This window comes from Vibrio sp. NFR, from assembly GCF_027587095.1.
GTDB classification, from domain to species: domain Bacteria; phylum Pseudomonadota; class Gammaproteobacteria; order Enterobacterales; family Vibrionaceae; genus Vibrio; species Vibrio harveyi.
Window position 1 is genome coordinate 115,344 of sequence record NZ_JAPPTN010000007.1, and the last position, 57,671, is coordinate 173,014.

Consider the following 57,671-nt stretch of genomic DNA (forward strand, 5'->3'; position numbering starts at 1 on the left):
ATTAGGCTGCGCGATATTAGCTGCCACGTTAAGTTTGCCTAGCTATGCGATTTCTATCGAGCAAGCGTGGCAACAGGCAAAACAAAACGACCCAAATTATGAAAAAGCTAAGATTGGCGTGCAACTTGGCGAGGTCGGTGTTGATGCGAGTCGCAGTTCACTTTTGCCCGGTTTGACTGCCACGGCGTCTTCAAACTGGAGTGAGTCAGCAGACAATACCAACCGCTACGGGGCATCCCTCTCTCAAACCATTTGGGACAGCAGTTTGTGGTCAGACTTAGACCGAGCAAATGCAAACTACCTTAAAGCGCAGTTGGAGTTGACTCAATCACATAACGAATTGGCGCAAAGGCTCCTATCGTCTTACCTGGATGTTGCGAGTGCGCAAGGCGATTTGCAACTGGCGCAATCTAAGCTAGAAGAAGGCAATAAGTTACTGAAAATAATCGAGAAGCGGTATCGTGCAGGTAAAGTGAAATCGGTTGATGTAGAAGAGATTCGTGCGACACAGGTTTCTGAACAAGCGGGTATTTTAAGTGCTCAAGCTGACTTAGAAGTGAAAAGAGCGACACTGGCAGCTTTAATCAACCAAACGCCACAAAATGTTGATCAAATTCGTACTGATTCGCTCATCCAGCCACCAATGTTGGTGAACTCCCAAGAGCAATGGTTGAAACTGGCAAAAGACAGCAGTCCTGAGCTATTAGTCGCTGCGCAAAATGTCAAAGCCAGTGAGTTTGCCAAAGACTCAGCGAAAGGTGGCTACTACCCCACGTTGAAAGGTGACATTGGTTACAACGATGATGATCGACGCAAAGACGGTGAGTTCAACGCTGGCATCACCTTGAGCGTGCCAATTGACCTCAACGGTGCAACGCGCGCGAAAGTTGATGAAGCGTCACTTAATATCCTCAGTGCGAAACAAGATTTGCGTAAAGTTGAAATCGATATTCATAAGCGCGTTATCCAGCAGTTTACTCAGGTCGAGATCAACTGGAACCAAGTGCTGATGGCAAACGAGCTTGTGCTTTCTCGCGAGAAAGTCTTACGCAGTAAAGAGAAGCTTTACGACGCAGGATTGTTGGAAGTCTCAGAGGTGATCAGTGCGCACAACAGTTTGTTTGAAGCCAAAAATAGCCTAAAAACCAACTTGTACAGCTATTGGCGTCAGCGCATTGGTTTGCTTCAAACCGCAGGAAAGCTGGATGATGACACGATGGCGTTGATTTCTCGAGCTTTTAACTCATGACCAATCTATTACAGCAAACCTGGCAAACTTTGATGGCGCATCGTATGAAAAGTGCGTTGGCGATCATTGCTATTGCTTGGGGTGTCATTTCAGTGGTGGTGTTGATTGCGTTGGGAGAGGGTTTCTATCGTCATCAAACTCAACAGCTTTCTTTTTTGATGAACAACGTCCAAGTGGCATTTCCCTCAAGCACAAGTAAGGCTTGGCAAGGCTTACCGGCTAGGCGTCAAATCAGTATTTCACAAGAGCAAGTTGAGATGATCAAGAGCGCGGGTTTTGTCGAGGATGTTTCCAGTGTGTATGCCAAGTGGGATGGCAGCGTTACCAATGAAAAAGGACAACGTTTATCGAGTAATGTGAGCGGCATAGATTCGACGTATTTTTCACTAATGCAAAGCAAGTTTGAAACAGGCTCGCGCCATATCTCACCGAGTGATATCCACAATCACACACGCGTCGCAGTATTAGGTGATCAAATCGCGAAGATGGGTGCACTTACCACTGGTAATACGGTGAAAGTCAATGGCATTCCTTTTCTGGTGATTGGCGTACTCAAAAATGAGGACTCTGGTATTTCTTTTGGTGATAACCGTACCGTCTTCATCCCTCAAACGACCTATCGAGATCTGTGGAACACCAAGCCATGGATGTTGTTGATGAAGCCTGCCGCGGGTATGGATGCCTATTCATTTAGGAAAAACGTTGCTGACTTTTATGCGAAATTGCTTCATTTTGACCCTAACGATAGAGATGCGATTGATATGCCAGATTTTAGTGAAGGAGCCTCATTGATTAAGGGGATCTTCCGTGGCATTCAGGTGTTCTTGGGCGCAAGTGGTGCTATGACCATGGCTGTTGGTGCACTTGGTGTTGCCAATATTATGTTTCTGTCGGTGACTGAGAGAACAAGAGAGATTGGGGTTCGCTTGGCGATAGGCGCTACTCAAAAATCGATACTGAATCAGTTTATTTTAGAAGGGCTCATTCTTGTTGCTGTTGGAACCGGAGTTGGGCTGATGTTTGCTTATAGTATTGTGACCTTACTTAGCTCAATCACCCTTCCTGAATGGGTTGGTATACCGGTGATAACACTCGGCTCTATTGTATGGTCACTCTTAGTCACGCTGATTTTGGCACTGATGGCGTCATACTTTCCTGCAAGACGAGCCTCTCGTCTCACACCAGTAATTGCTTTGAGTGCGAGGGCATAATCATGCTGTTACCAATGAGACAAATCTTCCAAGAGATGTCAGCAGAAAAGTTGCGTTTAGGCTTAACGATTTTGGCGGTGGCATGGGCAACGCTTTGTATCGCTGCCATGCTGGCTGTTGGTGAGGGAATTCGACAGGGCGTGCTGAAAACGGCGCAAAATGGCAATGGTAATCTGATCTATCTGACTGGGGGGATTGCGACGGTTGATCATGGCGCTTTTCATCAAGGTAAATTTCTTACGCTTAAGATAGATGACGCTAAAGTCATCAAGGCATTACCTGAAGTAGCCAGTGTAGCACCCAGCGCGAAATGGAATGAAAACATCACAGCAGGAAACCGAGGATCATGGCAAAAGCCGCTCGCGGTTCCAACGGATTACGCATCAATGACTAATCTGAAGCCTTTACCCGGCGGGCGATGGTTGAATCCTCTTGATCAAAACCAGATGCGCAAAGTGGTTGTGCTCGGTTATTCATTAGCAGCGGATTTGTTCAACCCAGTTGATGATTTTAACTGGTTTGCCGCTGTTACCTTGCAAGCCGATCCGGTTGGTAAAAAGGTTAAAATTGGTAGCGAAGAGTTTACCGTGGTCGGGGTACTTGCCAAAAACAGTGGACGCGTTGAGCAAGGTGATGACATCAATTATTCGAGCTTTGTTCCGCTTGCGACTTGGCAACGCTTTCATGCAAATGGTGATATTGGTGGTATTAATGTTGAGCCAAAATCGGAGACCGACCGCAAGAGGTTGGCTGAAACCATTCGCCAAGTGATTGCGCGTAAACATGGAGCCAGTGTCAGTGATGAACAAGTCGTACAAGTGGAAGATATGTTCATGCAACAAAAGAGCATGCAGCAGTTCCTGATAGGTTTGCAAAGCTTTCTCGGCATTATTGGTTTTGTCACGCTAGCTGTGGCTGGTGTTGGGATCGCGAATGTGATGTACGCGACTGTTAAACGCTCTACCCGAGATATTGGAGTTCGTATGGCGGTAGGGGCAACGCCAACGGCGATCCGTCTGCATTACTTAGTTCAATCGTTAATGACCATGATGATGGGAGGCGCGTTGGGGCTCGGTGTTACCTACAGTCTCATTTCCGCAATCAGTGCCATCAATCTAGAAGGGAATGTCTTCTATGAGGATCTCGGTAAACCGGTTCCAGAACTTTCGTGGACCGTGGTTGCGATAGTGATCTCTACCTTGGTGTTTATCGGCGTCGCGTCAGCTTGGTTACCTGCCAATCGGGCAGCCAAAGTGAGTCCGCTGGAGGCACTACAAAGTGAATAATAATTCTGGAGAAAGCATGGTGAACAAGCCGCTTGTCGAGCTGACTAATATTTGTAAGTACTACGCGAATGGTGAGGTCGAAGTACGTGCACTAGACGGCGTTGACTTAACCATCAACCAAGGAGAGTTTCTTTCTATTCTTGGGCCATCTGGCTCTGGCAAATCGACGCTGATGAATATGCTTGGTTGCCTGGACAAACCGACGGATGGTGAATACCTTTTGGGTGGTCAAAATGTTGCAAGCTTAACTGCTAATGCTCTAGCAGGGATTCGCAATCAAAAGATTGGTTTTGTGTTTCAGAGCTTTAATTTGCTTGAATACGCAACGGCTCTAGATAATGTCGCATTACCGCTTGTGTATTCGGGTATCAAAGCTAAAGAGCGTCGCCAACGTGCCGCAAAATTGTTAGAACAAGTGGGGCTAGGGGATCGACTCGATCACAAGCCGAACCAGCTTTCAGGTGGTCAAAAACAAAGGGTTGCGATTGCACGAGCTTTGGTTAATGACCCGCAAATTATCCTTGCTGATGAACCAACTGGTGCTTTGGATTCCAAATCAGGTGCAGAGATTGAAGCCTTGTTCAACCAACTTCATGCAGAAGGTCGAACCCTCATCATCGTCACACACGACAACGCTTTGGCAGAGCGTACTAAACGCATCATTACGATTAAAGATGGTAAGGTGATTTCAGACCGCAAACCGGATTAGAGATTGTCCTTAGGTGTCTATCGTTCGCTTAAGCGTTGATACTTAACTGTTGATACTTGACTGTTGTTGATGAAAGCGCACTTGGATTTTTGTCTGAGATGCGCTTTTTTATTGAATATTGAGCGAAAAAAAGCGTGAGCTAGGTTTTTAAATAAGCTTATCAATCTGTTAGTTAAACTCTTCTAGTTGCTGAGATTGCGCTAATGTGCCATTGTCGAATCTACGTTTCATGCTAGCGTGATATGACATTCATCGCGGATAAACTTATGCCAAACCCAACGCCAAGAAAAAGTGGAGATCTCCACGTTCAAGCGGTTACTTCTGAAATCCAGCACTATTTACAGGCGAAAACGCTTCCGAAAGCTGATGGGATTGCTTCGGGGACTGCGCGATTTATCATTGAGCAGCAAAGTAACATCTCTCAAGTCACGAACAAATTTGAGGCTGACAACTCAAATGTCGCGCCTGATCTAACCTTGCATCTAGCTAATGGAGACGTTGTTTGTGTCAACCTGTTCAAAATAAGGCCAAAAAGAGTGATACAGCCAAAGAATTTAGGAGCAAAAAGCTTTATTGCAAAATACTTTGGATCAGCTTCCCTTCAGAGTGAATTCAATGATTACTTTGCTAAGGTTTACCGTCAGTTTTTACTCGATAGTGCTAATCGCATAGTGGGTGATGTGTCTAATGAGGCGACAGAACGTGAATTGAAGCGTTTACTAAAAGAGTCTTGTCCTAAGTTCACGCAAGAACTTGAAGAGTTTCGCAGTAAGCTTCTTTATGAGCTGAGAGAGAAATGCTTTGGCTTGTTTCTGGATGAATATAACCAAGCCTCTGAAACCATCGAAAAGGCATTTAACTCCTTGTTTATGAATGACTCCTTCAATGTTATTACTCAGTATGATGGCGAAAGGCTAAAGGGTGTTAAAGAATTTAAAATTGATGTTCACGAGATAAAAAACGTCAGCATATCCAAGGTTGGCTCGAATTCCGTTGGCATTACTGCCGACAATATTACGCTGTTGATCCGATTTAAGTTTGAAAGTGGTCCTGACTCTGCGATCAAGCTAGCGACCAGCTACGCAACACCTAAAGCTGAGAATAAGATCGCTCAGGATAATGCGCGATCTTTGCAGCAGTTTAACGATGCTTTGTCTGTTACACATAAACCTGAAGGTGGGAAAGCGAATTCCAACGCAATCGGCAAGTGCTCCGAAGCTATTTTTTATGCTCAGCTTCTCAAGGTAAACCCAAATGTCATCCAGCTTGATAACCATGCGTTTATTGAGATGTTCGCGAAATATTCACCGGATATTACTGCTACAGAGTTCGAGGGGATACGAGCGACTTCTGTTGGTGCAGTGGATGGTTTAAGCGCGTTTTTGAAAGAAAAGCATGGTGATTTTAAGATCGATTCTATCGAGCTAGTGCCTGATGCGTATTTGGACAACCGCCTCAACACTGCCGATATTGAGTTAGTGCTACGAGTAGGAGATAAGTACGTAACGGAACCTATCTCTCTGAAGGCAATTGCTAAGGCGACCAATACCATTAACTGTAAAAACCCGGGTATTGGGCAAATTCTGGGGAACACTTATTTCGACCTCAGACAGGAAGAGCTCAATGGCACGCTTGAGGCGCTGAAAGAAACGTTCATTAATGATGATGCAGGACGAAGTAGGACGTTGGAATGTCTCTCGGGCAATATTGGTAAACAGCTCGCTAACGCGGTAGAAAATGAGCCACAAAAGCTCATTAAAGGCACTAAAGCGTTGTTGGGTAGTGCGCTGGTGGTTGTGGTCTATTATGCGGACAACAAGTATGCAGTGCTAGAACATGACTTTTCGATTACCAAAGTTCAGGTGCATCGAGACACTCCTTCTTTAATTCAAAACACCTTGTCTTGGTCTCATGGTGGGGATCAAGTGAGATTACGGGTCAAATTCAGTGGGGGTCAATCTCACTGCTGGACATCAATCAAGTTGGCATGCGCTTATACCTTTGCCAAAGAAAGAATCCGCAGTAATGTGTGATTGATATATACCCAAGTGACCTCAAGGCGCAGGATTCGGTGAGATTGGTTTAGGTATATGGATCGAATGTTTTCTGTTCAGCCCTTTGTTTGAAGGGCTTTCTACGGTTGAGAAGTTAAGTAGGTTGTATTTCTGCAACCTTTGTTTGGTCATATAAAACTTGCTTGTAAATGAGAATTACTTTCAATAACATGAAAGATCTCAGTTAAATGGACATCAGTATCTGGAATGCAGTCAGAATCAGTGACCAAAGTAAAGAATGCGTTTCTTTCTGGAATATGGGCGACCTTAGTCAGTATAGGCATCGGATTTACATTCAAAATCTGGCTTGCTGCTTGGGTGCCGAAAACCGACCTAGCCCTATTTCACAGTGTGGTTGATATCATCTCGCTTTCTATGATTCTAATGACTGGGTTTCGATCTTCTATGGTCGTTACTTATTCTCAAACTCAGAATGACACGGATATTATCAATATCTTTCGATTCACTCTGATTTTGGTTGTTTTGATTACTTGGGGAGGTGTGATTCCCTATATCAAACACAGCCTTAGTATCGGAGTGGAGTATCTTCAGTTAGTCGGGATAATCTTTGGTCTTGGACTTAAACTGTACTTTACGAACCTCGTCGCGATGTACCGCCTGTACGATATTACTAACCGTACGACTTGGCTTGACCCTTCACTCAATGTTCTTCTGTTTTTGTTCGCCTATTATGTTGCTGGATACAGCGCACTAACGGCATTGTTTTATGGGTTGACCATTTCTTCACTCATTACCGCTTTGTACATGTACATCAGCCGCCGCAAAGTGATTTCTACTCTCCCAATTAAACCGGTACGTTTAGATCCGGACATGTTTGGTTATGTGAAGAAGAGTTTTACAGCTACGCTTGAGGCGGGTGCCAGCATTCTGATGATCTACATCGCGGTGTTACTGACGATTCGTTACTTTAGTGTCGATGAGCTGGGGGACTTTCAGGTGGTAGTTCGCCCAGTATTTACGTATATGACCATGTTGTTTGTTTTCCCTATCTACCGGTTCGTATTGCCAGAGCTGTCGGTCAAAATCCGTAACGGGGAATACCAAGAGATTCAGTTGATACGACGTTGGGTGTTTAAACTGTCGTTTATTGTCAGCGCTGTTTTCTTCACGACGATGCTGCTGTTTGGTTCAAACATTGTCGCTGGGCTTTTCCCGCCGGAATATATGGGTGCAGTACCAGTGCTGTTTCATTTTTCTATCTTCTTTATTTTCATGATGCTCAACGCTTATCAACTTGCGTATATCAAAGCGAATGGTTATTTCAAAACCAGCTTGTTTATTCGCTTGTCAGGTATCGTGACCTTAGTTGTTATGTTCTACGTGATATCCGCATTTACCCACAATGTCGTCGCCATCATTGTCGCTTTGTGTCTTGGTTATCTGATGATGTTTATCTTATCGAGTTTCAAAGAAAAGCAGATTCGTGAATCACTATTGCTCGATCCGGTTCAACCGTAGAAAGCCGCAGTTAATCAGTCTTGCGGGGAAGTGGGAGGTGGGATTGGCTCTGTCCTAAAACGCAAAAAGGTGACCTTACGATCACCTTTTGTATTCATCACTCCTATTCATCTAGATAGATTCACAAATAGGTATTCTGGTTGCGTCTGTCTTAAAGGTTAGCAACGAACTGCTGGTTAAACTGAGCGTTTACTTTGTCACTTAGCTGTTCGTATTTCTCGCTCAATGCAATTTGTTGAGTCTGTAGTTGACCTGTGGTCAGGTTAGCGGTGTGAAGCTGACCCATCTCTTCCATAAAGCCACTTGTTAGCTGGCTAAAGATGGCATCTTTGCCGATGATAAAGCTAGCGAAGTTCTCTTTTACAAACGCTTGTTCATCACTACTCAAGTTTTCTAAACCAAGACGAGCTTGGTTCGCTGAGGTCACATCTTCAAACGTCGCTTTTGCCGGATCAGTACCAGGCTTTAAGTACGCGGCTTCATTTTTGAAGTCTGCTGCTGTATGTGTTTGTGCGTTTTCAATCAGCTTTTGAGAAAAGCCTCTTACTTCAAAAGTAGACTGTACTGGCTTATGGTCGCTGATATTCTCAAAACCTTCAGTGATAACACTGGTTTCATGGTTTTGTAAGTTGCCTGTTTTGTTGGTTAAGCCGGTATTATCGAGCTCACCGAAGTCAGGACGGTCACGACCTTCTTTCTGTTTAATGTTGCCAGTGTGCTTATCAAGTTGCATGTAGGTGTGGCTATTAAGTGGTTTGAACTTAAAACCGTGCTTGGCTAGGTGCGTATCATCGTGTGCGACAGGATCGTACATTACGTCAGAACCTTCAGCGATACGCTTTTCACGCTCATTTAGGTCACCAGTGATCAGAACCTCTTCGTTCGGTTTGATCCCCTCCATCAACTTGTTACCTTCGAATTCACGTTTGACTTCTTTGTTAGAGTCCAAGTGTGCAGAAATGACGTTTAAGGCTTGACCATTGATCTCCAAAGCCGTTTTTACGCCACCCTTGTTACCAGTGATACCCATGAAGAATTCCATGTTTCGACCACCGATACCGTGACGGTATTCAGACTCTTTTTTGACATTAATATCAACGCCGTCTTTTGCAAAAACAGACATTGAAGTATAGCTAACACCTTCACCAAGACCTTTCGTCATAACTTTCATTTTGTTTTGACTCAGAAGGTTCATACCATCAAGCTCAAGATCGTTAGCAAGCAATTTAGACTCTTGTTCCGCAAACAAGACTACATCATAGTCGCCTTTTTGAATCAGGTTCTGGAAGTAGTTCTTTGTGTCTTCCGGCATCTTTTGGTTTGCTTGGTTATAGGTCAAAGTTAAGACCTTAACGTTGCCGCTGCCTTCTTTTTTATGCAGTTGCTGATTCATCTGATTTAGCTTTAAATCACCGTTTTTTGAAGAATCGGCTTTACTAAAGAAACGATTAAAAAAACTGCGATTCTCTTTTTGTTTTAGAGTAACGTCACCATCGCTATTTTTAGTTACGCTGTACTCTTTACCAAATACAGAACCAAATTTAACGGTATCGCCTTCTTTGGCGTTAGTTTTGATATTTTGAATATCTGCGAGGTCTAAATTACCTCGATGCTGGCTATTAATTTGAATTGTAGACATACATTAAACTCGTATTTTAAATAGGGGAATTCGCAGTAGAGATTAAATAAAGATCCCAGCAGGAAGTGTTTCTGGGATTGTCTCTGCGTTATCCGCTTGCTCAATAAAATGGTGCCATTGCTCCATTCTTTCTAACAGTTGCTGAAAAGTGTTCTGCACATAATCTTGAGGTTTGTTTGAGAGAGAAATAACCTTGTAGATAGTTAATCTTCGGCTATCAGGCATTAGACCGATACCAAAACCACCACGGAAAGGTTCAAGTGCATGTTCGCCAATCGCGATGGCAATCTTTTCTGGAAGAGGGGTTGGTAACTCCACAGGGCTGGTGAGAGACATGTGTAAGTTAATGGTGGCTTCGTTCTTAAATACGGTTAAGAAAAGTGCGTCATCATGGTTATTCGTATCCGATGATAACTCGCACTGAAATAATCCGTTTTCATCAAAATCCGCGCCGTTACCTAAAAAGCTGATACTTTCTTGATAAATATCCATTGTGTTCCTTCTCTGTATTTTTCTGATGGTTCTTATTTGAATGAGAAGAATTATAAAGATGAGGGAATCGCAAGATATTAAGTATGGACGTAAGTTTTTATAATTACTTTCATTCGCTTTGTTGGCTGGTTTTGTCTAAGCCATGAATTTCTTTCATGTTCAACGTGAAGTAATACCAATATTCTTCACGCAATGAAGCAAGTATAAAAAACAGACTGCTCTGGTGTCAGGCACTGTACAGCTGTTTTTGGTCCGAATCCTTCAAGATAGAACGCTGCACAAACTGACGATTGGGATAATCAAAAAACAAAACCATCCCCAAGAACAGAGCGAGTAATCAGTCAGCGTTTATCTAAGGAAATAGGATACCAAGTCACCATGAATAACGATTTCACCTTTGCTATCAAAAGCATTCGTTTTGATGAGAACTACCAACCGTCAGACAGCACCCGTATCACCACTAACTTTGCAAACTTGGCTCGTGGAAGCAGTCGTCAAGACAACCTACGTAATGCACTACGAATGATCGACAACCGCTTTAATGCATTGGCACATTGGGATAACCCGACTGGCGATCGTTATTGTGTGGAATTAGAAATCATCTCGGTTGATATGGATATCCAAGGCAGTGGTGAAGCATTCCCTTCCATCGAAGTGCTTAAAACCAACATTGTTGACCGCAAAACCAACGAACGTATCGAGGGGATTGTGGGCAACAACTTCTCTTCTTATGTGCGTGACTATGACTTTAGTGTTTTACTGTTGGACCACAATAAAGACCAGCCGAAATTCAGTATCCCAGCAGGTTTTGGTGAACTGCATGGCAAGCTGTTTAAAGCCTTTGTGAAATCAGAATCGTACCAACAACATTTCCAGAAGCCGCCAGTGATTTGCTTGAGTGTATCGGACAATAAAGTGTACCGCCGCACGGAAAACCAGCATCCGGTTCTAGGCTTTGAATACCAGCCAAATGAATCGTCACTAACCGAGCAGTACTTCAAAAAGATGGGATTGCAAGTGCGCTACTTTATGCCGCCAAACAGTGTCGCGCCGTTGGCGTTCTACTTCTTCGGTGACCTTTTGAATGACTATTCGAACCTAGAGCTGATCAGTACCATCAGTACCATGGAGACGTTCCAAAAGATTTATCGACCAGAGATTTACAATGCGAACGCGGTAGCAGGGCAGTGTTACCAGCCAAATTTGAAGAACCTCGATCACTCGTTGACCCAAATCGTTTATGACCGCGAAGAGCGCAGCCAGCTTGCAATTGAACAAGGGAAATTTGCTGAGGAGCATTTCATTAAACCTTATAAATCAATCCTTGAGCAATGGTCTGCCGCTTACGCGTAATCAATTTAGAATTTGAAAGGGAATGACGATGAAAACACTATTACCGACTTCAACAGCAGGCAGCTTACCTAAGCCATCTTGGCTTGCAGAGCCTGAAACGCTTTGGTCACCATGGAAACTGCAAGGCGAGGAACTCATTGATGGTAAACGCGATGCGCTGCGTGTCTCTTTACAAGAGCAAGAATTAGCAGGCGTCGATATTGTTAGTGACGGAGAGCAAACTCGCCAACACTTTGTGACGACATTTATTGAACACCTTAGTGGCGTAGACTTTGAGAACCGAAAAACTGTGACTATCCGTAACCGCTATGATGCGAGCGTGCCGACGGTTGTAGGTCCAGTAAGCCGAACCAAACCCGTGTTTGTGGAAGATGCGAAGTTCTTGCGCCAGCAAACCAAACAACCGATCAAATGGGCGCTGCCGGGACCAATGACGATGATCGATACGCTTTACGACGCTCACTATGGAAGCCGTGAAAAATTGGCATGGGAGTTTGCCAAGATCCTTAATCAAGAAGCAAAAGAGCTTGAGGCGGCAGGTGTCGACATTATCCAATTTGATGAGCCGGCATTTAACGTCTTTTTTGATGACGTGAATGACTGGGGTATTGCTTGCTTAGAGCGCGCTATCGAAGGACTAAAATGCGAAACGGCAGTGCATATTTGTTATGGCTACGGCATCAAAGCTAACACGGATTGGAAGAAAACTTTAGGCACTGAATGGCGACAGTACGAAGAAGTGTTCCCAAAACTGCAAAAATCAAACATCGATATTATCTCGCTTGAGTGTCACAACTCGCGCGTGCCTATCGAACTACTTGAACTGATCCGTGGCAAGAAAGTGATGGTTGGTGCAATTGATGTGGCAACCAACGAGATTGAAACGCCAGAAGAAGTAGCAAATACACTACGAGAAGCACTTAAGTATGTCGATGCCGATAAACTCTATCCTTGTACTAACTGTGGCATGGCACCTTTACCTCGTGAAGTTTCAACTGCAAAGCTGAATGCACTGAGTTTAGGGGCGCAAATCATCCGTAACGAGATTGCTGACTAATTTTTGTATCGATAGTTAAGGATACAGAGAAAACCAAGACTGAGTGCTTGGTTTTTTCTTTACGCACAATGTTAACGACACCAGAGGTTAATAATTGATTACTTCCTGCTCAGTAGGGAGCTTCTTCCTGTATTCAAAGAACTGGGCGATCAAGTTGCAGACGACCATTAATGTCATCACACCAATCTGTACGTGAGTCAGGGAATCTCCCATGAGCGTGACGCCTAAGATCATCGCCAGAATCGGGTTAAAGGTGCCAAAGAAGCTGAGCTCATTAGTGGTAATTAAAGGGATGGTATAGACATAAACTCCGTAGGCCACTGAGGTTAACCCGATGACAATCCAACCCATCGCTAGCCATTGTTCTAAGTTCTCTGGCAATAAAGGAACCGTGATGATTCCCCCCGAAAAAACATCCCAATAGGCGAGAGGCAATAAAATGATGCCGCCAAAGATGAGCTTCCATGTCAGTAACTTCCACCAATGGATTTTCTTCATCACGTGTTTAGCAACAACGCTTCCTGCAATCAATGCACTCATGGCACCAACCAAGAGTAATACCGCTGATAGGCTGATGGGTGCGCGGCTGGTTAAGAATAGATAAGTGGAACACGCCAATAGCACCATTGCCGACATCAATTGGATCATGGAGGGTTTGATTTGATGCGCGATCCCCATGATTGCCAAGCTCACAACAGGCAAAGCGATCATGCCTACTCCAACCAAAGTGCTAGGCAGTCGCAGTGCTGCAGCGAATAACAAACCAAAAAACAACGCAATATTAAGGAAGCCAATTAAAAGCAGAGCAGGGAGCTCTGATAACTTGGGCATAGTTGGCTTTAAAATCAATAGGATGAAGCCAGCAGGTAGGGCTCTCCATACTGCTAGTGCAAAAGGTGACCAACCCACAAACTCTGATGAAACGACGGCGTAAGTCGTTCCCCAAAGTAAGGGCGCTAAGATTGCCAAGATGATTTTCATGCGTTGCCTCGATCCAGTTTTAAGTAAATTATGTTTAAGTAAACATAATTTACTTAAACATAAATTAAGGTTAAAGTCACCTTAATTGATCTTTTCTCTGATCTGCTGAATCTAAAATCAGATCATGCGGACGTCAGGCAAGAGAAAGGAGTAAAAGCATGAGTGAAATAAGAGGTGATGAAGGTGTTGGATTTGGTAAAAGCAGTAATTAAAACCCTAATAGGCTTTTTCGTAGATGTTTTCGCAATTTCAGTAATGGTACTATTTACGTTCGGTCTTATTCTTGAAGTTCTCTACTTCGATGCAAAGCTTGTTTTTAAAAAGCAGCATCGCCGTGTATGGCACAGTGGTGATAAGCAGCAAGAGTAGAATGGTATAGAGCGTTATTACACGGATTCATTATTTTGAGCATGACGAGCAAGCAAGTTGCAGAACAGTGGCTATCGATAAACCAAGAGTTGGACGGAAATGTTATTGAACTTGTGACATTGTTTGTTCGGTTTGGTACTTCACTTTCTGACGCCAGAAGCCACTTTTGCAAGAAGCATGGACTAAACCCGTCGGAGTTTGATGTTTTAGCGACATTATACCGTTCTGGCGAGCCTTATGAGCTGACGGCAAAAGCACTCAAAGAGCAGACATTATTGCCATCTTCAGGCGCACTATCAAACCGATTGGAGCGCTTAGAAGCAAAAGAGCTTGTCGTCCGAAAACATGATTTAGTTGATAAGCGCTCAGTTAAAATATCGTTGTCAAAACAAGGGCTAGCGCTGGTTGCCGCAATGGGCCCCGAGTTTTTTGGTGAAATGGCAACGTTATTTGCAGCACTTCCCAATGAACAGCGACAATCGCTATTGAGTTTGATGAGCTCACTTCAGGCTTAAGCGCGTAACCTTAGTTAAGCATTACGGGATATAAAGCTCGAATGCCGCTCACAGTAAAATGAGCGGCATACTTCGTTTTCCGCCTCAGACAAGGCTTAATTCAATTCCACGTTCTTCACCTCAGGATGCTTCAATAACATCACGCGAATCCAGTGGTGTACTACCCACATCACCATGGCGGTCAGCAGCACTGCTACGAATATCGAACTAAAACGGTACAAGATGGAGAAGAATGCGTCTTTCTGTTCAGGCACTAAGGAAGTGGTGAGTGGTACAGATAACGCTGACATTGCCGAGAAGGCGATAGCTGCTTTGACCTGACCTTTCGTTAGCCATAAGCAGAAAGGTCCCATTGCAATAGTAAACGCCAGCCAAAACAACAGACCGTAGCCAAACCAACTGCCCAAGATTAACTGCACCGCCATACCCGCGATACAACCTAGCGCTGTACCGATGATACGGATTTTCGCCATGGCCATTGAGCCTGCCAGTGTCATTGGCGTTAGGATGATGAGGATCGAAGCCTGCGCCGAAAGCGAGTCGTACAAATCACCTATTTGGAACACCAAAAATGCCGCCATTGCTACCACCCAACCCATAGCAACTTGGCTGATGTAGTCGATATCGCTTTTTACTGGCGTGGTCATTTCTGTTTGCAAGATCTTCGACTCTGGCTCTGGGAATAACCAATAAGCGAGAGCACAAACGAAGATGTTACTGAAAGAGATCACCCAAAGATTGACGTTGAACTCTTCAATATCCATGAAATCGTAGCTAGCAAAGTTCAGAACAATCGAGCCAACCAATAACCCCATGTAGCCAAATAAATACGTCTTTGGGTTCATCATTGCAACGCACTTAAACAACATCATAATGCCCACCGCAGCAAACATTAGTAAGGGATGAAACTGAAGGTATTCAAGAATAAAGGTCGCTTGTACTGTGGTCCAAATTGCGGAGAAGAAGACCATCAAAACTAAGGGTAAGCTGAAGTGGTCCATGCGTCCAAGAACGAACAATGGCAGCATGATGGCAAAAAAGCCGTAAGACCAACCAAAGATCATGCTCAATGCCAATCCCATTGAGCAGCCAAACCAAATACGTAGTGTCTTCATCACTGCCACCTAATAGATAAAGTGGAACCAGCTTGCGAGGTGGATCTGTGCTTGTGCCATCAGTTCCCAGAATGGACTGTTGTCTGGGTAAAGCACAATGGTGGCACGTGAACCGACGAATAACGATGAAGGAAGCGCCTCTTGGCTGGTCAAATTAACGCGAGTGCGCTGCGCATCACGTACCCAGCGATTGTTTACTTCTACTTTGGTCAGTGCACCGTTCGGCGTTTGTTGCGCCGCAGCGACACCATAATCACGGCTGGATAAATCGAAATCGTATACTGAGCCTGGATTGGCATCGAACGCCACCATTGCGTGATAGTTTTTATCAACTCCTGCGACGGATTTTTCTCGAAAATCTGCTGCAACCCACATAGAACCAGTTGGGACAAATGTCAGCATTGGCATATTAGTGTTTGCCATGGTACCTACTTCTAACTGTAAGTTCGTTACAACGCCGTCGCTTGGTGCCATGACTGCCGTATTGGCAAGATCGAGCTGGGCTTTTTCAATGCCATTCTGGGCAATACGTACCGCAGTGCTTTGCCCTTTTTTATCCCCCAGTTGCGCTTCAATCACTTTCAGGTTTTGTTGTTCGGCTTTAAGTGCCGCGCGAGAGACTTGGTTTTGCGCGTAAGCGTTGTCTAGCGTGGATTGTGAAATCACCTTTTGTTTAGACAGCTTTTGTAATCGTGTGTACTCACGATGAGCGTTGTTATAAGTCGCTTCGGCGCGCGCAATGTTTGCTTGCGCAGCTTCACGTTGAGAGTAAAGGGTCGCTTCTTTTTCATATGCCGATTGTAGAGACAGTTTGGCTTGCTCTAGAGCAATCTTGTATTTTCTATCGTCAATCTTGAATAGGACATCACCTTGGTGAACTGACTGGTTATTTTCAATCAGTACGTCGGTCACTTTTCCTGAGACTTCAGGTGCAACTTGCACCACATAACCCTGCACTCGACCTTCGGTGGTGATAGGTGCGTGGCGGTCGGCAATAATAATGTAGAAAAATAGTACAATGAACAGGACAATAAGTGTTCGCATCCAGTGTTTGAATTTATGATCCGCTGTCATAACTGATACCTGAATTTATGGGGCTAACAAGCAAATAAGACAAAGGATTATAGAGAAGTTAGTCACAGTTCAGTAGAATGGCAATAAGTGCATGAGCGACCTAAAAGTAGGACAATGAACGTAAGCTTTGATGATCTTCACTTGTTTAGCCAAACCGTGGTGCACGGTGGCATTAGCGCGGCAGCGCAGGCAAATCAATTGCAGCGCTCAAAAGTAAGCCGTCGCTTGCAGGAATTAGAGAAAGCCTTAGGCTGCCCATTATTGATCCGTACAACACGAACGATAGAGTTAACCGAACATGGTAAGCGTTTGTTTGAATTGGTTGGGCAACCGATAGAACATATTCAGCAAGGCTTGAATGTCATGCATGAATATCAACAAGAGTTGACGGGGAAAGTGCGTGTCGCGATTCCATCCGCCTTGATGAGCTCGGCAGCATTTAACTGGATTATAAACGAGTACACCACGCGTTATCCTGAGATGTCGGTTGAGATTGAAAACCATCAAGAGAGTGTGGATCTCAAGCGCCAAGCGTTCGATCTACAACTCCTACCGAGTGTGGCCAAAGTGTCTGATGACAGTTACGTTCAATTCAGCTTGTTGCCATATCGTAGCCACTTCGTTGCATCTCAAGCTTACCTTGAAGCGCATCCACCGCTGCAAAGTATGGAAGATTTAAAGCATCACCGTTTGCTAACAAATCGCTACAACGCCGATTTGTTAGACCCTGAACTTCATGTCGCTGTGAGATCGGACGATTTAAATTTGCTACGTCTAATGGCGATTGCTGGTAATGGCATCGCCTTTATTCCACAGGTGCATTCAAAGCCAGCGCTGGAGGACGGTAAGCTGGTCGAGGTTTTGCCGGAATTTACCCACCCTAAGCAGCATTTGACACTGATTTATCCTTCTAATTTGTTCTTACCCAATAAGGTAAAGGCATTGATTGATTTGTTTAGAGAAAAATTCAAATAGCGTGAGCAGACAGTCACTTTGTCACTTTGCTTGACGGCGGAGATACCGATTCTTGATTTAGAATGACTAGATCTTTAAATCGCCGCCGCGTCTACAAACCAAGTCATTCTCGCTGAACCTAGCATTTCGAGGTTACTTGGGTATACATTGATTATGTTCGAAAGCTTGGAGCAACAAAGAAAGGCGCTTCAAGCCCGCAAAGGAGATAAGAATGCTATCGAAAAATACAACTGGTCTTATTGTTGTCGATGTACAAGGTAAACTCGCAACCTTGATGCACGAAAGTGAAGCCTTGATTGAAAGCACCACCAAATTAGTCAAAGGCGCGAAAGCTCTGAATTTACCGATTGTTTGGCTTGAGCAAAATCCGGAACGTTTGGGACCAACAGTAGAACCGATCCGAGAGGTGTTGGATAAGGCGCACTTGCCGATCGCAAAGTACACTTTTGATGGTGTGAAAGAACCAACATTCAAACTTGCAGTAGAAAACGCCAATATTGATACGTGGTTAGTTTGTGGTATCGAAGCGCATATTTGCGTATATCAAACGGCGGTATCGCTGCGTCAAATGGGCTTCAAAGTGGAGCTAGTGACCGATTGTGTCTCTTCGCGAACAGCGGCAAACAAAGCACTGGCACTAGCAAAGTTAACCGCAAACGGAGTCGGCCTGACGAGCGTAGAGATGTGCTTGTATGAAATGGTAGAAGATTGCAGAGCGCCAGAGTTCAAATCTATCCTAGCGCTTATTAAGTAACGCTACTTCGTTTATTCAAATTCTCGTTGATACCTTGGCAACATCGATTCGTTGCCAAGTAACCCACCTTGGTGGATATAAATCAGCGTCTTATCTTCATTCTCTGCCAACCACGGCTGTAGGCATTGCCACATGTAAGGGTCATACAGTAGATCGAATTCTAGGTTGGTTTGATCGTAGAGCGCATTCCACGTCTCGTAATCACTTTGGTATAAACGACCGAAATGATGTTTATCGCGTACTGAGAGAATAGTAGGGTGATTTTCGGTTTCTAGCGTGTTGAATTGCTCAGTGAGGTAGTGCGCATCACCCACACAAGCACAGGTCACGACCTCGATTCCATGAGGTTTTAAGTGTTTACTTAAGTACAGTGCGGTGGTTCCGGTTCCCGATGGCAGCGCCACTACAAACTGTTTTCTGCCTTCAAGGCGTGTCCAATCAAGCAGCTCTCTCGCTAGTTGTTTTACCCCAGCTTCGGCAATCTTCGCTTTACCACCTTCCGGGACGACCAAGGTCGTATCGTCCAAGCCTCGTACTTGCTCGATGTATTCGGTTGGATGCAGTGTTGAACCAAGGTCTTGCATCGCGGTGATGCTCATACCTAAATCAAGCGCACCTCGATAGTTGCCGATAGGGGAGTCTTTAAGCCAAGACGGAATATGTTGAACATAGAACTCGAAGTTCCAGCCTTTGATTTGCGCCAGAGCGGCAAGAGAATACATCGCATTGGATTGAGCTGAGCCGTAGCTGATGAGCGTTTTGGTATCGCTGTTCTGTGTTTCCATCAACGCCATAAATTTACGTGCTTTGTTCCCAGAAAAGTGAGAATGCAGCATGTCATCACGCTTAAGAAAAAACGTGTGACCATTAAAGTTATGTTGAGTTATCGGGCTTTCAGAGAGTTTCATGCTACTGCTGACGTGTCCAACCACGCGACCTTGCCGTTAAAAAGGGCGCGTAGTGTAACGCCATTAAACCCAGATAAAAAGTCTGGGTTCAGAGCATCAGATTCGGTTATTCCTGATGCTCTATCATAAGCACAATGGGTTTCTTTAATAAGACGATATTCCATGGCTCGCCTTTCTGCCTCAAGCCACGTAAACTACGCCGCTTATTTCGATTCAATCAGAAGGCTTGGTTTTGCAGACTCTAGAACAATTAAAAACAGGACAATTAGTAGGAATTAAACAACTAAAGTTGGCGGAAGGGCTGACAGAGTTTCCTATGGAAATTTTAGAGCTTGCAGACACGCTTGAAGTATTAGATTTATCTGGCAATGCACTGTCTGAATTACCACAAGAATTAGAAAAGCTTAGCAAGCTAAAAATCATTTTTGCTTCGAACAACCTGTTCACGCATTTACCAGAGGTGTTGGGAAAGCTTCCAAGCCTAGAGATGGTTGGGTTTAAAACCAACAAAATTAAAGAGGTAAGTGAAGCGTCACTACCAACTCAGTTACGCTGGCTGATCCTGACAGACAATGAGATTGAAGTTCTTCCAAACAGTCTGGGTGAAAGGTCGCGCCTAAGAAAGCTTGCTCTGGCGGGCAATCGCATCAAGCAACTGCCAAACAGCATGGAAAACTTGGTCAACTTGGAATTGATTCGTTTATCTGCGAACCAGTTAGAGTACTTCCCGGATGTATTGATGAAGCTGCCTAAGTTGGCGTGGTTGGCTTTCGCAGGTAACCCATTCTGCAAGCATCCATCTTCGCTAGACAGTGTGCCTAAAGTGACCACAAGCAGTTACTCGCTTAACCATGTTCTTGGTCAAGGTGCGAGTGGTGTGATTTCTCACGCGAACTGGACTGACGCTCAATATGACTTCCCGAGTGAAGTGGCGGTGAAAGTGTTCAAGGGCGAGGTCACCAGTGATGGTTTCCCTCATGATGAACTTGAAGCATGTTTACAAGCTGGTCATCATGACAACTTGGTCAAATCTATCGCGCAAGTGGATGACGGTACTGAGCTTGCTCTAGTGATGGAGCTGATACCAAACAGCTACTACAACTTGGGTTTGCCACCAACTCTTGAAACTTGTACTAGAGACACCTTCCCAGAAGGGTTCAAGTTGACGATGACTCAAATTGAACTGATTGTAGAGCAGATGGTAGATGTGTTTAATCATCTGCATGACAACAAGGTGTGTCATGGTGATCTATACGCTCACAACACATTGGTTAACGCGCAAGGGCAGATGATTTTTGGTGACTTTGGCGCGGCGAGCATTTACGGATATTTATCGGGCGAGCAGCAAGCAGCCATCAGAGCAATCGAGGCGAGGGCATTGGCGTGCTTTATCGAAGATTTACTTTCTGTCGGTGACGCGTCTGAGGTAGGCTCTGAGAAGCATCAGCGATTGAGTACGCTAGCGGCATTGCTATACAACGCCTAACTCTACAACGCTTGGACTCGAAAGGCATCGACGCACAGGAGTCGTCATCAGACGATAGTGCAAAGTCGGTGCCTTGGTCTGAGGGTTGAATGCACTTGGCTAGGTTTGATGTTCCAATGCAAGATTTATAACGGCTTCGCACCCACCGTCTGGGTGAGTTCCGATGTCAAATTGCCAGCCGTAGCGGTGACACAGGTCATCCACAATCATTAAACCCAACCCATGCCCTTCTGAATGAGGGATACTGGAAAAACCTTCCCCTTCATCACGAACCCAAATGGTATCCTCGTTCATGCCAATATGGATCGCCCCATATGGCGTTGCCGCAATGCCATTTCGAATCAAGTTACCAAGAATGATGGTCAAGACCGCATTGGTAGCACGCGTTTTGGGGTTACCGTCTATCTGCACATCAAAACTGAGTGCTTTCTCATCCGCTTGCGCCTGACTTTGCGCAATAATTTGTGTGAGCTCTTCTTCGCTAATGCTTCGTACGGGTGAGTCATCTGTATTTCGTTCATATCGCACTAAGCCGAGTAGAGCGTCCACCATCGTCGACATTTGTTGCGTTGCATCTTGAATACGATGAACCTGTCGCGTTTGAAAATCCGTACTGGCGCTTCTAGCCAATAAACTGCTTGAGCCTTTCATTACCGTCAATGGTGTGCGTAGTTCATGGCTTGCGTAACGCGCAAAAGCTTGCTCCCGCTTGATGACTTGATTGATCTTACGGCGATACTCATTAAGCTCATCCGCTAAGGTTTGAAACTCTTTTGCCGAACTTTCCGGCACACTAAAGGTTTGGGTTGGATCACCTTGGTGTTGGTCAAGTTGCGTTTTTAGGGCGTTAACAGGCTCGATCAAGCGTTGTGATAACCGCAGTAACAAGCTACCAAACAAGAACACCAAGATTGCGACGATAGACAGCACCATAGCAACCACCATGATGAACTCTTCGGTGGTAATTTCGATTTCATCAATCAGGGATACGAGGATTACTGGATGCTCTACACCTTTACTGGTGTAGGTGCTCATATAAATCATTCTTGAACTTGGCTCATCCCCGACTTCATCCAAAAAATGTTTTTTACCTATTAAATACTTCTGAAATGGGGCAGGTACTAAGGCAATGTCGTTGTAGGCGGTGGTCAATAGGTCTAATTGTATAACGCCTGCATTTGGATGAGATTGAAAGTGTTCGATCGCCTCTTTTTTATCGATCATGATCCGGCGCTCGCCGACACGATCTTCTGACCATAAAAGAGCACCAGTGATGAGTGCAAAGCAGAAAATACCGATAACGACAGAAACGAAAGAAAAAAACAGAGCGAGTCGCCCTGTCATACTTTGTGTGCTTTGCGTACTGGCAAGTAAGCGGTTGATCATGCACCTGTCTCCAAGCGGAAGCCAACTTTTGGAACCGTAATGAGCACATGTCGTTCGAACGGCTTATCAACTTGGTTTCGCAGTTGGTAGATATGGCTGCGCAGTACGTCGTTGTTCGGCTCGTTCTCTTGCCATAGACGAAATGCAATGTCTTCGCGAGTGACGACATCTGGTGCGTTCTTCACCAACATTTCCAAAATTGTATAAGTGGTCGGATTGAGGGCGAGAAGCTTATCTTGGCGATACGCTTTACGGGTTTTCTGATCGATTGAGACTTCACCATAGGTTAACTTGCAAGACGCGACCGTACCACGATAACGGCGAATCAAAGCGGTCATGCGTGCTTCCAATATGTCTAGATCGAAAGGTTTTGTCAGATAGTCATCCGCACCGTGGTTGAAACCTTTTAACATGTCGTCTCGACTGTCGAGCGCGGTGAGCATCAATACAGGCGTATTGTTGCCTGCTTCGCGTAATTTATTGCACACAGTCAAGCCATCCATGCGAGGTAGCATTAGATCAAGCAGAATAATATCGAAGGTATTTTCCATCGCTAATTTCAGACCAAGCTCGCCATTGTCAGCGTAATCGAGTTCCATACCCGCACACTCAAAATAGTCGAACAGCATGCCTGCAATTTCTCGATTGTCTTCGACCAAAAGTACGCGTTTCATGTATTTCTCTCCAATTTGGCAGGTTTTGGAAATTAGGGACTTTTCTTAACAGAACATTATGCACTAAGGGCGTGAAAAAGATGTCAACAACATCTCTTTCACATGGCGACTTGTAGACTGCATCCATTCATTGGATTTAGTGGAAGAGTAGCATGTCAACCTTCAACATTCACGCCGCAACCTTTTCAAAGGTGAGCCAACACGCTGAGCCTAAAACAGTCTTGTCTGTTGTGGTGCCATTCTTTAACGAGCAAGAAGTCTTGCCAGAATTCCATCGTCGTCTCACAGCAGTATTGGATGACATACCTGAACGATGTGAAATCGTGTATGTCGATGACGGTAGCAAAGACGACAGTTTAATGATTGCTCAAAACTTTTCTCAATCTTCTAGCGACGTTCGCTGTCTAGCACTTAGCCGTAACTTTGGTAAGGAATCGGCGATGAGTGCTGGTCTTGAGCATTGTCATGGCGAAGCTGTGATCGTGATTGATGCCGACCTACAAGATCCACCAGAGCTTATTCCAAAGATGCTATCTAAGTGGCGTGAAGGTTACGACGTGGTCAACATGCAGCGCAGCGAACGCCATGGCGAGACATGGTTTAAGCGCTTTTCAGCGGCGTGCTTTTACAAAGTCTTAAACAGTATGGCGAAGCTTGATGTTCCGGAAAATGTTGGAGACTTTCGCTTATTAAGCGCCAACGTTGTCAAACACATCAATGCTCTGCCAGAACGCAATCGCTATATGAAGGGCATTTTTTCTTGGCCTGGATTTAAGCAAGTTACGGTGCCGTTTGAACGTGATGCTCGCTTTTGCGGTGAAACCAAATGGAATTACCTCAAGCTGATCGGACTCGCGATGGACGGTATCACTTCCTTTTCTATCCGTCCTTTACGCCTAGCAACGCTTGCAGGTGCGTTAGTTGCGTTCAGTGCATTTATCTACGGCGCATTCATTGTGATGAAAACGGTCGTATTTGGAGAGCCAGTTTCCGGCTATCCATCCATGATGGTGGTTCAACTCGCACTTGGTGGTGTCCAATTGCTCTCTATCGGGTTGCTTGGTGAATACATCGGGCGCATTTTCATCGAAACCAAGCAACGACCTCTTTACCTTATCCAGTCTGTTTTCGAGCGACCAGCAAAACATCAAACCATCCAAGCTATGAAGTTTAAATTTGGAGAATCTGCGTAGTCATGAGTATTAATAAAACCCACCTATGGCTGTTGTTGGCGTTCGCGTTGTTACTTCGCCTTATTTCTTTGGCTACGTATCCACTTATGGACACGACAGAAGCTCGCTATGGCGAAATGGCGCGTTTGATGGTGGAGACAGGTAATTGGCTCACCCCACAATTTGATTACGGCGTGCCATTTTGGGGTAAGCCACCTCTGTTTACTTGGATGAGTGCGTATGGCATTGAGTTATTTGGGCTAAATGAGTTTGCGGTGCGCGCACCTCATTGGTTAGCGGGTGTCGCGACTATTATTTTTGTTGCAGCCATGGCGCACCGTGCTGGTTTTAGTGCGCTTGTCGCATCGTTAGTGTTGGCAACATGTGGCATTTTCTCGATTGCAGCGGGCGCGGTGATGACGGATATGGCACTCACGTTAGCTATGACAATGGCTATGTTTGGCTTTTATTATTGTTGGCTCGGAAAAGACAAACATAGCCAACTTTGGGGCTATCTGGGGTTCTTCGGTCTGGCGTGTGGGTTACTCGCAAAAGGTCCGGTTGCGATTGTTATCATGGGGATTGCTGTCTTTCCTTGGCTGGTTATTCAGCATGGTTTTTTTGGTGCTTTTAAAGCCTTGTGGCAGCGTTTTCCATTGATTTCAGGCTTAGCGTTGATGTTGGCGATCGCACTGCCTTGGTACATCATGGCGGAGATGGCGACGCCGGGGTTCATTGATTATTTCATTGTTGGTGAGCACTTTAAACGCTTTGTCGTAAGTGGATGGGAAGGGGACCTATATGGTTCTGCTCATGACCAACCACGTGGCATGATTTGGCTATTCTGGCTGCAATCGGCTGCGCCATGGTCGCTCGTGTTGCCTGTTCTGGTGTGGAAGCGCCGACACACAATCAAATCAATAGAAACGGATCATCAAGGCTTGTTCAGTTTCTTAATGTGTTGGCTGATCTCGCCAATGGTTTTGTTCACTATGGCAGGGAACATTTTGCCGGCCTACGTGCTACCAGGTGTTCCTGCATTAGGTATCCTGATTGCAATGTTAGTGGATAAATATGACTTTAAGTGGCTTACTGGCACGGCAGCAGTGTTACCTGTGCTGCTTATGATCGCTATGTTGGTCTTAAACATGGGCAAAGCAGACAGCCGAAGTGATCGTATTCTATTTGCAGAGATCACCGACAATGCACCTGTTTTTTACATTGGGAAACGTCCGTTCTCTGGTCAATTTTATAGCCAAGGACAAGCGAAAAAACTGGAAGATGTAACAGAGCTCAATCAACTAAATAAGTTCTACCTCATTGGTAAAGAACGACAAGTTGACAAGTTGATCCATGATAACGCCTTGAGCTGTACTAATGAGTTTACTGCTAAGTCAAAGCGCACGCTCTATACCTGCGTTATATACCCAAATAACCTCGAGATGCTAGGTTCAGCGAGAACGACTTGGTTTGTAGACGCGGCGGCGATTTAAAGGTCTAGTGGGTCGAAATCAAGAATCGGCAACAAAGTATACAAGCCAAGGCCCTTATATTTGCAAAGAGCGCCCTTTGGGAGCGTGTCTTTGACTCGCTTTTTTAGTCAAACAAATGGTCGCGTCAAACAACTAGGGAAGAGCTGGCTATTACACAGCGTTGTTTTCCTTGCTCTCGAATCAATGACAACGCTCTGAATTCTGCATCTTGAAGTCACTTGGGTATAGGGTAACGTGATGAGTAGATTATTGACATTTGCTATGGTGGGTGGTGTCGGCTTCATCGTCGATACCCTCATTTTTATGGTTTTATTTCAATGGGCTGGGGTCGAATTAATGATGGCTCGAGGGCTGGCATTTTGCGTTGCTGCGACCACAACATGGTTGGGCAATCGATGTTTGACGTTTTCGCAATCAACAAAGGATAGAGCATTTAACCAATGGCAAAAGTTTATGCTTAGCGCAAGCATCAGCGCATTACCAAACTTTGCCGTTTTCAAAGTCACCACACTCTTATTGGGTACACAAGGGACAACAGTTTACATTGCTTTAGTGATGGGAATTTTGGCGGGTATGGTGAGCAATTACTTGCTGAGTATGCACTGGGTGTTCCAACAATCGAGCGAATAATGGCTTGGTTATCCAGATAATAATTGCAGTGAAAACAAAAAGATGAGGAAAATTAAATGTGATCTAAATCACGAAATGATTAATCGACTCGTAAGCATACCTCTACTTTAATATTTGATTACTTTCATATAAAAGCCATCTTTTTTGTAAGGTTTAAGTTCCGTAAATACAAAGAGTTATACTATCAACTTAATCACTTTATTTATTGTGCAGCTCATTACCTTTAAATATAAAATCCCCTCGCCAGTTAATTCTGTTAATAAAATTGATCTTTCTGTTCTTTTTCTGTTCATGTCTTGGCGCCTCCTGTTCACTTCTGTTGTTTAAAATCCACGATATTTCAAAAACTAACGCCAACTTATTTTTAGTTACAGAGGTTTCTATGTTTAACAGTATACGAACGCGAATTGCGGTCAGCGCTGGTGGAGCGATGGCTTTCACTTTGCTTATTGCCATGGGAATGACCACAAACGCATTTACCGATGTAAACAAACAAGTGAACGAGAAGGTCAAAACGCAGTTAACAGATGCGACCAACACCGACTTGCAAAATACCGCAATTCAGCAAGGTTTGAATGTAGCCAACCAACTCGATCCTGTGTTGGCAAACCTTAAACAAGTACGTTCGATTATTGAGCTAAGTGCAGAGACAGATGCGAGCGCAGATCTTATTGTTAAACAGTTTACTGCCGCATTAGAAGCACAAAACAAAGCCGTATTTGCTGGTTATATGGTTTGGCAAGACAAAACATGGTCACAGCAAACGACTTTTAGTCCTGAAATCGGCTTTAACAGCCAAGGCTATCTCGCACCTTTCTTCTCTCCAAACGATAAGAATAGCTTTGACGCTGTCGCAATGGAGAGCTTTAGTAATACGGAGTTAAACAACAACGGTGAGCGTAAAGACGATTGGCACTTAATGCCTTACGAAACAGGCAAAACTTTCGTAATGGAGCCGTACTTTTATCCAGTTCGTGGTAAACAAGAGTTGATCACTACCATCAGTCAGCCAATTAAGCAGGATGGTAAAATCATTGGCTCACTCGGTTTTGATCTCTCGCTACACGAGCTGCAAAGTCAGAGTGAGTTGTTTGCACGAGACCTGTTTGAAGGACAAGGAAAAATCCTTATCACATCATGGAAAGGCATTACATTGGCAAACAGTCGTGATGCAGAAATGGTAGGCAAGAAGGTGTCTTCTGAGCTTGCAGCACAGTGGGCAAACATTCAGTCGATCGCGAAAGAAAAAGGCGCTGGTCTCGTTACTTTTGGTGGTGACGAATATGCGATTACGTCAATTGAAACGAGTGATGCTCCGTGGGTAGTCATGGTGTCAGTTCCCAGCAACTATCTTACAAAAAGCGTCGACACCTACCAACAATGGAGTGATGAGCAGAATACAAAAGCGCTTGAAAAAGGTGTGTGGGCGGGGATCATCGCTGCTCTTTTAGGTATTGCTGCTATGGCGTTTATTGCCAGCTCTTTAGGTAAAGTGCTCAATAACTTAGTCGAGCGCTTTAAAGATGCGGCACAAGGCGAAGGCGATCTGACCTACCGCATTGAAGTGAAAGGCAAAGATGAAACAGCGCAGCTTGCCCACTGGTTCAATACTTTCTTATCCCGTATGCAAGAAATGTTGTTGACGGTAATGAGCACGGCAGATCAGGTAGATAAGAACGCCACAGAAGGTCAAACGCGAGCAGCGGCATCTCGTGATCAACTCAACGCGCAGGTGAATGAAGTGAATTCACTGGCAACTGCAATCAATGAGATGAGTGCAACCGCGCAAGAAGTTGCAAACTCTGCGGTTCAAGCGGCTGCTGCAGCAAGCCAAGTGCAAAGCAACAGCCTAAATGGCATGACACGCATGGACAATGCGGCGAGTGCGGTCGACAATTTAGCGATGCAAGTCAACGATGCACAGCAGCAAACGCAAAACTTGGTCGATTCTAGTACCGCGATTCAGGGTATTTTGAGTGAGATTGGTGGTATTGCTGAACAAACCAACCTGTTGGCACTGAATGCAGCGATTGAGGCGGCACGTGCAGGTGAAGCGGGTCGAGGTTTTGCAGTAGTAGCGGATGAAGTTCGAAATCTAGCAAATCGTACTCAAGGTTCAACAGAAGAAATCCGCGCTATGTTGGCTCGCTTAGAACAAGAAACACAATCTATTGTCGTGTTGATGGAGCAAAGTCAGAAACAAGCCATTGATACCAAGGGCGAGACTCAAGCAGCGCATTTGGCTCTGTCTGAAATCAACCAAGCGATTGAAGTCATCAATGACATGAACAATCAGATTGCTTCTGCAGCAGAAGAGCAAAGTTCCGTGTCAGAAGAGATCAACCGCAATGTTGTGATCATCAACGATACGGCGGTAGAGGTGATGGACACCATGACATCATCGGTTGAAATCAGTAACGAGTTGACGGTCAAAGCTGGCGATCTTCACGGAGAACTCAGTAAATTCAAGCTTTCCTAGTTTGTTTTTACTACCCTATAGTTTTATCGAACCGAGCGCATCGAGCGCTCGGTTTTTTTATGTCCTAAATAACCTGTCCAATTTTTTCTTCTGTATCTGCGTCTTTTTAAATTCAGATTCGTCTTATAGGTATGGAATGGAAACAAGTCGATTGTACGCCCACATATCTCAAGGTGACTTAGATATACAAATTGGGTATGTGAGATGAAATTTTATTCATCTTGTGTCGTGGTTTGAGCGTTTTGATTGAAGTTGATTTTATAAATCAACTTGCATGTCGAATGAGAATTTACCGTATGTGGTTTTTACTGAATTTTAGAACTTGTTCTAGATCATTAAAGTGTCCAAAAATGCAATCTTTGATTTTAAATATTTAAACTTTGACAAGGTTTAAGAAATTAAACCGAATTCATATGTTTTTGGTGATCTTGTTCAACTATTGTGCGTGATTTTGATCATCTATTCGATTTTTGCTGGTGTTTTGAGCGTGAGTTTGCGGTTTACAGAAGTTTACTCTGTATTGCTGAACCTACCCGAAAGGAGTAGTTTTTAGTCATTGAGTTCAAAAATGTAAACCGAAATGATGAGCGTAAAGCAAGTTAGATTCACCGACGAAGACAGAGCATGTTTAAGCAACTATTTTCGCTTGGCAGATACAATCGCCGACTTGATCGGACCGTATTGCGAAGTCGTTATTCATTCATTTGAAAGCTTAGAAAATTCAGTCGTGAAGATTGTAAATGGTCATCATACTGGGCGTGAAATTGGCTCGCCAATCACTGATTTGGGCTTACGTATGTGGAGCACCTTCGAGAAAACGGGCGAGGTCTCTCCGAAGAGTTATTTCACCAATGCCGCCGATGGTTCGCTACTGAAATCGACCACGTGCATTTTGGCTGGTCCAGAGCAAAAGCCGATTGGCATGCTATGTATCAACATGAATTTATCTTTCCCATTCCCTGAGATCGTCAAGACGCTGATGCCACAGTGTCACGTATCACAAACCTTGGTCAGTGAGACCTTCAGTAACAACGCCAATGATGTCATCAAGCAAGCGTTAAGTGCTGCCACGCAAGAGGTTGACCAAGATGAGACGGTTTCAGCTAAAGGTCGTAACAAAGCCATTATTCGTTGTTTGTTTGATAACGGTGTATTTGAGCTAAAAGAGACGACGACACAAGTATCAGAGCAACTTGGGATTAGCCGCCAGGCGGTTTACAAGTTTATCCGAGAATTTAAATCATAATAAAATTAATCACTTAGGAGTTGTATCGTGAAAAAAATTATTGCCACTGAACAAGCACCAGCAGCTATCGGTCCTTACTCTCAAGGCACAGCTTACGGCGACATGGTTTACACATCAGGTCAGTTGCCACTGGTTCCAGAAACCATGCAATTTGTTGAAGGCGGCATCAAAGAACAAGCTCGTCAGTCACTAGAAAACTTAAAAGCAGTTCTAGAAGCAAGCGGTGCGGGTCTAGACACAGTATTGAAGACGACATGCTTCCTATCAGACATGGAAAACTTCGCCGCCTTTAACGAAGTGTACACAGAGGTATTTGGTACAGAAAACGCACCCGCTCGCTCTTGCGTTGAAGCAGCAAGACTACCAAAAGACGCATTGGTTGAAGTTGAAGCCATTGCATACAAAAAGTAACCGATTTTCGGACATAAATGGGTATCAATAGGAGATTCTCATGAGCGTTTCATTTATTGGATTGAGCATCTTGTTCTTTGGGTTCTACGCATTACTTGCGAACTTCAAAAAACAAAAGAAAAGCTTTAACTTCCGCGTACTGAGTGCGCTTGCTGCTGGCCTGTTATTCGGCGGTGCAATTCAGCTCGTATTCGGCGTAGGCAACGTTGCAACGGCAGGTTTTGCTGAACTGATTTCTGTGTTCGGTAAAGGCTACATCAAGCTTCTACAAATGATCGTAATCCCACTAGTATTTGTGGCGATGATCTCTTCGATCATGAACGTAGAAGGCGGCGGTGCACTATCGCGTATCGCACCAAAAATCATCGGTATTCTACTTTTCACTTGTGCTATTTCTGCTGCAGTGGGCATCGCAAGTATTTACCTGTTCGGTATCGATGCAAACGCACTAGTGAGCACTATCGGCACTAACAGCGCTATTGAAGCGCGTGGCGACTCTCTGATTGCAACGCAAGATGCGATGGCGAGCAGCGGCCTGTCAGGTATGGCTCTGTCTATCATCCCAACGAACATCTTTGACATGCTAACGGGCTCTCAACGTACTTCGACGCTATCGACCGTCCTGTTCGGTATGTTCCTTGGCTACTGTATCCTGCAAGTGAAAAACCGTAAGCCAGAGAAAGTGCAAAACTTTGTTGATTTCATCAACTCAGCAAAAGAAGTAGTGCTTTCAATGGTACGTGAAATTCTGAAGCTGACGCCTTACGGTGTATTTGCTCTGATGACTACGTTCATGATGACAAACGATTTGTTCGCACTAGCAGAAATGGGTCGATTCCTACTAGCAAGCTACGTGGCAATCGGTGTAATGTTCGCTATCCACTTCGTGATGGTGTCTTTGTTCGGTCTGTCTCCTGCTAAGTTCATGAAGAAAATCTGGCCAGTGCTCGTATTTGGCTTCGGTTCTCGCTCAAGCATGGCGGCAATCCCACTAAACGTTGAAACTCAAACTCAACGTCTAGGTGTGGACGAAGAAACAGCAAACATGTCAGCAACATTCGGTACCAGTATCGGTCAGAACGGTTGTGCGGGTATCTACCCAGCAATGCTAGCTATCATGGCGGCTCAAGTAATGGGCATGCCAGTTGACCTAGGCTTCATCCTACAACTGATTGCTGTAATCGCGATTGCTTCATTCGGTATCGCAGGTGTTGGTGGCGGTGCAACGTTCGCAGCAGTAGCGGTACTAACCATCATGGGTCTAGACATTACGGTTGTGGCGATTCTGGTTTCTATCGAAGCGCTTATCGATATGGCTCGTACCGCGCTTAACATCTCTGGCTCAATGTTGTCAGGCGTGCTAACCGCGAAGAAGAATGGCTCACTAAACACTGAGCAATACAACGCAGATGTGGCTGCAACAGTGTCAAAAGAAGCAGCAGTGTAATTTCTAAACTTAATAAAGAGCACCCAACGCGGGTGCTCTCCGTTTTTCCTGAGTTCAGGTTATTTAGGTAATAAATATGAAAGTTGTTGTCGTAGGCGGTAGCGCTGCAGGTATGAGTTTCGCAGCGAAATACAAACGTAATCAGCCATCAGATGAAGTGATTGTGCTGGATAAGCGCGATTACATCTCGTTTGGTGCGTGTGGTTTACCTTATTTTGCTGGTGGCATGTTTGATGACACTGAGCGCATGATTTCTCGTACGCCAGAACAAGCGATTAAATCTGGTTTAGACGTGCGCATTGAAACTGAAATGGTGGCACTAGACCGCACAGAAAAGCAGATTAAAGTTCGTCACCAAGGTGAAGAAAGCACCATCGATTACGATATGTTGGTGATTGCCACGGGCGCGCGTCCAATCGTGCCATCGTTTGGCGAGTTCAACCCAGAGCACGTATACACGCTAACCAGCATGGAAGATGGTTTGGCAGTAAAAGAAGCGCTTAAGGACAGCAACAAACAACGCATTTGTGTGATTGGCGGTGGTTTTATCGGTCTTGAAGTGTTCGATGCTGCACACCTATTAGGTAAGCACGTCACCATCATTGAGCGTGAACAACACGTGATGAGTCGTCAGTTCAGCCCTGAAATGATTGAAGTGGTAGAAGGCGCGATTCGCGAATCTGGTGCTGAGCTAAAAACCGGTTGTAGCGTATCAGCCATTCGCGACGCAGAGCAGGGCGGTTACATCGTAGAAACCGACAACGGCAATGTTGAAGCAGACGTTGTGATCATGTCACTTGGTTTTAAACCAAACACAGAAGTATTCGAGTTACCAAAAGCAACGAACGGCGCATTGCTAGTGGATGAGTTTGGCGCAACAGAAGATGCACACATTTACGCTGTAGGCGACTGTGCAGTGGTTCACCATATGGCGCTAGGTAAATCAGTGTATGTTCCACTGGCAACCACAGCGAACAAGCAAGCGCGCATGATGGCTGACAAACTTGCTGGGAAAGACACTTACATGAGTGGCTTCTTGGGTTCATCTTGCTTGAAAGTGCTGGACTACGAACTGGCATGCACAGGCGTATCGGAACTTCTAGCTAAAGAACACGGTTTGGAAGTGAAGGTTTCAACCATTTCAGATAAGAACCAAACCGACTACTACCCAGGTCAAGAAGACATTAAAGTGAAGCTGGTTTACCACCCAGAAACTAATGTGCTGCTTGGTGGTGAAATCGTGGGCAAGAAAGGCGCAGTAGGGCGAATCAATGCACTCGCTGTTGCCATCACTGCGAAGATGACCACACAGCAACTAGGCTACATGGACTTCTGCTACGCTCCACCATTCGCACGTACATGGGATGCACTAAACGTTGCAGGTAACGTAGCGAAATAATTTAGTTATCCACGTAGATCAAACAAAACAAAAGGGCTCCAGAGTTGTTTCTGGAGCCCTTTTTAATGCTTGTTGTGAACTATGAAGCAGGAGTAGTTTGCTGTTCACCAGTCGCTTTTAAGCGTTCGATTTCAGATTCGGTTTGCCACTTACCGTTGTATAGGTATTCACGCTCAGGAAGTGGGGCATTTGACGCCCTTAAATCAAATACCTCATCGGTTTGATATTCTTTATAACAAACTGGCGTACCAAACAGTCTAGCCTCTGGCTTAGCTTCAAATAGCTTTTTGTGGTCTGCGACTTCTGTACAGTCAAGCTTATATTCCGTCGCTAGCTGATTGACCATAGACTCTAAGTCAGACACGGTTTTGAAAAATACGTAATAGTGGAATCGGTTGTGTAAGCGTGAAATCTTGGTATGTTCCATATTAATATATTCGCATGTGTCATGCTTAAAAAAGAACTTAATCACTTTTCTTTTCTTATTGTAATCAGCAAAGAGCCAGTCTTCTCGCTCTCCAACTCTCACTTCTGTTGGTTCGTCAGGTTGACGTTTTAAGATACCAAATGAAAGCAAAATGAAGGCACCTGCTCCCGCTAATGCCATCGGACCAACCAGTGCTACCATAACCACGCACACCACTGCACCTACCCAGCCAACTGCTTGCGTAGCGGTGTTTACCCATTTAGGCATATTGCGACGCTTTTTCATCACAAAGCCTTTGCTAGAAAAAATATAGTCATAGCGATAGTCAAGGCCAATCGTAAGGTAAAAGGCTCCTGACACCATCACCGACAAAATAAAAGAAAAAATAGTTACGCCAACCGTGTCACTCGTGTGTATAAACAAAGTTAATAGGAATGGGGCGATCACAAATGGAAGCGCAAAAAGTTTAAAGTAATAGCGAAATGGTTCCTCTACATCATACTTATGCCATGTTCTGACGTTATCGCCTGCGAGTATTTCTTGCTCTTGCGCCTCTTGATAAACTGCCAATTCTTCTGGGGTGACGTAAAATGGTGAATATGCCAAGGGTTACTCCTTGGTTGTTGTTAGTTCAGATTTAGATTTTTCAATCTCAGATTCGGTTCGCCACTTGTCGTTGTATATACGTCGCCATTCAGGAAGCGGGGCATTTTGAGCCCTAAGGTCAAAGGTATCGGCTACCGGAAATTCAAGACTACGAGAAGGGATATCTTCAATTCGAGGTTCAGGTCTTCCTTCAAAAAACGCTTTATGGTCTGGAAAATCAATACATTCAATGCCGTACTTGTATGAAAGGGTTTCTAGAATTGCGTCTAGGTCTTGAACAGTCTTAAAGAATATGTAGCTATAACCACGAGTTTGAGCTCTGAAGACGGTGTGCTTCTCTAGATTCCATTTGGAACACTCGTCATACTTGTGGTAGAAGCGAATCACTTTACGCTTTTTGTTGTAGTAGGCGAACAGCCAATCTTCACGTTCGCCAACTTTAATTTCGGCTACTTCATCTGGTTGGCGTTTAAGCATTTTAAAGGAAACCAATATAAAGGCACCAGCGCCTGCTAACGCCATTGGACCAACAAGTAGTACCATTAATATACATACGATAGCACCAATCCAACCGACAGCTTGTGTAGCATTGTTCATCCAACGCGGTACAGTACTTTGTGACTTAATGACAAAGCCTTTATCAGATAAGGTATAAGTATACCTTTTGACAAAGTTGAGTCTCAAAAGAAAATAGATAACTGACGTGGATAAACAAAACCCGCTAGCTAGAGTTAGTACGGATGATAAATTGTTTAAATCAGCAAGTACGAAAAAGAGAATAATGAAGATAGCCGCAGGAATCGAAGTCATCTTCAAATAAATGTATCTAGAAGCTTCTTCGACATTTTTTGTTTGCCAGTTTTTAAAGCCTTGACCAGAAGAAATCTCATGCTCTTGTGCCTCTTGGTAAGCAGTAAGCTCTTCTGGGGTGATATAAAATGGTAAATAAGCCAAGGGTTACTCCTTGGCTGTTGTTAGTTCAGATTTAGATTTTTCAATCTCAGATTCGGTTTGCCACTTGCCGTTGTAAAGGTATTCACGCTCAGGAAGCGGGGCATTTGACGCCCTTAAATCAAATACCTCATCGGTTTGATATTCTTTACTACAAACCGGAATACTAAAGAGCCTTGATTCTGGCTTTGCTTCAAACAACTTTTTATGATCATCGACCTCGGTACAATTCAGTTTGTAGACCTTTGACAGTTGCGCGACCATGGACTCTAAATCCGCTTCAGTTTTAAAGAAAACATAACAATCTGATCTATCTTGTGAGCGAAAGATAGTCTTATGAGCAGTATCTCGATATCTGCATATGTCCTGCTTAAAATAGAATTGGATAACTTTCCTTTTCTTGTTGTAGTCCGCAAAAAGCCAATCTTCTCGTTCGCCAACTTTAATTTCGGCTACTTCATCTGGTTGGCGTTTAAGCATTTTAAAGGAAACCAATATAAAGGCACCTGCGCCTGCTAGCGCCATTGGGCCAACAAGTACTATCATTAATATACATACGATAGCACCAATCCAACCGACAGCTTGTGTAGCATTGTTCATCCAACGCGGTACAGTGCTTTGTGACTTAATGACAAAGCCTTTATCAGATAAGGTATAAGTATACCTTTTGACAAAGTTGAGCCTCAAAAGAAAATATATAACTGACGTGGATAAACAAAACCCGCTAGCTAGAGTTAGTGCGGATGATAAATTGTTTAAATCAGCAAGTACGAAAAAGAGAATAATGAAGATAGCTGCAGGAATCGAAGTCATCTTCAAATAAATGTATCTAGAAGCTTCTTCGACATTTTTTGTTTGCCAGTTTTTAAAGCCTTGACCAGAAGAAATCTCATGCTCTTGTGCCTCTTGGTAAGCAGCAAGCTCTTCTGGGGTGATGTAAAATGGTAAATAGGCCAAAGGGTTACTCCTTGGCTGTTGTTAGTTCAGATTTAGATTTTTCAATCTCAGACTCGGTTCGCCACTTGCCGTTGTAAAGGTATTCCCATTCAGGGATAGGTGCGTTTTGAGCTCTAAGTTCAAACGTATCATCCACGGGGAACTCTAGGCTTCTTGCTGGTTCCGAGAGCAATTCGTCAGGTGAATAAGCATTGAACAAGGCATTGATATCCTCGAATTCGGTACATTTAAGTTGATACTCTTCAGAGAGCTTTTCCAGTACTCTTTTTAAGTCATTGGTTGATTTAAAAAATAGAAAACTCCTACCGCGATTATGGCATCGATTAACGGTCGTTTTCGCTACATCTCTGTAATCGCAATCGTCATACTTATGATAGAGAGTAATAACCTTGCGTTTTTTGTTGTAGTAAGCAAATAGCCAATTTTCACGCTCTGCAATTCTGATATTTGTGCGCTCTTCGGGTTGGCGTTTAAGCATGCGAAATGAAACCAATATAAAGCCACCGGCTCCGACAAGTGTCACCGGTCCAGCAGCCCCAACCATCAAAACACAAACTATTGCGCCAATCCAGCCCATGACTTGAGTTGCAGAGTTTACCCAATTCGGTAAATTACGTCGTTTTTTTATAACCAACCCGCGATCGGACAAGGTGTAATCATAACGATTGTCCAAACCAAATGTCAGATAAGACACACCAGACATAATTATCGTTAGACCCGACAAAATGTAAGTTAAGATCATTTCGCTACTATCATGTAGGAAATAGGTAAGGAAAAATAATGGACTGACAGCGGCGATAGCAATCGATAGGTATAAGTATCGAAAAGGTTCCTCAATATCGTGCTTGTGCCAGGTTGTGAGATCTTTCCCCCTTAGAATTTGTTGCTCTTGTTCTTCTTGATAAGCCGAAAGCTCGTCTGGCGTGATGTAAAAAGGTAAATAAGCCAAAGGTTACTCCTTGGCTGTTGTTAGTTCAGATTCAGATTTTTCAATCTCAGATTCAGTTTGCCACTTACCGTTGTAAAGATACTTACACTCTGGGAGTGGGGCTTTCGAAGCCCTTAAATCAAACACCTCATCGGTTTTATATTCTCGACTACAAACAGGAATACTAAACAGTCTTGATTCTGGCTTTGCTTCAAACAGCTTTTTGTGGTCCTCGACCTCTGTACAATTCAGTTTGTAGACCTTTGACAGTTGCGCGACCATGGATTCTAAATCTGCTTCAGTTTTAAAGAAAACGTAACAATCGAATCGATCTTGTGAGCGAAAGATAGTCTTATGAGCAGTATCTTGGTATTCGCACCTATCATACTTAAAATAGAATTGGAGTACTTTTCTTTTCTTATTGTAATCAGCAAAGAGCCAATCTTCTCGCTCTCCAACTCTCACTTCTGTTGGTTCATCAGGCTGGCGTTTTAACATACCGAATGAGAATAAAATAAGAGCACCAGCTCCCGCTAATGCCATCGGGCCTACCACCGCTACCATTACCACACATACCACTGCGCCTATCCAGCCAACAGCTTGCGTAGCGGTATTTATCCATTTAGGCATATTGCGACGCTTTTTCATCACAAAGCCTTTATCTGAAAAAATGTAGTCATAGCGATAGTCTCGTCCATACATGTAGTAGCTTAGCGAGTACACAAAAAATGTGACAAGTACCGATATGGCATCATTAACCCACCCTCTAGACCAAAAGCCAAGGAAGTAGAAAAATACAATTATCGGCAACATTGCCACAATCGAAATGAACAAATAAAGGTATCGATTTGGTTCTTCAATATCGTACTTACGCCACGTTGTTATATTGTCCCCTGTGAGAATTTCTTGCTCTTGCGCCTCTTGATAAACTGCCAACTCTTCTGGGGTGATATAAAATGGTGAATATGCCAAGGGTTACTCCTTGGCTGTTGTTAGTTCAGGTTTTGATTGTTCGATTTCAGATTCCGTTTGCCACTTACCGTTGTATAGGTACTCTCGCTCTGGAAGCGGGGCATTTGACGCCCTTAAATCAAGTACCTCATCGGTTTTATATTCTCTATTACAAACAGGAATGTTAAACAGTCTAGCTTCTGGCTTCGATTCAAACAGCTTTTTGTGGTCATCTACCTCTGTACAATCCAGCTTATATTCCGTAGCTAACTGATTTACCATCGATTCTAAGTCCGTTTCTGTTTTGAAAAATACGTAGCAATCAGATCTACTATGTGAACGGACAATGGTGTTGTGTTCCATATCGATATATTCACACTTATCCTGCTTAAAGTAGAACTGGATCACTTTGCGCTTTTTGTTATAGTCGGCAAACAACCAATCTTCACGCTCTGCAACTCTCACTTCTGTTGGTTCATCGGGTTTGCGTTTTAACATACCAAAAGAAACCAATATAAAGCCACCAGCTCCGACAAGAACCATAGGTCCAGCAACTCCAACCATCACGACACAAACTATTGCTCCAATCCAGCCCATGACTTGAGTTGCAGAGTTTACCCAATTCGGTAAATTACGTCGTTTTTTTATAACTAACCCGCGATTGGACAAGGTGTAATCATAACGATTGTCCAAACCAAATGTCAGATAAGATACACCAGACATGATTATCGTCAGACCCGATAAAATGTAAGTTAAGATCATTTCACTACTATCATGTAGGAAATAGGTAAGGAAAAATAATGGGCTAACTGCGGCTATAGCAATCGATAAGTATAAGTATCGAAAAGGTTCCTCAATATCGTGCTTGTGCCAGACTGTCAGATTCATCCCATTAAGAATTTCTTGCTCTTGCGCTTCTTGATAAACCGCCAATTCTTCTGGGGTGATATAAAATGGTGAATATGCCAAGGGTTACTCCTTGGCTAAAATTGAAGATATATATTCTAAATCAGGTAATGGAGCGTTTGATGTTCGTAACGTTCCCACTGCTTCTAACGGGTAATGTGTCCCGCGGAATGGCGTTGTTTTGTATATTTCTGGAAGTTTCGAGAAATCGAATAAGTCTTTCGCTTTTTGGACTTCTTTACAATCCAGTTCAAACTCTTGATTAAGCATGTTTAAGGTTTCCTCTAATTGCTTTGGTGAAGAGACGAATAGATAGGAACTTCCAATAGAGTGGTATCTTGTTACCGTTGTTTTAGCAGTGTCTTGGTACGAGCAGTCATCGTGTTTATGATATAGTTCGATTACTTTTCTATTTTTGCAGTATTCACAACAAAGCCAATTTTCACGGAGAGCCACAAGTACTTCAGTCTCCTCATTTGGTTGTCGCTTTAGCATTCGAAACGAAACCAGTATAAACCCCCCGGCTCCGACAAGAACCACAGGTCCGGCAAACGCAACCATCAATATACATACAATAGCTCCAATCCAGCCCATGACTTGAGTTGCAGAGTTTACCCAATTCGGTAAATTACGTCGTTTTTTTATAACCAACCCGCGATCGGACAAGGTGTAATCATAACGATTGTCCAACCCAAATGTCAGATAAGATACACCAGACATGATTATCGTCAGACCCGATAAAATGTAAGTTAAGATCATGTCACTGTTATCATGTAGGAAATAGGTAAGGAAAAATAATGGACTGACAGCGGCTATAGCAATCGATAGGTATAAGTATCGAAAAGGCTCTTCAATATCGTGCTTATGCCAGGTTGTGAGGTTCATCCCCTTTAGAATTTCTTGCTCTTGTTCTTCTTGGTAGGCCGAAAATTCTTCTGGCGTGATGTAAAAAGGTAAATAAGCCAAGGGTTACTCCTGTAAGCTAAGTTCACTAGTATTTGAAGTTAATGAACTTCTGATCGTTGCTTGTTTAGTATTGTCTGAAATCGCCGTATATGTTGCACGCTGTTTTGCATTATTTTGGAACCAGTACTTACGGCTTAATTCGTTTTTGTCATCAAGGATGTATTCTATCTCAAATGCTAGATAGTTAGCTGAGTCTTTCATTGGTAGAGTCAATTTATAGACGCTTTGAGAATCTGAGGAATCCGTTGAACTACTCAACGTTTCTAGGTTTACTCCTGTGTACCAAGCTCCCGACATCAGTCCCCCCTCTGTTACAGAAGTATTTGTCCGAAGTTTTATGCCATCTCTTGCATTGTTAGTGGGAACTTGGATATGTAGCTCAATACCAAACAATTCTTGTTTTGCTGCTGGATACTGTGTTGTTGAATTCGGAACGGTACGCATCATTGGTATTTGGCAGATTAAAGGTTTATCCATTATGGTTTTTAACTCAAAAAGAGCCTCTTGTACCAAAGAAGTATTATGCTTTTCTCTCTCTACCAAGCTTGAGGATTGACTCCAACGTGCTTTATTCGAGTGATACCCCCAAGGAAGTTTATCTAACCATTTTTGATAATCGTCTTGTTTAAGTTTACTCATTATATAGTTACTAAGAAGGTAAACCGCAGTGAGGCCCATAATGGCAAACATGATCGGACCTCCAAACAGGATATTTGCCGACCAAATCCCGGTTAATCCACCGATAGCTTGAAATCCACCGATAAGTGTCAATCCAAATAAAGATGCAAAATTGAAGTACTCCACAACTCTAGCTGTTCCATGAAGGTTGTCTATTTTCTGCCAAGAGCGATAGGCTTCTATACCTGAAGCTAGGGTGCCTAGCATTCCCGTAATCGCCAACCATTTATTAAATATTGCTAAATCGGCAGAAGGTAGTGCTCGTATTCTAGGGTTTCTTGATGTCTGAATCGCTTTCAGGGCAGTTTTTCTAAGTTCACTGTCTCCTTGTACACGATTCCACAGCTTACCTGTACGAATACCCGTCCAAGCGTTGACTGTATAAAAAAGCTTTTGTTGGATATCCAAAAATTCATCTGAGGACATTAACCCTGTGTCTTGAATACTGCTTATGGCATCACCAAGCGCGATGCAGTTAAATACTAATGCCATAAAGCCTAGACCACCGGCATTCTCGAACAGTTTATTCAAATCATGGAGCTTATTAGTTGCGAGCCGCATTCGCAGTTCGACGGTTTTTTGAGGCAGATCATCGGGTAATACAATACGCTGTGGGTACTCCAATGTAGCCACAGCGAGTGCCTTCTTAATAGTCTTTTTATTTTTTAAAGCTGTTGTGTATTTAGAGTCAGCTTTGCGGTTATTTTTCTGGAAGTCAGCAATGATTGCGTCATTTTTTTCGAGCTTAATCAGATAATCATTTACGCGTGTTTTCCATTTTTTTAAATCGCGAGCGTAACCTTCTTTTATAGTTACTGGCATATTATGTGCCATATGCTCTGCTATAACAGCAAACAAATAATAGCTATGGCGGTTCAGAGGTTTAGCGAAAACAGGCATCAGCATAATCGATGCTTGTGAGGTCAAGCTAACGCCAAACTCTATAACGCCTTTTGCAAGCGCACCTATTGCCGATTTAAAGATAATATCGAGCTCTTGGAAACCTTTGGCGATATCCTTGAGAAAGTCCGTTTCCGCAGTGTTTGGGTTGGAAACAAAGTCCATGATTTTAGAGTACATACTCACACGGTTGCTTGTAGCCGAGATCTGGTCCATCAACTGATTATCAGCATCAGAATTTTCCGAGGCGATCGACTGTTCATTAAGCGCCTCAGTAATATTCTTCTCTATTACTTTAAATAAGCTTCGGCTAAACCCAGAGGCATAGAGAGCAAGTAAACTGGTTGGTTTCTCCCATTGGCTTTCAGCCCATTGGCGGTCTTCTTCTTGCATCACCAGAGTAAATGACTCAACCGCTTGCTTATGGAGTTGATACAAGCTGTACTGCGTGTCTTTGCTGTATAGGTCGAAGGTTCTTTCGAGGTGATGGGGCGTTAAGGACTCCATGACTGCTATAAAGTCTCGTTTTACCGAGACAACTTCGGCAAGCATGGTTTCTTTTTGCTCTGACAGCTCCTGCATCTCACTCAGCATTTGCTTCCAGTTGAGCTGCTTGCGCCAACGCTCAGTCGCTATCCATTGCTCGTATTTACCAAATCGGTTTGCGGAAATTCGATATTTGTCCTGTATCGTTTTGGCAATGTCACTTTGAGTATGTTGGTGTGATTCAATCGCTCCAGCGGAAAATTTGGCAGGATAGCCTGATTGAACTGAGCTTTTATTTTGCTCTGCCAAATCAAGTTGGTTAGAGGAATCATAATACTCAGCCATGTCGGTATAAAACGACAGCTCTTCGCCGTTACGCTTAACGCTAGCTGGCATGTCTATCTCGTCACTTGCCCCGAACATGCACAGTTGCATGGCGGTCTGCATCAAGTTCCACTGGTTTGAAAACTGGTCAGTGAAAAGACGATATGGGCTTGCTGCGCCAACAAAATGCAGCGACATATCTTGAATGTCTGCGGCGTAATCTTTTATCGCGACGAAGTAACCCGATTCTTCTTCTGGAATCGCAGAGGTTAAATCACTCTCGGCTGCGACAGGTTTAAAGATAGAACCATCTTCATCTGCTTTGGTAGCGATGGCAGAATCCGCAAAGCGACCATCATCGACGGCAGAAGATTCAATATCAGCCACTTGAGTTAACTTATCGATTGGTGAAATGTTGTGCTGATTCTCGTTTGCAGACAGAACAACAGTTTGCATGCGATCGATATGATTACTCGGATTGTTAAGGACGCGCATGAACATGTTCCATGTCCAGCGGTGTTCAGAGTAGCAAATTGACAGCACGCTCCCATCTTCGTAAGTAAGAAAAGGTTTTGCGCCTTCTGGGGTACCACGCTGTTCGGATTCTGGGCTTTCCGACTCTCCCAGCTTGTAGAGCGTGAATTGCGTTCCTTTGATTTCGTATTCGTCTAGGCTTTTGTTGATTGCATCATAGACATACAACCAACCATCGCGAAGCTGACGCAAGGTATAGCCAACGGTATTGAGTTTGGCTGGGCCTTGGCCTTTCCATTCTTCAGGCAAACCAAAAGGTTGTGTTTCTTCTGTCTCTAGCTGATCGATGGCGTAGCGAACAGGGATGAAGTGTGCCGGTAAAGCCTCCGTTGGTTCTTTCTCGGTTTTTAAATTGAGAGGTTCTGGTTCAGACGGCGGTGGCGGGTCGATTTTTTTTGTTTCTCCCTCCCAAAACATACTGCGCTCTGGAGGCGAGCCAGCCATATCATCGGATGCGGTGGTTGGAACGGTATTCAGAGATTTCAACGTGCCATCGCTTTCAAATGCCTGAACAGCTTCTTCGTGGGTATAGCTGTTGTCGTGCCAAAACATCGAAGTTTTTGGAGGAAGTGGATTACTCATCGTCAGCCTATGTTTAAGAGTTTTACTCCATTAGGCAAATATCGCACCAAAATAAAACAACTATAAATCAGCATGTTAGGTGTTCTACAACTCTGCTTTAACCAAAAAGTTGTTTGTTTTTCCAAGAAGTTGGTTGGCATATACCATTTTTTGTATCGAAAGAGACCAAGTGTGGTTTGAAAGAGCTTGTTCTAAAGAGCAATGATTATCCAGACAAAAAAAAGCTCCAGAGTTGCCTCTGGAGCCTTTTTTAGCATTCAAGTTCTATTGAATTAACGACGTTTTGGTTTGCGTTGACCCGCTGGTTTGCCTTGACCTTGAGGGCGACCTTGACCTTGCGAACCCGTACCGTTTGAGCGATTTTGGTTGTTGCTACCAGGGCGTGAGCCAGAATTTGGACGTTGACCATTAGCGCCGCCATTGCCACGGTTTTGGTTTCCACGACCTTGTCCATTTGAGCCGCCTTGTGCTTTGCCTGAACCGTTGCGGTGACCAGATGGCTTGCCATCACGTGAGCCACCTTCAGAGCGCTTGTTCAAGTGACCACCGAAGCCTGGTTGGTTCTTAGTGTGTTTGGTTGCAAAACGATTTGCGCCGTGGCGACCAGACTTACGACGTTGTGCTGGTGTCTGTGCATCAATGTCTTCTGCAGGGACTAGACAGGTTGGCTTGTCACCAATCAAGTGCTTTTTACCCATGCTGATCAGTGCTTCACGGATTATCGGCCAGTTAGCTGGATCGTGGTAGCGAAGTAGGGCTTTATGTAGGCGACGTTGACGTTCACCTTTCGCCACTGGCACATCTTCACGTTGCTTGTATTTCACGCGTTTCAGAGGGTTTGTCTCTGAGTAGTACATTGACGTTGCGTTACACATTGGTGATGGGTAGAAGTTCTGTACTTGGTCACATTCGAAGTTGTTCTTCTTCAGCCATAGTGCCAAGTTCAGCATGTCTTCATCTTCAGTACCTGGGTGCGCCGAGATGAAGTAAGGGATCAGGTATTGTTTTTTACCCGCTTCCGCGCTGTACTTCTCAAACATCTCTTTAAAGCGGTCGTAAGTACCCATGCCCGGCTTCATCATCAGATCCAGTGGACCTTTCTCTGTGTGCTCTGGTGCAATTTTCAGGTAACCACCGACGTGATGAGTCACAAGCTCTTTGACGTATTCTGGTGATTCAATCGCAAGGTCGTAACGTACGCCAGATGCGATCATGACTTTCTTCACACCTTCTACTTTACGCGCGGCGCGGTAAAGATCGATGGTGTGTTTATGGTCTGTGTTTAGCTTGTTACAGATGCCCGGGAACACGCAAGAAGGACGACGACAGTTTGCTTCTGCTTTCGGATCGCTACAACCAAGACGGTACATGTTTGCTGTTGGGCCACCCAAGTCAGAGATTGTGCCCGTAAAGCCTGGAACTTTGTCGCGGATCTCTTCCAACTCATTAATGATGGACTCTTGCGAACGGTTTTGGATGATACGACCTTCGTGTTCGGTAATTGAACAGAAAGAACAGCCACCAAAACAGCCACGCATGATGTTAACCGAAGTTTTGATCATGTCGTAAGCCGGGATCTTTGCTTTGCCATACATAGGGTGAGGAACACGCGCGTACGATAGGCCGAATACGTAATCCATTTCTTCTGTCGTCAAAGGAATTGGCGCTTGGTTTACCCAAAGCTCACGGTCGCCATGACGTTGCAATAGAGCACGACCCGAATATGGGTTGGTCTCTAAGTGCAGAACACGGCTGGCATGGGCATAAAGAATGCGGTCGTTGTGCAATTTTTCGAAGGCTGGTAGGCGCACCGCTGTGTTCGCTGCATCATGACGTGATGGACGAATCGTGATTGGCTGTGCAACAGGCTCTTCTTTTTTAGTATCGCACTGAGTTTCCACTTCGTATGGGTTCTTTGGTACGAACGCTTCTTTACGAGGTTTCTCAATACGAGAAGAATCGATAACGGTGTAACCTTCTGGTTCAGCTGGTAGGTTTACTGCCGTACCGCGAATATTGGTCATGGTAGAAATATCTTCGCCATCAGCAAGACGGTGAGCCACTTCCACTAGGGCACGTTCTGCGTTACCAAAAAGAAGGATGTCAGCTTTTGCATCGAACAGAACAGAGCGGCGCACTTTATCTGACCAATAATCGTAGTGAGCTACGCGACGTAAGCTAGCTTCGATACCACCAAGAACGATAGGTGTGCCTTTATAGGCTTCACGACAACGTTGCGAGTACACCAACGTTGCACGATCTGGGCGTTTTCCGCCTTCGTTGTTTGGCGTGTAAGCATCATCATGACGAAGTTTTTTGTCCGCCGTGTAACGGTTGATCATGGAGTCCATGTTACCCGCGGTGATTCCGAAGAACAGATTTGGCTTACCAAGCTGCATGAAAGCATCTTTGTTGTTCCATTCTGGTTGAGCAATGATACCGACGCGGAAGCCTTGTGCCTCCAACAGACGACCGATGATTGCCATACCAAAGCTCGGGTGGTCCACATACGCGTCACCCGTGACAATGATAATGTCACAACTATCCCATCCTAGGGCATCCATTTCTTTGCGACTGGTCGGCAAGAAAGGTGCCGTACCAAAACACTCAGCCCAGTATTTTTTGTACTCATGAATAGGAGTAATGTCGTTGGTCATATTTTGCTCTCTGTTCCAAGGAGCGCGAATTATAGCGATTTGATGATCAGGTATCTATACCCAACTCTCTTAATCAAGCTTAGTTCAGCCACTTTTATTTCTAGATGAAAATGACTCGCAATTAGAGGTGGCTTTTCTTGTGTTATCTCCTTCTAGCCCTTGTGGTTATTGCCTTTGTCTAAGATTAAAAATTATCGTTACGCAATAGTGTGCTTATGTAAAACTCTTCCTATAATTTAACTAGTGCATACAAATGCATACGTCATTTTGACTCCAAATAATGACTGAATGCGTAGACATTCCAGATTGTGTTTTGACCACTTTGCAATCATAAAAAAACAGCAAAACGCGGCGACACGATGGGAAATCATTAGACAGAGTGAAAGGCTAAAAATAGGGGGCTAGGTAATGAGTGAAGTATCGCCTATTGCACAAGGAGAAGTGCACCCAGCGTCCGGTCAGCATCAAATCATCGAGTGGTCTTATGATATCTATACTCGAGAGTTTGAATGTGACCAACGAGGGATGATGTCCATATTCGGCTTAAAAGAGCCATTAAAAGGGTTGGATGATTTGTTTGACCACATGCTGCTGGGTCAACAGGGGGCTGCGAGGGAGAAAGTCTCTCAAGTAGAGCTTAATGGCGGGCATGGCAGTTTGTCTTGCTGTTTAATGCCTAACGAATCCATGCTGGTTCACGTTGATTTGAGTTTTGAACGTCTTAATGATCATGTGGTTCAAGGTATGGTTATCCCCCAACTCAGTATTACAGGTTGTGAAGAGCTGGCAAAAATTCTCGAAACGATTTTTGATTTGCCAAACGTTGGCATCTTAGTCGCCGATCAGGAAACAAGAATTCTTGGCTGTAATCGAGCCTTTGAGCAGCAAATGGGGTATGAAAATCGTGATATTGTTGGTTTGAAAACCTACATTTTTAGCTCGGACCATCACAGCAAAGCTTTTTATGACGATATCTGGGAACAGATTGATCAAGAAGGTTTCTGGAATGGGAACCTATTGAGCCGCACTGCCAACGGTAGCAATCAAGCGCATCATTTATGTATTTATCGTTTGAACTTCACTTCGGGTCGAACGCTCTTTCTTGGTTTTTCGACGGACATTTCTGCATCGTTATTGTGGATGAAGAAAGCCGGAGAACAACCCCAACAATGGTCTGCTTTCCTGCCTCCACGTGAAGGGTTCGAATCTCGACTTGCCAAGCTAGTACAAGAAACTGGTAACAAAGAGCTTAATATCGTTATGACTCTGCGTCCTAATTTCTCACCAAAAACCATACTCGAACAACAACTCGGTCTTGCTGATTTTGTGATGCGCAGCCGACACGCGAGTATTGCCGGTCAATTGTCAAAAGATGTGTTTGTGGTGTGTTTGCAAACTCCGCACTGTCAGTGGTTAAGCCCTCTACGTCTGATCCAAATTGCACTAAGAGGCTTCTTTGTTGAACTAAGAAATGAATTAGGAACCAGTATGCATGATGTGATTGTAGAGGGACAAATGGGGGTGTCAGTCCTAGGCTACGATACTAATAACCCAAGACAGGCACTAGTACACGCTGCTCAAGCGATGGTTTCCTCATCTTCTGGGGATAAGAGCTACTTCAATTTTTACAACAGTGAACTGCACGATGAGTTGGTTAAGCGTCATCATTTAGAAGCGTTTTTAAGAACGCAAATTGAGAGTCAGTTGGTTGATGTGTATTACCAACCGATCATTGAAACTCGTAGCGGAAAGGTGGTGAAGTTCGAAGCTTTGGCGCGCTTTTACCACCATAACAAAACCTATGACACGCAAGAAATGATTTCTGTAGTCGAAGACTTGGAGTTGGTCGCCGCTTTGGATGATGTGGTATGCCGAACGGCGCTGAAGCAATTGCCTCATATTCAAAAAGTGTATGGTGAGGATATTGGTTTAACTATTAATCGTTCATTAAATACCAAATTGGATTCGTTGCAAGTATTGCAAAGCTCGTTTGATTTGATTGCTGAAAGTGGAGTAGATCCAAGTCGAATCACTATTGAGCTCACTGAAACGGCTTACTTTGAACAAGACCAAGAACACACCACTGCCCTTGAAGAGCTACGAGGGCAGGGTATTAAGATCGCCATTGATGACTTTGGTACGGGGTACTCTTCGTTTTCTTATCTGGAAAAGGGGCAGTTTGATCTGCTTAAAATCGATCGTAAGTTTGTCAAAGATATCGAAGAGGGGAGCACTAAATACAACATCGTGAAGATGATTACGGAACTGGCACACAAACTTGGTGTTAAAGTCGTTGCCGAAGGCGTTGAATCGGAACAGGAATTACAAGTGCTTGCGAATGTGGGTGTGGATTACATGCAAGGCTTTTTGTTTTCTCAGGCGGTGCCATTGGTGTTACTAGATAAGCCGCAATGCCATCAGAAACGCTTTAAGGACGTCAAGGTTAAGCCAACTCACGACGCTCCTTTGTTGTCATTGAGTCATCGTGACGTTCGTCGCTTAGACCCGGGTGAGCCATTGTCGTTAGCGGTTGAATTTATGAACTTGAGCCCGGATGCGCCGCTCGTAGTCGTGAATGAAAAACGCTGTGTCGGACTGATCACCAAAGAGCAGGTGAACTTGCATTTGACGCCTGCAATGGGGACTGATTTGGAGTCAGAAAGAGAAAACCGCATTTGGAAACGTCCGGTAAACCAAATTATGAACACGGAATTTGAGCAAATAGATGCGAGTATTTCAGTTTCACAAGTTCGCGAGTTGGTCAAAACAGGCAAAAAATTTCCTTGGATTTTATGTAACTCGCAAAATGAATACCGCGGTTTATTGACCCAAGAAGATGTATTGACGTATCTAGCCACGCTCTAGTCGTGGCTTGGCCGTAATAAAGCACAGTAGCATGTTGGGTTTAGGTGGTTTGGCGATAGGCGATTTGCTATTATCGCCACCCCAAAATGACTTTTGAGTTTGTATTCAACATGATTCAACAACTGCTGTTAACTTTTCCTCCAATGCTGTTTGGCGCTCAAGCGCTGTTGACGTTGCTTTTGATCAAAGGTGATATTTGTCCTGGTCAACGTGGTCGTCTGCACAAGATGCTGCCATCTATAGGTATTCTTTGGTTGGCAGTAGCGTCGCTTCGTATTGAAGCATTCATGATCGTATTCGCGATTTTCTACTTCTACTCTCAAGTTCAAACTAAGAAGACACGTGAGAAAGGTCCGCTATGGGCGTTGCATCTAGCGAATGGCTTAGCGTTTGCGTATGTGAGTATCCAAGTATTCGAGCAAGCGCATTGGGCGGCTTCTGCGTCAATGGCTGTCATGATTTTCTTTTTGGGGGCAGTATTTGCTCAGTTGCTTCTCGTTATCGCGCGCAGTCGTTTGCAAGCTTTCCACCGCATTTTACCTGTGGCTGGTGTTGTATCGGGTATGTTGCTAGTCGTGCTGACCTTGTTTTCTGCATATCAACTTGATGAAGCAACACTGAACTCAGTCACACAGCATATCTTGGCGTCGCTAGCCATGTTGATCATAGCGATTGTGGTTTGGTGTTGGCACATCTTTACGCACAAAGCACCGAATAAGGCTCAGCTTGCTGCAGCGCTGCTGCTTGCTTTGGCATCCATGACAAGTCTCCAAGGCCTGTTTCTACTTGGCGCGTAAGCTGCTGGGTTATCCTTTCCCCATACAATTTCACAAATGAGCTCGGGATTTAGACCGAGCTCACTTTCAAATCATTCGATTAAGTCTACGCTTTAGTTATAGCCTCTATTTGTTTAGAGCGCGCCTAGAAGCATGTGCTCAACAAAACCCTGAGGCTAAATACCTTGTCTTAGAGGAGTGTCGCTATGGACTTAAGCAATGTGAGTAACTGGGACAGCATTATTTTGCTGGGTATCGTCAATGAAAAGCTGCGCTTAGAATGCGACAGTTTCGAAGAGCTGGTTTCTATGTACGAGATGGATGTTGAATCGGTAGTGGGCAAGCTTGATATGCTCGGCTATCAATATGACCCACTTACCAATCAGTTCAAATCTTACGAACGCTAATCTTGTCTCTATATCTGAATCATTAAGCCATCTTGATGCCATCAAGGTGGCTTTTGCATTGTTGGCGTGCCGTGGCAAAGAATGCTTGTAGATAGCGCTTCTCCTTTTCTGAATTTCGTGTTGCGGCAAACAAACGACGCCATAACCCATTACCAAAAGGCTTACTGATGATGAGCCCTTGGCGCGAAAACTCTGAAATCGCCCAATTAGGCAGCGCGGCAACACCTAACCCTGCTGACACCATTTGCACTAACATCAAAGTATTATCTGCTTGCTTCCACTTCGCAGGTTCAACCCCCGCTGGCTGCAAAAAGTGTTTCACGACATCTAATCTCTGTTTCTGAACCGGGTAGGAGAGCATGGTTTGATCGGCAAGATCTTCTGGTTCAATGATGTCTTTATTAGCAAGCGGATGGCTGGTGGACGTGATCAAACGCATTTCGAAATCAAACAGCGGCTCATAGTGTACTTCTGAGCGTGGTTGAATGTCGGATGTGATCACCAAGTCAAGCTCTCCGGCAAGCAACGCAGGGAGAGGTTCAAAACCAAAACCGGAAGAGAAGTCGAGCGTGACACTTGGCCAGGTAACTTGGTATTCCTTCAACGCAGGCATCAGCCATTGAAAGCAAGAATGGCACTCGATAGCCATATGTAAACGTCCATTGACATCTTCTTTCAAGCTCGCGAGTTCATTCTCTGCTCGGGCGAGTTTGGGTAAAACGTCATCGGCAAGACGAAGTAATATTTCACCTTCGGATGTGAACTTCACTGGGCGTGTTTTACGCAAAAACAACTGACCACCGATGCGAGATTCAAGATCTTTGATTTGGTGAGAAAGAGCGGATTGCGTCAGGTGCAGTGCTGTCGCTGTGGCCGTGAGTGACCCTGTGTCTCGTAACGAGGTCAGAGTGCGTAAGTGTTTCAACTCTATCATGAATCCCATTCATCCTTGTGTTTCTACCATGAGCTTTATTAACTTACCGATAAAAATTGGATATGTAAACGTCTAGACGTCTATTTGTTTTGGGAGATTACGAGTGAGCGCTCTCATTATGAATTTTCCTAATAAACAAGTTGAATAATTGGATGTTGTTCAATTTGCCCCTCAGAGAGATAGTTTTAGCCATCCAGACATCTTGGTGAAATTTAATCTCGATGTACTGACTCAAACATCAGACACTGAAAGGAATACGGACATGACAACGACAACGCATATTCTTGGATACCCACGCATTGGCGAAAAGCGCGAGCTGAAGTTTGCACAGGAGAAATACTGGCGAGGAGAAATTGAACAAACTGAGCTTAAACAAGTAGGGGCGACACTTCGTGAAAAGAACTGGGCTACTCAAGCTGAAGCAGGATTGAGCTTCGCGACGGCTGGCGATTTTGCTTGGTATGATCATGTATTGACCACCACTCTGCTGCTAGGGCACACACCAAAGCGCCACGCTAATGGCTTTCCGGATTTAGACACACTATTCAAAGTCGGGCGTGGGCAATCTCAAGCGGGTTGCGGTTGTTCTGGGGCGGCTGCGTCTGATATGACCAAGTGGTTTAATACCAACTATCACTACATTGTGCCGGAGTTCAGCAAAGACGATAGTTTTGAAGTCAGTTGGCCTCAATTGTTCGAAGAGGTGAACGATGCCATAAAACTGGGTCATAACGTGAAACCCGTTTTGTTGGGACCATTAAGCTACCTGTATTTAGGAAAAGAAATCGAAGAAGATTTTGATCGCCTCACCTTATTGCCAAGATTACTAACCGCTTATCAAGCGATTCTGTCCAAATTAGCAAATCAAGGCGTCGAATGGGTCCAAATCGATGAGCCGATTCTTTCTCTGGAGCTTGAAGAGAAGTGGGGCGACGCATTCAAATTGGCATATCAAGTCATTCGTAGCGATGTCAAAGTTCTACTTACTACCTATTTTGATTCGGTGAGTGACACGTTAGATAAGATTGTCGAATTGCCAGTTGATGGCCTTCATATCGATTTATCCGCGTCGCCTGAGCAGCTTGATGAGGTGGTGGAAAAACTGCCACAAGGCTGGGTACTTTCTGCGGGTGTGGTGAATGGTCGTAATGTATGGCGCTCTGACTTGAGTGCGCAGCGTGAACGTTTGCAACCCGTTAAGGATAAACTTGGTGACAATCTATGGGTAGCCAGCTCTTGCTCACTGTTACACAGCCCTGTGGATTTGGATCTTGAGCCAGCGCTCAGTGATGAAGTTAAAAGTTGGTTTGCGTTTGCCAAACAAAAAGTCACGGAAGTTGCGTTACTTGGTCGTGCGCTCGATGGTGACCACAACGCGATATTGGCGTGTGATACATATAGCCAACCAATTAAAGATCGCAAAACGGCTGCTCATGTCAACAAGCCACATGTGCAAGCCCGCTTGAATAGCATCTCAACATCCTTAACTGAGCGCAGCGCACCCTATGCAGAGCGAGCTGCGCATCAAGCGGAAGTGTTAGGGTTACCTCTACTACCAACGACGACGATTGGTTCCTTCCCTCAAACCAGTGAGATTCGTGTTCAGCGCAGTGCGTTTCGTAGTGGTCAACTTTCGACGGATGACTATCACCAAGCGCTAAAAGGGCACATTGCAGATGCGGTTAGACGTCAAGAAGCCCTCGATCTTGATGTATTAGTGCACGGTGAAGCAGAGCGTAACGATATGGTGGAGTACTTTGCAGAAAACTTAGCAGGGTTCCAGACGACGAAGTTTGGCTGGGTTCAAAGCTACGGTTCTCGTTGCGTTAAGCCTGCTATTGTTGTCGCAGATATTGAACGTGAAAAACCAATCACGGTTGAATGGTCAACTTATGCTCAGTCTTTAACGAATAAGCAAATGAAAGGGATGCTGACAGGACCAGTGACAATTCTATGTTGGACTTTCCCTCGTGAAGATATCACCCGTAAAGCAATTGCTGACCAACTTGCTTTGGCACTGCGCGATGAAGTGTCTGATTTACAACAGGCTGGCATCAATATCATTCAAATTGATGAACCTGCTATCCGTGAAGGTTTGCCACTGAAAAAACGTGACCATAAAGCGTATCTGCAATGGGCTGTCGATGCATTCAAGATCGCGGCGGCAAGCGCTAAACCAGAAACGCAAATTCATACGCACATGTGTTATAGCGAGTTTAATGAAATCATTGATTCTGTTGCCGCGTTAGATGCAGATGTGATTACCATTGAAACTTCGCGCTCGAACATGGAATTGCTCAAAGCGTTCGAAGACTTCAATTACCCTAACGAAATCGGTCCGGGCGTTTACGATATTCACTCGCCGAACATTCCATCGGAAGAATGGATCGAAGAGCTAATCAAGAAAGCGGCAGAGAAGATTCCGGCACAGCGTCTGTGGGTAAATCCTGATTGTGGATTAAAGACGCGTAACTGGTCAGAAACAGAAGCTGCGTTAGCGAATCTAGTCTCCGCGGCGAAAAAGCTACGAGCGGAGCTGGTTTAGTCGTGAAGATTGAGTAGAAACGAAAAAGCGAGGGGATAGCCCCTCGCTTTTGCTTGTTTGTGATTGGATTAAGCTAACCATTCCAATCTTTACTGTGGCTTTTGACTCGCCGTACAGGTTTGTTCTGAAACCAACTCGTCTGCCATCAACTGACCACGAGAATTTCTAATTTTAATGCGGTACATCAAGCCCATATCGATCTGTTCACGCACTGTTGGTGTGTTGCAGTAAGTATAGATACTGGTGTTCAGTACTTGATTTAGTGGTTTTGCACCGAGTGCATCGTCGTTATAGATCATCATCATCTCAACCACATTTTTGTTGGATGATACGCGTAGGATCTTGAGTGGACCGTATTCGAGCGGTAAACCCGCAGAGAGAACGCCTGCACGATTAGATGCCATCAATTCAAGTTGACGCTGCTTATCATCATTCGATGAACAACCCGCCAAGGCACCTAATGCGAGGAAGAGACACAGTAATTTTTTCATAACTTAAAACACTTTTTTGAACGGTTTTACGATCACGTTTTCGTAAACACCCGCCGCAATATAAGGATCCGCATCAGCCCAAGCTTGCGCATCTTCCAAAGATGCGAACTCGGCGATTACGGTCGAGCCAGTAAAGCCCGCTTCACCTGGATTGTCAGAATCGATAGCTGGCATTGGACCGGCGGTCAACAAGCGACCTTCGTCATGAAGCTGTTGCAAGCGCTCAAGATGTTGAGGGCGAACACTCAGACGCTTTTCCAATGAATTCTCGACGTCCTGAGAAAAGATGACGTACCACATAGCATAGTTCCTTAATCGGTGGGGTAAAGCCTTAATTTAACGCCTTTTTTGTGCCTCTCACAAGTCAACATAAGAAATTGTGAGCTTCTTCCTAGCATTTGGTCCCTTTCGGGTGCTTTGTTACTTCAGAATTGGGCGAGGCTTACCATCACTGTCGATTGCGACATAGTTAAAGGTGGCATCACAAACCATGAAGCGGTCTTCAACACCATCGACTTTGACTGGTTTTACCCAAACCTCTAGATCAACGCTCATCGAAGTGCGACCAATTTTACTGCATACGCCGTAGCAACATACAACGTCCCCAACGCTAACAGGCTTTTTAAAGGTAATGCTGGAAACTGACACAGTAACAACGCGACCTGAAGATATTTCTTTGGCCAAGATTGCGCCAGCTAAGTCCAACTGAGACATGATCCAACCACCGAAGATATCGCCGTTGGCATTGGTGTCGGCCGGCATTGCCAAAGTACGAAGCAGTAATTGCCCTTTAGGTGAATGACCTTCTTCACTCATGATGACATCCTAATATTTCTAATATGCAAAAAATGGAGCAAACAACAAAACAGCGACCCTTGGGTCGCTGCGAATAATCAATGTGCGCGGATTATAGCAAAACTGAGTTTTTAATCATCAACCGATACATCGGATGAGTTTTCTTTCTGCTCTTTGTCGTCTTTTGGTAGATGTTTGTAGATATAAAAGCCCGTTGCAATCATATAAACCACTGTCGCAATCAATAAGCCAAACACCTTAAAGTTAACCCATACATCAAGCGGTAAGGTATACGCGATGTAGAGATTGAATACGGCGAAGAAGGAGAAAAAGCCAACCCAAGCCCAGTTTATTTTGCTCCAGACGGCGTCAGGTAGCGTTAATTCTTTGCCTAACATGCCTTTTATAGCGGATTTCCCCATGGCGTGGCTTACCGTTAAGCCAACGGCAAACATGACGTAAACGATGGTTACTTTCCATTTAATAAAGTTGTCGTCATGCAGAAAGATGGTCATACCACCGAAGACCGCCACCATAATGAAAGTGACCAGTTGCATCTTTTCCACTTTTTTGTACAAGGCAAATGTCACAACCAACTGGATTGCCGTTGCGACAATCAATGCGCCGGTCGCCATATAAATGTCGTACATCTTGTATAGGGCAAAAAAGATAATCAGAGGGATAAAATCAAGGATTTGCTTCATATGGCAAATACTACCTAGTTGTTGAGTTGAGGACAGTCTAGCGAAATCTGAGGCAAAGTGAACATCTATATACCCAAGTGACTTCAAGATGCAGGATTCAGAGCGTTGTCATTGATTCGAGAACAAGGAAAACAACGCAGTGTAATAGCCACCTCTTTCCAAGTTGTTTGACGCAGTAATCGGGTCAATGACACGCTCCCAAAGGGCGAGTTGTCTTGGCTTGTATACTTTGTTGCCGATTCTTGATTTAGGCCCACTAAACCTTTAAATCGCCGCCGCGTCTACAAACCAAGTCATTCTCGCTGAACCTAGCATCTCGAGGTTACTTGGGTATAGGTCGAAAGGAAAATAAAATTGCCGCTCAAGAAGCGGCAATTTGAGGTAACAAGTAGGTTAGGCGACCTCTTGATATCGAGTAATGAGCGTTTTCACGTCCTCTAGATAACCTTCGCGTAGTAGGTTGTCGACGGTCGCTTCAAGCTCGTCATGACTCATGGTGAAACATGTTGATTTGCCGGTCATTAAATTCAGGTACTGGTGATACTCTTCTTCGGTGTAATGTCCAACACGGTCAAGCAATAAGGTTTTGATGCCGTGGTGTATCAAGCCGTAATATGTGTGTCTATGAAGCATCATGTTCACTCCTTATCAAGCGACTCTTCTTTGTTGTTGAGGGCTTGAATCAATGGATAATTCGATTTGTACTTCAGTAATGCATATCAGGTGCCAACTATTCGCTCTGTGTTTCAAAAGTGTGCGAAGCAGCGTCCTTATCTAGCCACTCTTTGAGAACATGACGTAGAGCAGCCAAGGTGGTGGGCTTCTCTAACCGTCCATCCATGAGCTTGCTAATCATCTCCAGTTCACGTTCTCCAGACTCTCCAGATAAAGCGATGATAGGGGTGTAAGCGGACATTGCTTTGATGTGCTTACTCGCTTCAAAGCCATTCATCACAGGCATCTGCACATCCATTAGAACCAAATCCACGGAGTGGTTTTTAAACATTTCAACGGCATTCTCACCGTTGTTGGCTTGCAGGCTATTCACGCCGAGTTGGTTTAAATACATCTTCACCAACGCACGTTGCACCTCTTTGTCATCAACAATGAGTACTGTTGGTGCATCTTTATCTATTGATACGTTGTCAACGACGTTTTGTTCAGTGCGTGGCTGGTTTTGTTTCCAGTCATTGAAATACGGAGTCCGCAGTGTTTCTGCTTTCGGTGCGTTGGGCACTACAGGGAAATACAGATGGAACTCGGTAAACTCACCGCGCTTCGATACACATTCAATTCGTCCACCAAACGATCGCATAACGCGTTGACAATAGCCCAATCCTAAGCCACTGCCGCCACTCTTTTGATGTGAGAAAAAGTCATCAAAAATTTTATGAGAAATGGTTTCGTCGATGCCTGGACCTGTATCTCGAAAGATCAGTACGTTCTCGTAAGAACCGGTTTTGGTGCTGATCTCAATTTGACTGTCTGGATAAGAGTCAAAATAGTAAATTGCGTTGCGAATGAGATTGAAAATGACAAAGTTGAATAAGGTTTCATTAAGTTTTGCCACAAAGTCAGCGTGTTGCGGTAAGCGGATTCGTTCAATAATCTTCTCATTTTCAAAACCGTAGCGACTTACGGCTTGGTCTACAGCCTTATGGATAGAGGTCATGGCAATCGGCTCGTGCTCTGGTGAGCTATCACTGACCTCGCGCAAAATGATATCGATTAATTGGCGGCCGCGTTGGATCGCTGTTTGTCCATTCTCAATATCAACCAAGATCTGTTCGGTCGGTGCTTGAGATTCGATGTGCTGCTTTAAGGCTTCAAATTGCAACTGCACTTGGGCGAGTGGGTTGCGCATCTCGTGAGCAATCGAATTGGCAAGTGCTCGGCTTTGGCGAATACGGCGATCTGCTTCGATCGTGCTTTGTACTCGAGTAAGCAGCGTCTGCAAGGCGGAGATTTCCTCGTTAGAGAACATCTGATTGTTGATTTTATGCGGCGAGACCAATAGGTGTGTGACAGATTTACCCTGACCAAACAGCGGCATCACCAATGCTGTATTGTTCGAACTCATCTTATCGTAAAGCGCTTTCATTGAACGCTTAGCTGGAACTTTGTATTCAAGTTCTTCAGAAAGCTCATCAAAGACAAGCACTGAATTGTTTGATGAAAGGTAATCTTCGTAGAATGTTTCATTGTAGTTACTGGTGACCAGGCGCAGCTTGTCATTAGGAATCTGCAGCAGTGTTCCT

49 protein-coding genes (2 of these 49 cut by a window edge) are annotated in these 57,671 nt (G+C 44.4%); 25 read left to right on the forward strand and 24 right to left on the reverse strand.

The window, feature by feature from the left end; genetic code table 11:
• From OH463_RS14975 to OH463_RS15000, 6 genes are all read left to right on the forward strand, one after another.
• A protein-coding gene (locus OH463_RS14975) for a TolC family protein (protein ID WP_038898649.1) crosses the window boundary here: on the forward strand, positions 1 to 1,249 show its 3' portion. It extends 23 nt beyond the left edge of the window; only the last 1,249 of its 1,272 coding nucleotides appear in the window; its start codon lies beyond the left edge, outside the window; its stop codon occupies positions 1,247 to 1,249.
• Complete coding sequence (locus OH463_RS14980; RefSeq protein ID WP_009698447.1) at positions 1,246 to 2,460, forward strand: ABC transporter permease; 1,215 nt, start codon at positions 1,246 to 1,248, stop codon at positions 2,458 to 2,460. Before OH463_RS14975 ends, OH463_RS14980 begins: the two co-directional genes overlap by 4 nt.
• A 2-nt stretch (positions 2,461 to 2,462) precedes the next feature.
• Positions 2,463 to 3,746: an ABC transporter permease gene (locus OH463_RS14985; protein ID WP_009698446.1), complete on the forward strand. Its 1,284-nt coding sequence runs from the start codon at positions 2,463 to 2,465 to the stop codon at positions 3,744 to 3,746.
• Between the two features lie 16 nt (positions 3,747 to 3,762).
• Positions 3,763 to 4,455 carry an ABC transporter ATP-binding protein gene (locus tag OH463_RS14990; protein WP_269991559.1) on the forward strand — a complete coding sequence of 231 codons (693 nt, stop codon included), beginning with the start codon at positions 3,763 to 3,765 and terminating at the stop codon, positions 4,453 to 4,455.
• A 266-nt stretch (positions 4,456 to 4,721) separates the two neighbouring features.
• On the forward strand, positions 4,722 to 6,488 hold the full coding sequence (locus tag OH463_RS14995) for a hypothetical protein (RefSeq protein WP_269991536.1): 1,767 nt from the start codon (positions 4,722 to 4,724) through the stop codon (positions 6,486 to 6,488).
• 228 nt (positions 6,489 to 6,716) lie between these two features.
• Positions 6,717 to 7,988, forward strand: a complete 1,272-nt coding sequence (locus OH463_RS15000; RefSeq protein WP_038898644.1) for a membrane protein — start codon at positions 6,717 to 6,719, stop codon at positions 7,986 to 7,988.
• Between the two features lie 151 nt (positions 7,989 to 8,139).
• Here the strand turns inward: OH463_RS15000 and ati2 are convergent, their stop codons facing one another.
• Together ati2 and ati1 are read right to left on the reverse strand one after the other, a co-directional pair.
• Entirely contained in the window at positions 8,140 to 9,627 is a 1,488-nt protein-coding gene (ati2, locus tag OH463_RS15005; RefSeq protein WP_005444942.1) for a T3SS effector inositol phosphatase Ati2, read from the reverse strand.
• Between the two features lie 42 nt (positions 9,628 to 9,669).
• The gene (ati1, locus tag OH463_RS15010) at positions 9,670 to 10,119 is read right to left on the reverse strand and encodes an Ati1 family type III secretion system chaperone (protein WP_005444944.1); all 450 of its coding nucleotides are present in this window, start codon (positions 10,117 to 10,119) and stop codon (positions 9,670 to 9,672) included.
• Between the two features lie 378 nt (positions 10,120 to 10,497).
• Between ati1 and OH463_RS15015 the strand changes: the two genes are divergently transcribed.
• Complete coding sequence (locus OH463_RS15015; RefSeq protein ID WP_050907086.1) at positions 10,498 to 11,472, forward strand: DUF1852 domain-containing protein; 975 nt, start codon at positions 10,498 to 10,500, stop codon at positions 11,470 to 11,472.
• A 28-nt stretch (positions 11,473 to 11,500) separates the two neighbouring features.
• Positions 11,501 to 12,529, forward strand: coding sequence for a methionine synthase (locus tag OH463_RS15020; RefSeq protein ID WP_005444948.1), 1,029 nt, complete (start codon positions 11,501 to 11,503; stop codon positions 12,527 to 12,529).
• An 87-nt stretch (positions 12,530 to 12,616) separates the two neighbouring features.
• On the opposite strand, the gene OH463_RS15025 is transcribed toward OH463_RS15020, so the two are convergent.
• Entirely contained in the window at positions 12,617 to 13,510 is an 894-nt protein-coding gene (locus tag OH463_RS15025; RefSeq protein WP_269991537.1) for a DMT family transporter, read from the reverse strand.
• A 183-nt stretch (positions 13,511 to 13,693) separates the two neighbouring features.
• Between OH463_RS15025 and OH463_RS15030 the strand changes: the two genes are divergently transcribed.
• Both OH463_RS15030 and OH463_RS15035 read left to right on the forward strand, forming a co-directional pair.
• A complete protein-coding gene (locus OH463_RS15030) occupies positions 13,694 to 13,879 on the forward strand; it encodes a hypothetical protein (protein WP_226982064.1) in 186 nt (61 codons plus the stop codon).
• Between the two features lie 41 nt (positions 13,880 to 13,920).
• On the forward strand, positions 13,921 to 14,394 hold the full coding sequence (locus OH463_RS15035) for a MarR family winged helix-turn-helix transcriptional regulator (RefSeq protein ID WP_009699875.1): 474 nt from the start codon (positions 13,921 to 13,923) through the stop codon (positions 14,392 to 14,394).
• Between the two features lie 95 nt (positions 14,395 to 14,489).
• On the opposite strand, the gene OH463_RS15040 is transcribed toward OH463_RS15035, so the two are convergent.
• Both OH463_RS15040 and OH463_RS15045 read right to left on the reverse strand, forming a co-directional pair.
• The gene (locus OH463_RS15040; protein WP_005444960.1) at positions 14,490 to 15,509 is read right to left on the reverse strand and encodes a DUF2955 domain-containing protein; all 1,020 of its coding nucleotides are present in this window, start codon (positions 15,507 to 15,509) and stop codon (positions 14,490 to 14,492) included.
• A 9-nt stretch (positions 15,510 to 15,518) separates the two neighbouring features.
• On the reverse strand, positions 15,519 to 16,583 hold the full coding sequence (locus tag OH463_RS15045) for an HlyD family secretion protein (RefSeq protein WP_005444962.1): 1,065 nt from the start codon (positions 16,581 to 16,583) through the stop codon (positions 15,519 to 15,521).
• A 114-nt stretch (positions 16,584 to 16,697) separates the two neighbouring features.
• Here OH463_RS15045 and OH463_RS15050 point away from each other — a divergent pair, with 114 nt between their 5' ends.
• Positions 16,698 to 17,558: a LysR family transcriptional regulator gene (locus OH463_RS15050; RefSeq protein ID WP_005444964.1), complete on the forward strand. Its 861-nt coding sequence runs from the start codon at positions 16,698 to 16,700 to the stop codon at positions 17,556 to 17,558.
• Between the two features lie 211 nt (positions 17,559 to 17,769).
• Positions 17,770 to 18,312, forward strand: a complete 543-nt coding sequence (locus OH463_RS15055) for an isochorismatase family protein (RefSeq protein WP_005444966.1) — start codon at positions 17,770 to 17,772, stop codon at positions 18,310 to 18,312.
• Between the two features lie 11 nt (positions 18,313 to 18,323).
• On the opposite strand, the gene OH463_RS15060 is transcribed toward OH463_RS15055, so the two are convergent.
• Complete coding sequence (locus OH463_RS15060; RefSeq protein ID WP_005444968.1) at positions 18,324 to 19,220, reverse strand: 1-aminocyclopropane-1-carboxylate deaminase/D-cysteine desulfhydrase; 897 nt, start codon at positions 19,218 to 19,220, stop codon at positions 18,324 to 18,326.
• 232 nt (positions 19,221 to 19,452) lie between these two features.
• Here OH463_RS15060 and OH463_RS15065 point away from each other — a divergent pair, with 232 nt between their 5' ends.
• Positions 19,453 to 20,706 carry a leucine-rich repeat-containing protein kinase family protein gene (locus tag OH463_RS15065; protein ID WP_196347909.1) on the forward strand — a complete coding sequence of 418 codons (1,254 nt, stop codon included), beginning with the start codon at positions 19,453 to 19,455 and terminating at the stop codon, positions 20,704 to 20,706.
• A 99-nt stretch (positions 20,707 to 20,805) separates the two neighbouring features.
• Here the strand turns inward: OH463_RS15065 and OH463_RS15070 are convergent, their stop codons facing one another.
• Positions 20,806 to 22,092, reverse strand: a complete 1,287-nt coding sequence (locus OH463_RS15070; RefSeq protein ID WP_009698434.1) for a sensor histidine kinase — start codon at positions 22,090 to 22,092, stop codon at positions 20,806 to 20,808.
• Positions 22,089 to 22,766 (reverse strand): response regulator transcription factor, encoded by a 678-nt coding sequence (locus OH463_RS15075; RefSeq protein WP_005444974.1) that lies wholly within the window; start codon positions 22,764 to 22,766, stop codon positions 22,089 to 22,091. The genes OH463_RS15070 and OH463_RS15075 overlap by 4 nt, the downstream gene beginning before the upstream one ends.
• 152 nt (positions 22,767 to 22,918) lie before the next feature.
• On the opposite strand from OH463_RS15075, the gene OH463_RS15080 reads away from it, so the two are divergent.
• The 8 genes from OH463_RS15080 (at position 22,919) to OH463_RS15115 (ending at position 33,043) form a co-directional block, all read left to right on the forward strand.
• Entirely contained in the window at positions 22,919 to 23,959 is a 1,041-nt protein-coding gene (locus OH463_RS15080; RefSeq protein WP_005444975.1) for a glycosyltransferase family 2 protein, read from the forward strand.
• A gap of 2 nt (positions 23,960 to 23,961) precedes the next feature.
• Positions 23,962 to 25,431 (forward strand): ArnT family glycosyltransferase, encoded by a 1,470-nt coding sequence (locus OH463_RS15085; protein ID WP_005444982.1) that lies wholly within the window; start codon positions 23,962 to 23,964, stop codon positions 25,429 to 25,431.
• A 237-nt stretch (positions 25,432 to 25,668) separates the two neighbouring features.
• A complete protein-coding gene (locus OH463_RS15090) occupies positions 25,669 to 26,061 on the forward strand; it encodes a GtrA family protein (RefSeq protein WP_047516486.1) in 393 nt (130 codons plus the stop codon).
• Between the two features lie 382 nt (positions 26,062 to 26,443).
• Positions 26,444 to 28,540, forward strand: coding sequence for a methyl-accepting chemotaxis protein (locus OH463_RS15095; RefSeq protein WP_005444986.1), 2,097 nt, complete (start codon positions 26,444 to 26,446; stop codon positions 28,538 to 28,540).
• 580 nt (positions 28,541 to 29,120) lie between these two features.
• Positions 29,121 to 29,786: a helix-turn-helix transcriptional regulator gene (locus OH463_RS15100; protein ID WP_050907271.1), complete on the forward strand. Its 666-nt coding sequence runs from the start codon at positions 29,121 to 29,123 to the stop codon at positions 29,784 to 29,786.
• Positions 29,787 to 29,813: 27 nt separating this feature from the next.
• A complete protein-coding gene (locus OH463_RS15105; RefSeq protein ID WP_005444990.1) occupies positions 29,814 to 30,197 on the forward strand; it encodes a RidA family protein in 384 nt (127 codons plus the stop codon).
• A 40-nt stretch (positions 30,198 to 30,237) separates the two neighbouring features.
• Positions 30,238 to 31,644, forward strand: a complete 1,407-nt coding sequence (locus OH463_RS15110) for a cation:dicarboxylate symporter family transporter (protein ID WP_005444993.1) — start codon at positions 30,238 to 30,240, stop codon at positions 31,642 to 31,644.
• A 76-nt stretch (positions 31,645 to 31,720) separates the two neighbouring features.
• The gene (locus OH463_RS15115; protein WP_269991538.1) at positions 31,721 to 33,043 is read left to right on the forward strand and encodes a CoA-disulfide reductase; all 1,323 of its coding nucleotides are present in this window, start codon (positions 31,721 to 31,723) and stop codon (positions 33,041 to 33,043) included.
• Between the two features lie 79 nt (positions 33,044 to 33,122).
• Here OH463_RS15115 and OH463_RS15120 read toward each other — a convergent pair whose 3' ends face one another.
• The 9 genes from OH463_RS15120 to OH463_RS15160 all read right to left on the reverse strand — a co-directional run bounded on the left by OH463_RS15120 (position 33,123) and on the right by OH463_RS15160 (position 45,896).
• On the reverse strand, positions 33,123 to 34,076 hold the full coding sequence (locus tag OH463_RS15120; RefSeq protein ID WP_269991539.1) for a hypothetical protein: 954 nt from the start codon (positions 34,074 to 34,076) through the stop codon (positions 33,123 to 33,125).
• 3 nt (positions 34,077 to 34,079) lie between these two features.
• Positions 34,080 to 35,030 carry a hypothetical protein gene (locus OH463_RS15125; protein WP_269991540.1) on the reverse strand — a complete coding sequence of 317 codons (951 nt, stop codon included), beginning with the start codon at positions 35,028 to 35,030 and terminating at the stop codon, positions 34,080 to 34,082.
• Positions 35,031 to 35,033: 3 nt separating this feature from the next.
• A complete protein-coding gene (locus tag OH463_RS15130) occupies positions 35,034 to 35,984 on the reverse strand; it encodes a hypothetical protein (RefSeq protein WP_269991541.1) in 951 nt (316 codons plus the stop codon).
• Between the two features lie 4 nt (positions 35,985 to 35,988).
• A complete protein-coding gene (locus OH463_RS15135) occupies positions 35,989 to 36,933 on the reverse strand; it encodes a hypothetical protein (protein WP_269991542.1) in 945 nt (314 codons plus the stop codon).
• A 3-nt stretch (positions 36,934 to 36,936) separates the two neighbouring features.
• Positions 36,937 to 37,884: a hypothetical protein gene (locus OH463_RS15140; protein WP_005445001.1), complete on the reverse strand. Its 948-nt coding sequence runs from the start codon at positions 37,882 to 37,884 to the stop codon at positions 36,937 to 36,939.
• A gap of 3 nt (positions 37,885 to 37,887) precedes the next feature.
• Complete coding sequence (locus OH463_RS15145) at positions 37,888 to 38,832, reverse strand: hypothetical protein (RefSeq protein ID WP_269991543.1); 945 nt, start codon at positions 38,830 to 38,832, stop codon at positions 37,888 to 37,890.
• 3 nt (positions 38,833 to 38,835) lie between these two features.
• On the reverse strand, positions 38,836 to 39,735 hold the full coding sequence (locus tag OH463_RS15150; RefSeq protein WP_005444999.1) for a hypothetical protein: 900 nt from the start codon (positions 39,733 to 39,735) through the stop codon (positions 38,836 to 38,838).
• Between the two features lie 3 nt (positions 39,736 to 39,738).
• On the reverse strand, positions 39,739 to 43,239 hold the full coding sequence (locus OH463_RS15155; protein WP_269991544.1) for a T6SS effector BTH_I2691 family protein: 3,501 nt from the start codon (positions 43,237 to 43,239) through the stop codon (positions 39,739 to 39,741).
• 272 nt (positions 43,240 to 43,511) lie between these two features.
• Positions 43,512 to 45,896: a YgiQ family radical SAM protein gene (locus OH463_RS15160; RefSeq protein ID WP_045489462.1), complete on the reverse strand. Its 2,385-nt coding sequence runs from the start codon at positions 45,894 to 45,896 to the stop codon at positions 43,512 to 43,514.
• A 408-nt stretch (positions 45,897 to 46,304) separates the two neighbouring features.
• On the opposite strand from OH463_RS15160, the gene OH463_RS15165 reads away from it, so the two are divergent.
• From OH463_RS15165 to OH463_RS15175, 3 genes are all read left to right on the forward strand, one after another.
• Complete coding sequence (locus OH463_RS15165) at positions 46,305 to 48,761, forward strand: EAL domain-containing protein (RefSeq protein WP_114091991.1); 2,457 nt, start codon at positions 46,305 to 46,307, stop codon at positions 48,759 to 48,761.
• Positions 48,762 to 48,847: 86 nt separating this feature from the next.
• Positions 48,848 to 49,558: a hypothetical protein gene (locus OH463_RS15170; protein WP_017189428.1), complete on the forward strand. Its 711-nt coding sequence runs from the start codon at positions 48,848 to 48,850 to the stop codon at positions 49,556 to 49,558.
• A gap of 185 nt (positions 49,559 to 49,743) precedes the next feature.
• Entirely contained in the window at positions 49,744 to 49,944 is a 201-nt protein-coding gene (locus OH463_RS15175; protein ID WP_005445023.1) for a DUF4250 domain-containing protein, read from the forward strand.
• Between the two features lie 22 nt (positions 49,945 to 49,966).
• Here the strand turns inward: OH463_RS15175 and metR are convergent, their stop codons facing one another.
• Entirely contained in the window at positions 49,967 to 50,878 is a 912-nt protein-coding gene (gene metR / locus OH463_RS15180) for an HTH-type transcriptional regulator MetR (protein ID WP_114091992.1), read from the reverse strand.
• Between the two features lie 262 nt (positions 50,879 to 51,140).
• On the opposite strand from metR, the gene metE reads away from it, so the two are divergent.
• Entirely contained in the window at positions 51,141 to 53,423 is a 2,283-nt protein-coding gene (gene metE / locus OH463_RS15185) for a 5-methyltetrahydropteroyltriglutamate--homocysteine S-methyltransferase (RefSeq protein ID WP_114091993.1), read from the forward strand.
• A gap of 89 nt (positions 53,424 to 53,512) precedes the next feature.
• On the opposite strand, the gene OH463_RS15190 is transcribed toward metE, so the two are convergent.
• The 6 genes from OH463_RS15190 to luxN all read right to left on the reverse strand — a co-directional run.
• Positions 53,513 to 53,914, reverse strand: a complete 402-nt coding sequence (locus OH463_RS15190) for a GspS/AspS pilotin family protein (protein WP_005445026.1) — start codon at positions 53,912 to 53,914, stop codon at positions 53,513 to 53,515.
• 3 nt (positions 53,915 to 53,917) lie between these two features.
• The gene (locus tag OH463_RS15195; RefSeq protein ID WP_005445027.1) at positions 53,918 to 54,214 is read right to left on the reverse strand and encodes a YciI family protein; all 297 of its coding nucleotides are present in this window, start codon (positions 54,212 to 54,214) and stop codon (positions 53,918 to 53,920) included.
• Positions 54,215 to 54,334: 120 nt separating this feature from the next.
• Positions 54,335 to 54,730, reverse strand: a complete 396-nt coding sequence (gene yciA, locus OH463_RS15200) for an acyl-CoA thioester hydrolase YciA (protein ID WP_005445028.1) — start codon at positions 54,728 to 54,730, stop codon at positions 54,335 to 54,337.
• Positions 54,731 to 54,840: 110 nt separating this feature from the next.
• Positions 54,841 to 55,413 carry a septation protein A gene (locus OH463_RS15205; protein WP_017189432.1) on the reverse strand — a complete coding sequence of 191 codons (573 nt, stop codon included), beginning with the start codon at positions 55,411 to 55,413 and terminating at the stop codon, positions 54,841 to 54,843.
• Between the two features lie 393 nt (positions 55,414 to 55,806).
• Complete coding sequence (locus OH463_RS15210; RefSeq protein WP_009698417.1) at positions 55,807 to 56,049, reverse strand: hypothetical protein; 243 nt, start codon at positions 56,047 to 56,049, stop codon at positions 55,807 to 55,809.
• A gap of 94 nt (positions 56,050 to 56,143) precedes the next feature.
• Positions 56,144 to 57,671, reverse strand: partial view of a quorum-sensing autoinducer 1 sensor kinase/phosphatase LuxN gene (gene luxN / locus OH463_RS15215; protein WP_009698416.1) — the 3' portion only. It continues 1,022 nt past the right edge of the window; only the last 1,528 of its 2,550 coding nucleotides appear in the window; its start codon lies off the right edge, out of view; it ends in the stop codon at positions 56,144 to 56,146.

What these genes read in the sequence shown, in the direction of transcription:
- OH463_RS14980 (WP_009698447.1), top strand. Translation starts at nt 1,246, where the DNA reads ATGACCAATCTATTACAGCAAACCTGGCAAACTTTGATGGCGCATCGT.
- OH463_RS14995 (WP_269991536.1), top strand. Translation starts at nt 4,722, where the DNA reads ATGCCAAACCCAACGCCAAGAAAAAGTGGAGATCTCCACGTTCAAGCG.
- OH463_RS15025 (WP_269991537.1), bottom strand. Translation starts at nt 13,510, where the DNA reads ATGAAAATCATCTTGGCAATCTTAGCGCCCTTACTTTGGGGAACGACT.
- ati1 (WP_005444944.1), bottom strand. Translation starts at nt 10,119, where the DNA reads ATGGATATTTATCAAGAAAGTATCAGCTTTTTAGGTAACGGCGCGGAT.
- OH463_RS15060 (WP_005444968.1), bottom strand. Translation starts at nt 19,220, where the DNA reads ATGAAACTCTCTGAAAGCCCGATAACTCAACATAACTTTAATGGTCAC.
- OH463_RS15090 (WP_047516486.1), top strand. Translation starts at nt 25,669, where the DNA reads ATGAGTAGATTATTGACATTTGCTATGGTGGGTGGTGTCGGCTTCATC.
- metR (WP_114091992.1), bottom strand. Translation starts at nt 50,878, where the DNA reads ATGATAGAGTTGAAACACTTACGCACTCTGACCTCGTTACGAGACACA.
- OH463_RS15035 (WP_009699875.1), top strand. Translation starts at nt 13,921, where the DNA reads ATGACGAGCAAGCAAGTTGCAGAACAGTGGCTATCGATAAACCAAGAG.
- yciA (WP_005445028.1), bottom strand. Translation starts at nt 54,730, where the DNA reads ATGAGTGAAGAAGGTCATTCACCTAAAGGGCAATTACTGCTTCGTACT.
- OH463_RS15155 (WP_269991544.1), bottom strand. Translation starts at nt 43,239, where the DNA reads ATGAGTAATCCACTTCCTCCAAAAACTTCGATGTTTTGGCACGACAAC.
- OH463_RS15175 (WP_005445023.1), top strand. Translation starts at nt 49,744, where the DNA reads ATGGACTTAAGCAATGTGAGTAACTGGGACAGCATTATTTTGCTGGGT.
- OH463_RS15100 (WP_050907271.1), top strand. Translation starts at nt 29,121, where the DNA reads ATGATGAGCGTAAAGCAAGTTAGATTCACCGACGAAGACAGAGCATGT.
- OH463_RS15195 (WP_005445027.1), bottom strand. Translation starts at nt 54,214, where the DNA reads ATGTGGTACGTCATCTTTTCTCAGGACGTCGAGAATTCATTGGAAAAG.
- OH463_RS15040 (WP_005444960.1), bottom strand. Translation starts at nt 15,509, where the DNA reads ATGAAGACACTACGTATTTGGTTTGGCTGCTCAATGGGATTGGCATTG.
- OH463_RS15110 (WP_005444993.1), top strand. Translation starts at nt 30,238, where the DNA reads ATGAGCGTTTCATTTATTGGATTGAGCATCTTGTTCTTTGGGTTCTAC.
- OH463_RS15115 (WP_269991538.1), top strand. Translation starts at nt 31,721, where the DNA reads ATGAAAGTTGTTGTCGTAGGCGGTAGCGCTGCAGGTATGAGTTTCGCA.
- OH463_RS15160 (WP_045489462.1), bottom strand. Translation starts at nt 45,896, where the DNA reads ATGACCAACGACATTACTCCTATTCATGAGTACAAAAAATACTGGGCT.
- OH463_RS15055 (WP_005444966.1), top strand. Translation starts at nt 17,770, where the DNA reads ATGCTATCGAAAAATACAACTGGTCTTATTGTTGTCGATGTACAAGGT.
- OH463_RS15070 (WP_009698434.1), bottom strand. Translation starts at nt 22,092, where the DNA reads ATGATCAACCGCTTACTTGCCAGTACGCAAAGCACACAAAGTATGACA.
- OH463_RS15080 (WP_005444975.1), top strand. Translation starts at nt 22,919, where the DNA reads ATGTCAACCTTCAACATTCACGCCGCAACCTTTTCAAAGGTGAGCCAA.
- OH463_RS14990 (WP_269991559.1), top strand. Translation starts at nt 3,763, where the DNA reads ATGGTGAACAAGCCGCTTGTCGAGCTGACTAATATTTGTAAGTACTAC.
- OH463_RS15170 (WP_017189428.1), top strand. Translation starts at nt 48,848, where the DNA reads ATGACTTTTGAGTTTGTATTCAACATGATTCAACAACTGCTGTTAACT.
- OH463_RS15020 (WP_005444948.1), top strand. Translation starts at nt 11,501, where the DNA reads ATGAAAACACTATTACCGACTTCAACAGCAGGCAGCTTACCTAAGCCA.
- metE (WP_114091993.1), top strand. Translation starts at nt 51,141, where the DNA reads ATGACAACGACAACGCATATTCTTGGATACCCACGCATTGGCGAAAAG.
- OH463_RS15085 (WP_005444982.1), top strand. Translation starts at nt 23,962, where the DNA reads ATGAGTATTAATAAAACCCACCTATGGCTGTTGTTGGCGTTCGCGTTG.
- OH463_RS15190 (WP_005445026.1), bottom strand. Translation starts at nt 53,914, where the DNA reads ATGAAAAAATTACTGTGTCTCTTCCTCGCATTAGGTGCCTTGGCGGGT.
- OH463_RS15205 (WP_017189432.1), bottom strand. Translation starts at nt 55,413, where the DNA reads ATGAAGCAAATCCTTGATTTTATCCCTCTGATTATCTTTTTTGCCCTA.
- OH463_RS14985 (WP_009698446.1), top strand. Translation starts at nt 2,463, where the DNA reads ATGCTGTTACCAATGAGACAAATCTTCCAAGAGATGTCAGCAGAAAAG.
- OH463_RS15000 (WP_038898644.1), top strand. Translation starts at nt 6,717, where the DNA reads ATGCAGTCAGAATCAGTGACCAAAGTAAAGAATGCGTTTCTTTCTGGA.
- OH463_RS15165 (WP_114091991.1), top strand. Translation starts at nt 46,305, where the DNA reads ATGAGTGAAGTATCGCCTATTGCACAAGGAGAAGTGCACCCAGCGTCC.
- OH463_RS15050 (WP_005444964.1), top strand. Translation starts at nt 16,698, where the DNA reads ATGAACGTAAGCTTTGATGATCTTCACTTGTTTAGCCAAACCGTGGTG.
- OH463_RS15045 (WP_005444962.1), bottom strand. Translation starts at nt 16,583, where the DNA reads ATGACAGCGGATCATAAATTCAAACACTGGATGCGAACACTTATTGTC.
- OH463_RS15210 (WP_009698417.1), bottom strand. Translation starts at nt 56,049, where the DNA reads ATGATGCTTCATAGACACACATATTACGGCTTGATACACCACGGCATC.
- ati2 (WP_005444942.1), bottom strand. Translation starts at nt 9,627, where the DNA reads ATGTCTACAATTCAAATTAATAGCCAGCATCGAGGTAATTTAGACCTC.
- OH463_RS15095 (WP_005444986.1), top strand. Translation starts at nt 26,444, where the DNA reads ATGTTTAACAGTATACGAACGCGAATTGCGGTCAGCGCTGGTGGAGCG.
- OH463_RS15075 (WP_005444974.1), bottom strand. Translation starts at nt 22,766, where the DNA reads ATGAAACGCGTACTTTTGGTCGAAGACAATCGAGAAATTGCAGGCATG.
- OH463_RS15015 (WP_050907086.1), top strand. Translation starts at nt 10,498, where the DNA reads ATGAATAACGATTTCACCTTTGCTATCAAAAGCATTCGTTTTGATGAG.